Raw genomic sequence first — 57,671 nt, 5'->3', positions numbered from 1 at the left:
GTAAAAACGGAAAATGCATGATAAAGTGTATTTGTGGAAACGGTTACATAAAGGAAGAGAGTTGAGGGAATTGGTCACAATCAGGGATGTGGCAAAAGAAGCGGGAGTTTCTGTTGCTACTGTATCAAGAGTCATTAATGGAAGTGGATATGCGCATATAGATACGAAGAAGGCAGTAGACCTTGCGGTTAGTAAGCTTCAGTATAAACCGAACGAAGTCGCCCGCTCTCTTTATAAGCGCAAGTCTAAATTAATTGGTCTAATCCTTCCTGATATCACCAATCCCTTTTTTCCTGAATTATCTCGAGGGGTTGAAGATTATCTTCAGCGGAGAGGTTACCGTTTAATCATTGGTAATAGCGACGGAAAACAGGAAAAAGAACGAGAATATATTAACACATTCTCTCAAAATAACATCATTGGTATCATTGCTTCGACAAGTGAGTATAATGATCGGAATTACAAGGATCTAAATATGCCAGTTGTCCTGTTAGACCGGACTACAGAGGATCTTCCAGCCGTTTATGCTGACCAACATGCCGGGGGGGAACTTGCTGCCGCTGCATTAATGGAGAGAGGCAGTAAAGAGATTGTCATTGTAAGAGGACCTATTACAATCAAGCCAGTTCGGGAACGCTATCAATCTGCTTTAGAGCTGCTTCAAAACACAGAAGGTGTAAACGTTCAGGTTCTTGATTCAACATTATCCTTTCAGGGAGCAAAGAGCTGTGCAAAGGAATTGTTTGATAAATATCCGAAGACAGATGGAGTGATAGCGTGTAATGATATTGTAGCTTCAGCTATTCTTCAAGAAGGACTGAGGTTAGGAAGACTAATTCCTGAAGATCTGCAAATTATTGGCTATGATGATATTCCGATGTGTGCCCTGTTATATCCTGCCCTATCTACAATCAGACAGCCAGCATATGAAATGGGAGAAGTTGCAGCAGAATCATTAATTAAAATGATAAATAAGGAACCTCTTACCGAACAACATATAAAATTAGACGTTGCTTTTATTGATAGACAAACAACACGAAAGGGGATGTAAACATGGTAAAGATAGCCGTTGTGGGCAGCTCATCAATGGATTTAGTTGTCACATCCGAAAAAAGACCAGCAGCTGGAGAAACGGTATTAGGTGAAGGGTTTAGCACTGTCCCAGGCGGAAAAGGAGCAAATCAAGCAGTAGCAGCTGCGCGTCTTGGTGCGGAGGTTACCATGATTGGCAGAGTTGGCGATGATGTTTACGGGTCAACGATTCTAAAAAATTTAAACGTAAATGGGGTTGATACAAGCTATGTGGAACCCGTTCCAGATATTGCTTCAGGTACTGCCCATATCACGCTTGCAGAAGGGGATAATAGTATCATTGTGGTGAAAGGCGCCAATGATTGGATTACTCCTGATTATGTCCAAAAGGCAAGTGCAGTCATTAAAGATGCGGATATCGTGATGATTCAGCAAGAAATTCCTGTTGAAACGGTAGAATATACGGCACGCTTATGTAAAGAGCTGGGGATAAACTTATTATTAAATCCTGCACCAGCTAGATTACTAAGTGAAGAAGTCATTGAAAATGCGACTTATCTGACACCAAACGAACATGAATGTTCCGTTTTGTTTGCTGGGATTAATAGAACAGAAGTATTAAAGAAATACCCAAATAAGCTTTTCATCACTGAGGGTGAAAAAGGGGTTCGTTATTTTGATGGAATGATTGAAAAAGTGATTCCTAGTTTCTTAGTGAAAGCAGTAGACACAACCGGAGCAGGAGATACCTTTAATGGAGCTTTTGCAGTTGCTGTGGCCGAAGGAAAGAGTTATGAAGAAAGTCTAAAGTTTGCCAACAAGGCAGCAGCGATTTCTGTGACAAAGTTTGGTGCACAAGGCGGTATGCCAACAAGAGCTGAGGTTGAAGGGAGTCTAACATGAAACGATACGGAATTTTAAATAGTTCAATTGCCAAGGTCCTAAGTGATCTTGGTCATACAGATTATATTGTAATTGGCGATGCTGGACTGCCTGTCCCGGAAGGCGTACCAAAAATCGATTTAGCGTTAACCGCAGGAACGCCTTCTTTCCAGATGGTTGTAAGCGCTGTCTTAAATGACATGGTTGTTGAAAAGGTAATCGCAGCCGAAGAGATTGTAGGAAATAATAAAACTCAGCATGAATTTATCGAACAACTAGCCGAAGAAAAGGTCGAATATGTGTCTCATGAAGCGTTTAAGGAACTAACAAAACGGGCGAAGGTCATCATTCGAACCGGGGAAATAACACCTTACTCAAATTGTATTTTGCAATCCGGGGTATTCTTTTAAGGAACAGGGGTGAACAACATGAAAATTGAAATGCACAATATTTATAAAGCATTTGGTCCAAATGAGGTATTGAAAGGTGTTGATTTTAATCTTGAACCTAATGAAATTCACGCGCTTATGGGTGAGAATGGGGCAGGAAAATCAACGTTAATGAATATTTTAACGGGTCTTCATAAACAGGATCAGGGTAGTATCGTCATCAACGGCCAGGAAACGCTGTTCAAAGATTCACTTGATGCGGAGCAATGCGGCCTTGCATTCATTCGTCAGGAATTAAACATCTGGCCTGAAATGACTGTACTTGAAAACCTTTTCCTTGGCAGAGAATTGGTAAACCGCTATGGGGTTTTAAAAACGAAAGAAATGAAAACGCGTGCAGCTGAGGTATTTTCGAAACTTGATATTTCCCTTCCTTTCGATAAAGAAGCGGGTCTCTGCTCGGTTGGAGAGCAGCAAATGATTGAAATCGCCAAGGCGCTTATGACGGATGCAGAAGTTATTATTATGGACGAGCCCACTGCAGCATTAACGGATCGTGAAATAGAAAAGTTGTTTAAAGTGATGAAGGACCTTACAAGGAAAGGTGTTTCCTTAGTTTATATTTCTCATAGAATGGAAGAAATTTTTGCCATCTGTGATCGAATTACGGTGATGCGTGATGGGATAACGGTCGATACGAAAGCAATCAAAGATACGAACTTTGATCAAGTAGTTAAGAAAATGGTTGGCAGGGATTTAGAAGATCGTTTCCCGCAGCGAGAGGCGAGTTTAGGGGGAAATGTGTTAGAAGTGGTTGGTCTGACTAGCGGCGGATTGTTCAAAGATATTCATTTTACGGTGCGTAGTGGAGAAATTCTTGGTGTTTCAGGTTTAATGGGTGCCGGCCGAACAGAAATTATGCGTGCTTTATTTGGAATGGATACTGTGGACAGCGGTGAAGTCAGAGTTGATGGAAAGAAAGTTTCGATTAATAATCCTGCCGAAGCTGTTTCAGCTGGCTTTGCCTTTATAACAGAAAATCGGAAAGAAGAAGGATTAATTCTTGATTTTTCAATTCGTGATAATATAGGGCTGGCCAATTTGGAGAGTTTTGCTCCAAAAGGGTTAGTTAAGGTAAATGATGAAAAAAAATTCGTCGAAATGATGGTCAAAAGACTGAATGTGAAAACTGTATCGACGGAAACCATCGTAGGCCAGTTATCAGGCGGCAATCAACAAAAAATTGTTATAGCAAAATGGATAGGTACATCTCCGAAAGTTTTAATTATGGACGAGCCCACCCGCGGGATCGATGTAGGGGCTAAACGGGAAATCTATGAATTGATGAATGAACTTACCAACCGAGGAATGGCCATCATAATGGTCTCTTCTGAACTTCCCGAAATCATCGGAATGAGTGATCGGGTGCTAGTCGTTCATGAAGGAAAGATAACAGGAGAATTGATGAAGCAGGAAGCGACACAAGAAAAAATAATGGCTTTAGCAACAGGAGGTAACTAGGATGAATAGTCAGGTAAAACTAATGAAAAACAACACATCGGTATGGCAGAAGTTTGGTCCATTGTTCGCTCTAATTTTATTATTTGCAATTATTACTGTGTTGAATCCATCGTTTCTAACTCCATTAAATATTATGAATTTATTGCGGCAAATATCTATTAATGCACTGATTGCATTTGGTATGACCTTCATCATTCTGACGGGCGGAATAGATTTATCTGTCGGATCAATACTCGCATTATCCAGCGCTTTGATGGCTGGAATGATGGTTTCAGGAATGGATCCGATATTAGCCATCATAGTCGGGGTTCTTTTAGGGACAATAATGGGTGTTATTAATGGGCTGTTGATTACAAAAGGAAAAATGGCTCCTTTTATTGCGACATTAGCTTCCATGACAATCTTCCGCGGGCTGACGCTTGTGTATACAGAAGGTAAACCGATTACGGGCCTTGGTGATTCTTTAGGATTCCAACTGCTGGGCAGAGGCTATTTCTTCGGTATTCCGGTACCTGCTGTGACAATGATTCTTGCCTTCTTTATGCTATGGTTCTTGCTTCATAAAACAGCGTTTGGCAGAAAGACATATGCAATTGGAGGAAACGAAAAGGCATCTAGAATCTCTGGGATTAAAGTCGATCGAGTTAAGATCATGATTTATGGATTGGCAGGAACAGCGGCTGCTTTAGCCGGAGCCATTCTAACTTCCCGACTCAATTCAGCGCAGCCAACAGCTGGTCAATCATATGAAATGGACGCTATAGCGGCTGTCGTTCTTGGAGGTACTAGTCTTTCTGGTGGTAAAGGGAGAATGTTTGGGACATTAATTGGGGTCTTGATTATTGGAACCCTGAACAATGGGTTGAATTTACTAGGGGTTTCTTCTTTCTATCAGCAAGTGGTGAAAGGGATCGTTATTATTGTGGCAGTATTATTAGACCGAAAAAAATCTGCATAATAGAGAGGTGTAAGTATGAAAAAAATAGGAGTCTTTTTCATCGTACTTTCTTTAATGGTACTTTCAGCTTGTTCGATGGAATCAGGATTAATTAAAGAACAACCAAAAAAGGAATCATTACAAGACGTTAAAATCGGCGTGAGTATCTCTACCTTAAACAACCCATTTTTCGTATCTGTAAAAGACGGGATTGTAAAGGAAGCGAAGAAAAAAGGGATAGAAACTGTAGTCGTTGACGCACAAGACGATACATCAAAACAAATAAGCGGCATTGAAGATTTAATCTTAAAAGGGGTCGATGTACTCGTTGTTAACCCTACAGATTCAGCAGCCATTTCCTCAAGTGTTCTCTCTGCTAATGAAGCGGGAATACCGGTCATTACGATTGACCGTTCAGCAGAGGATGGAGAGGTGGCTACCTTTATTGCTTCCGATAACGTAAGTGGAGGAGAAATGGCTGGAACGTATATCGTTGAACAGCTGGGCGAAAAAGCAAACGTAGTTGAACTAGAAGGTGTATCAGGTGCATCGGCAACTCGTGAACGAGGAAAAGGCTTCCATAACATTGCTGACAAGCAGTTGAATGTGGTAACAAGTCAAACAGCTGAATTCGACAGAACAAAAGGATTAACGGTTATGGAAAATATTCTTCAAGGGAACAAAGATGTTGAAGCTGTCTTTGCTCATAACGATGAAATGGCTTTGGGCGCTATTGAAGCGATTCAAGCAGCGGGAAAGGATATCCTTGTACTTGGATTTGATGGGACAAAGGATGCCTTAGATGCAGTGAAAGAAGGCAAATTAGATGGTACGATCGCACAGCAGCCAGCCTTAATTGGTGAAGAAGCAGTGAATGCAGCTGTGAAGATTCTAAAGGGGGATCAAGTTGAAGAAAATATCTCCGTGCCATTGAAGTTACAAACTAACTAAAGTCTTATGGGATTATACAGAATTAAAACCAGCCGCAATGATTATCATTGCGGCCTTTTGAGTTTAGTCAAAATTAATAGCAAATGGCTACAGATTGCTTACTATACTTCTGATCCTCAAGACTGCGAAGCAGGAAGTGCGCAACATCTGCCCGGCTGATTGCTCGTCCATTCTTGGGAACACCCTTGAAATCCTCACGGTATGAACCAATTAAAGGACCATCATTTAAACTCATAGGGCGGGCTATCGTCCAGTCAAGCTGGTTAGCTTTAATAGCATCAACGGCCGTACGGTGATCAGCAAGAACCTTTCCTAGCAGCTTCATAACTAGCTTCCCTGAAACACCTGGGATTTCTTTGTCAATACCAGCAGAAGCAAGATAGACAATACGCGATACGTTTTTTTCTTTCATAGCATGTACAATATTCGTACCCATTTCTCCAAGCACAGTGGACTTCATTAAACCAGTATTCGAACCAAGGCAGGAGATGACTGCATCCTGTCCTTCCATTGCGTTGCTTACAGCAGTTCTGTCTAAGGCATCGCCCTCTATTACATGAAGCAAGGGATGTGATGTTTTCATCTTTTGTGGGTTTCGGACAAAAGCCGTAATTTCAAGCCCAGCTTCTAGTGCCTGCTGTAAGACGAGCTCGCCTGTCTTCCCTGTTGCGCCAAATAGAATCACTTTCATACGTGTAACCTCCTTTATACGTTCTCTTATATGTTTAGTTTATCATCATTATCTCCATTTCCTCAAAAGAATCATAAATAAGGTTTGAAGGGACTGAGCGCAACAAAAAAACTCAACGACTCAACGAAATTTTTTTAGGTGAAACTTAGATAATACCTTGTACGATCATAGCATCGGCTACTTTAATGAAGCCTGCAATGTTAGCACCTGCTAAGAGGTTGCCCGAACAGCCGTATTCATCAGCCGCATTTACACTTTCGCGATAAATGTTAATCATAATTTGATGTAGTTTTTCATCCACTTCTTCAAACGTCCAAGAAATTCTAGCGCTGTTTTGTGCCATTTCAAGTGCAGATACAGCTACACCGCCTGCGTTAGCCGCTTTGGCTGGGGCAAATAGAATTTGGTTGGCTGCATAAACGGAAATGGCTTCAAGTGTAGAAGGCATATTAGCTCCTTCACCTACTGCAATGACACCGTTTGAAACAAGAATTCCAGCTGAAACCTTGTCAATTTCATTCTGAGTAGCACATGGAAGTGCAATATCGCAAGGTACCGTCCAAATAGTTTTACAGTCCTCATAGTATTCGGCTTCAGGGTGATCAATAATGTAGTCAGAAATTCTTTTTCTTTCCACTTCTTTCAACTTTTTAACGGTCTTAAGGTCAATCCCATTTGGATCATAAATATAGCCGTTAGAATCACTACAAGCAACCACTTTTGCACCATACTGAGCTGCTTTTTCCATTGCATATATAGATACATTACCAGACCCGGATACCACAACTGTGCTGCCTTTAAAGCTTAATCCTTTATCTTTAAGCATTTCTTCTACGAAATAAACCGTACCGTAACCGGTTGCCTCTGTTCTAGCAAGGCTTCCGCCGTATCCAAGCCCTTTGCCTGTGAGTACACCAGCTTCATAACCTCCGCGCAGTCGTTTGTATTGTCCGAATAAGTAACCAATCTCACGAGCGCCTACACCGATATCGCCAGCGGGAATATCCAAATCTGGTCCAATGTATCGGCTAAGCTCTGTCATGAAGCTTTGTGTAAACCTCATAACTTCTGCATCAGATTTCCCTTTCGGATCAAAATCAGAACCGCCCTTACCGCCGCCAATTGGCTGACCTGTCAACGAATTTTTAAAAATTTGTTCGAACCCGAGAAATTTAATGATGCTTGCGTTTACGGAAGGATGAAAACGCAAGCCGCCTTTATACGGTCCAATTGCACTGCTGAACTGTACGCGGAATCCGCGGTTTACGTGAACAGTCCCTTGATCATCAACCCATGGAACTCGGAATGTAATGAGGCGTTCAGGCTCTGAAATTCGTTCAAGGATTCCATTTTTCATATAATGCGGATTCTTGGCAAATACTGGAATCAAGGAGTCGAATATCTCCTTAACAGCTTGAAGAAATTCAGTTTCATTTGGATTTCGTTTTACTACCGTATCATATACATTGCTTACGTATGTACTAGCTGTCTTTAATTCATCTGGTGCAATCTTTACGACGGTTGTCATTAAACAGGCTCCTTTATAAACAAATTTAAAAATCACTATATGGTTATTGAACGTTCCATATACTTGCTATTTATCTAGTTTATAATTTAAAATCTATCTAAACAATCTGAATATTAGATAGTAATCATGCTTTATTAAGATGGAAGAAGGTAAACGTTATTGGAGCTAAGACAGATTAAGTATTTTATTGAAGTTGCAAAGCGTGAACATATGACAGAAGCTTCGACGTCTCTTCATGTCGCACAATCTGCAGTAAGCCGGCAAATCTTCAACCTAGAAGCTGAACTGGGCGTTTCTTTGTTCTTTCGAGAAGGGCGTAGTATCAGACTAACGCCTATTGGCAGCACATTTCTTGCGTTTATGGAGCAAGCTATTAACGTGATTGACCAAGGGGTACGTGAAGTGCAGGAAAGCCTTGATCCTGAAAAGGGGACTATTCGAGTTGGTTATCCGAGCAGTCTGGCATCCTATATGCTGCCAACCGTTATTTCAGCTTTTCGAAAGCAATATCCAGATGTGAAATTCAAACTTTTACAAGGCTCTTATCATGAATTAATTGAGGAAGTCATAAAAGGGGAAGTCGACATTGCTTTAGTAGCCCCGGTGCCTCGGGGGTTAAAGAAAATAAAAGGGGAAGTTTTATTCCTAGATAATATTGTGGCGCTCCTCTCAACTGATCATCCGCTTGCAGATCGTTCAGCAATCGCACTTAGTGACTTAAAAGAAGATTCCTTTATTCTATTTCCGGAAGGATTTATTATGAGAGATATGGTGGTGGATGCTTGCCAAGAAGCAGGGTTTACGCCTTTAACTTCATTTGAAGGACAAGATATTGATGCCATAAAGGGGTTGGTATCCGCGGGACTTGGGGTAACGCTTATTCCTGAAATCACCTTAATTGATAGTCTGCCTCGATCAACGGTAAGAGTGCCTTTAACAGGGCCGGAAGTCTCTCGGAATGTGGGAGTAATTATTCCAAAAGAACGAGAGTTAATGCCGACAGAACGAATCTTTTATCAATTTTTAAGGAACTTTTTTGTGAAATTAAATGGCTTTACGAATTAAATTACATCTTATACAGCGATAATACATTATTAAATTGAATACTAGTTGCTAGCTATTTATTATCTTATAAATAGCTTTTTATTTTGGTAATATAAAAACATCTATTGTTTTCAGAATATTTGTGCTAGTATAATGTTATTTCGCATCAAGCACCATATAGTTATTCGATTTAATATCTTTCTTAAAATACCAGCATCTAGGAGTGAAAACATGAAGAAGAGTGAATATGTCATCGATCGGATGTATAAGGCCTCTGGGGGAATTGCGAATGCGGTTCTTGTCACATTAGGAATCGGCCTGTTATTTGAATCATTTGGGAAGTATTTTGGGTGGGAAACGTTTCTTCTCATTGGGGGGACAGCAAAAGTATTACTTGCACCGGCAATAGGAGTAGGAATTGCCTACCAATTGGGAGGCAACTCATTAGTCATTTTCAGCTCCATGGTTTGTGCATCAGTCGGCGGAGCTGCTATTAGTATAAATGAAGGTGCAATGTCGATTGTTACCGGGCAGCCGCTTAGTGCCGCAGCGGCCGCTGTCATTGCCACATATATAGGTAAACGCTTGGTAGGGAAAACAAAGTTGGATATGATGGCTGTTCCGATGGCTGCTATCTTAGTTGGAGGTGTGGCAGGAGCAGGCTTAGCTGCGGTTATAACACCTCTATTAAATTCAGTCAGCGCCCAAATTACTTTGGCAGTTCAAGGATACCCGCTTGTCGGGTCAATGGTGATCGCACTTGTTTGGAGCATCCTGCTGATGACGCCAGCGTCCTCAGCAGCGCTCGCTATTGCCCTGCAGCTCGATCCGGTTTCAAGTGCCGCAGCTTTAATAGGCTGTACGGTTCAGTTTGTCGGGTTTACAGCTATGTCGCGTAAGGAGAATGATTTAGGTGGATTTCTGGCTCAAGCAATCGTCACACCTAAGGTTCAATTCCCCAATTTAATTAAGAACCCGCGCTTAGTAATTCCGCCTTTTGTAGCAGCGATAGTTTGTGCACCGATTGCCACGCTGGTTTTTGACCTTCAGGTGCCATATGAATTGGGCGGCATGGGATTAAGTTCCCTCATTGCGCCAATCAGCATTCTGACAAACCAAGGTCTGAACGTCTTTTTGATTTATGTCGCTATTGGTATGGTCCTGCCGATTATTATTACTCTGGTCCTGCATCAGGCTTTAAAAACATTTGGCTGGACAAAAACAGGTGATTTACATATGAAAGTCCAATAATATAGAAGAAACGCCCTGTCTCGCAGGGCGTTTTATTTGGAAAATATGAAGATGAATGACGTCTTTCCGCAGGGAACAAAGCGATATCAGTCTACGGGACCATTTTATCGGTCTAACTCCATCCCGTCTACCTTCTTATCATCTCTGCTAGAGAAGTTAGTTAGTTCGAGATGAGTGACGCATTTTCGACAACCCAGAAGAAATGCCCTGCCATACAGGGCGTTTCTTTTGTATAGACTAACTCCGTAATTGTTCGAGTACCCTTTGGGCCTCAAGACCAGCAGAAAAGGTAACGAGATCTGCGTCCTCACCTTCAATTGCTTTTACGAGTTCATCTACAAGTGAAAGGGAAAGACGTTGATCTGCTTCAATAGGCATAATCTGCTCACCGGTTTTTCCGCCTTCTATCTTCGACCAATCGAGGAGAGAAAGGGTACCTTCTGTTCCATACGCAGTAAAAGCAATTTTTTCACTTCCGGCGGTATGTGCTATCCCATCCAGTAAGATAGGAATACTATTATCGAAATTTAATAAAGCTAGAATGGCATCTTCACTTGCTTCTGGATTATTAGGATATTGAATGGACTTATTGATCACGTTAACCGGACCAAAAATCTGTTGTATTTGTTGAATGAAGTGAATGCCCACTTCGAGTGTAAATCCTCCCTGTTCACGGCTGCCTACCCAAGCATTTTGCTGCCATAGTCTCGGCCAGTTTGGAAAATGCATCTTCAGCTCGACACGACGAAGCTCTCCAATGTAATTTGTTTGTATCAGCTGCGAAAACATTCTGCTTTCAGCTTGATAATGTAACGGGAAATTCATAGCGTGGACAATGGAAGCAGATTGAGCAGATTCATGCAGGCTGACTGCTTCTTCTAAAGAATTCGCAAGTGGCTTTTCACAGAGAATATGTATGTTTTTCTCAATAACAGCTGAGGCAACATGATGATGGTATTTTGGTGGAACAGCAACGTAAATTAAATCAAACTGCATCTGTTCGAGCATCTCTTCGTGATTGGTGAATGCCCGTACATTGTAAGTTGCTGCCGTTTTGTCAGCGAGCTCTTCAAGGTGATCACAAACAGCTGTAATCTTGATTTTTGGATGGTTGTTAAATGCATGAATAATCCGTTGTCCAATTGCGCCTAATCCAATAATGCCGGTTCTAATCATTATTTCTCCACCTTTATGTGCTTAATGAATTAATTATAATATGATTCTGATAATTTTGATAATGAAAACAGGATTTATTAACGACGAACTTTGCGAAACGTATAGGAAAATGAGATGATAGGAATAGCTAGGTTAATGACTATATAGAACCTGGCGAGAAGGATGAGTAGAATGAAAAAAGAAATCGATGTGAAAATAAAAGGTAAATTAACAAAAAAATATCATGATGGCTATCCATTGATTGTGAAAGAGGCAATCGTTAACGTAGATGATTTACAAGAAGAAAGCACAATCGTTCGTCTTGTGGATGATAAAGGTGCATTCATCGCCCGCGGCTATTTCGGTAAACAGAATAAGGGCTATGGCTGGGTATTATCGCATAATGAAAAAGAAGAAATTGATCAAGCATTTTTCACTAAAAAAATGGCGTCGGCATGTGCCTATCGTCAACCTTTTTTTGAGGATGACGAAACCACGGCTTTCCGTTTATTTAACGGAGAAGGAGATGGAATTGGCGGCTTTACCATTGATTACTTTGCCGGACATTATGTAATCAATTGGTATAGTGAAGGTATTTATGCATTTAAGAACTATATTATTGAAGCGCTGCAGCAAGTGGCTGAAGTAAAATCCATTTATGAGAAAAAACGCTTCGATACGAAAGGTCAGTATCTTGATGACAATGATTTTGTGTGGGGAGAGGAACCAGAGTTTCCGTTAATGGTTAAAGAAAATGGCGTTCAATTTGCTATCTATTTGAATGACGGTGCCATGGTAGGGGTCTTCCTTGATCAGCGTGAGGTACGCAAAACGATTCGTGAGCGCTATGCAGCAGATAAACAAGTCCTAAATACGTTTTCTTATACAGGAGCCTTTTCAGTGTTTGCAGCACTTGGTGGTGCGGCTAAGACGACAAGTGTCGATCTAGCTAACCGCAGTCTTCCAAAAACGATTGAACAGCTAAGTATAAACGGAATTGATCATGAAGCGCATAGTATCGTTGTAATGGATGTGTTTAAATACTTTAAATATGCTGTTAAGAAAAACCTTAAATTTGATTTGGTCATCCTTGACCCGCCAAGCTTTGCGAAGTCCAAGAAGTTTATCTTTAGCGCCGCAAAGGATTACAAAGATCTAATTAAGGAAACCATTGCGATTACTGAAGATAACGGCGTAATTGTCGCTTCTACGAATAGCAGCGGTTTTGATATGAAGAAGTTCAAAGGTTTTATTGCGACGGCCTTTAAGGAAACGGGCGGAACTTATCAAATTCTTGAAACCTATACATTGCCGCAAGATTTTAAAACAATTCCTGAATACCGTGAAGGAAACTACTTAAAGGTAGTATTTATTAAAAAAATCTCAGGCTGATTTTTTACCCTCATTAAAGACGTGAACAGCAAAATACTTTTTGCTGATCATGTCTTTTTTTGTTTAGTAAAACATTACTTAAATTTTACTAAAATTATTGACTAGTTTATTAACTGTATTATACTAATAATGAAGGCGCTTTCTAAAGAGGAAAGTAAGTGTGCGGTAAATGATTATTAGGAGGGAACTTATGAACAGTAAGGGATTAGTTGAAAAGTTTAAAGAAATATTTGGACATGATCAGCATAGGTTATTTTTTGCACCAGGACGGATTAACTTGATTGGTGAACATACGGATTATAACGGCGGATATGTTTTTCCTTGTGCAATTACCAAAGGGACATACGCGCTAGCTGCAAAGCGGAAGGATACTAAAATCAGAATGTACTCGCTGAATTTTGAAGAAGCGGGAGTCATTGATTTCGACATCGAGGAATTGGATTTTAATAATCGGCATCAATGGGCGAACTATCCTAAGGGAATCATTCGGTATTTAAAAGCAGCCGGATATGAAATCGAACACGGACTTGATGTGCTTTACTTTGGCACTATTCCGAATGGAGCTGGATTATCATCGTCTGCATCTATTGAAATGGTTACCGGAGTTTTGCTTGAAAAACTTTTTTCGCATTCAATCGATCGAATTGAACTAGTGAAACTCGGTCAGCGGGTCGAAAATGAGTTTATCGGGGTTAATAGCGGCATTATGGATCAATTTGCAGTTGGGATGGGTAAAAAGAACGCAGCTGTTTTGTTAAACTGTGAGACACTCGACTATGAATATGCGCCGATTGAATTGGTTGACCACGGCATTTTAATCATGAATACCAATAAAAGACGAGAGTTGGCTGAATCCAAATATAATGAGCGGAGAAGGGAATGTGAGGCAGCGCTTGAAGAACTTCGGAAATCGATAAACGTTAATGAGTTATGCTCTTTGAGTATAGATCAGTTTGAACAATACAAAGACACGATTAAAGATGAGGTTATTCGGAAAAGAGCTCGTCATGCAGTCTATGAAAACAGCAGGACGCTGCAGGCGATGTCCGCTTTAAATCAAGGAAACTTACCTGAGTTTGGAAGATTGATGGACGAATCGCATACTTCACTGAAAGAGGATTATGAGGTTACAGGAAAAGAGTTAGACCTCCTTGTGGCTGCGGCGCAGAAACAAGATGGGGTTTTAGGGGCAAGGATGACGGGGGCAGGCTTTGGAGGCTGTGCCATTGCCCTTGTAGAGAAAAGCAAAATTCCAGAGATCATTGAATCTGTTGGAAAGGTATATAGCGAAGGAATGGGCTATCACGCTTCTTTTTATGAGGTTAATGTTGGGGACGGCGCAAAAGAACTACTAGAATTGGATGAGGTGATTGTATGAGTATTGTCGTTTTTGGTGGAGCGGGATATATTGGCTCGCATGCTGTTTATCAATTAATTGATCAAGGTTTCAAAGTGGTTGTGATTGATAATTTACAGACGGGTCACAAACAAGCGATTCATCCTGAAGCAGTTTTCTATCAAGGTGATATCCGTAATCGTGATTTTCTTCGGTCTGTTTTTCAAAGTGAATCCATTGAAGCAGCCATGCATTTTGCGGCAAATTCTTTAGTTGGGGAGTCGGTGGAGCAGCCACTTGCCTATTACGATAACAATGTATTCGGTACACAGGTTATTCTTGAAATTTTAGCCGAATTTAATGTGAAGAAAATTGTATTTTCGTCAACGGCTGCAACCTATGGAGAGCCAGAGCAAGTTCCAATAACAGAGGACATGAAAACTGCGCCAACGAGCCCTTACGGGGAAACAAAACTGGCAATGGAAAAAATGATGAAATGGGCGGAAAAAGCTAATGGGATTAACTATGTAGCTCTACGGTACTTTAACGTAGCAGGTGCACGATCAACCGGTGAAATTGGTGAAGATCATGACCCCGAGAGTCATCTAATTCCTCTTGTTTTACAGACTGCTCAGGGCAAGCGGGACAAAATCATTATTTTTGGAGATGATTACAATACACCCGACGGTACATGTATTAGGGACTATGTTCATGTTGAGGACTTAATTGATGCGCATATTCGAGCCCTGCGTTATTTGCAAAACGGTGGTGAAAGTAACATCATTAACCTCGGCAGCAGCAAAGGTTTCTCGGTTAAAGAAATCATCAAGTCAAGCGAACAGGTGACTGGTCTGCCGATTAAAGTAGAATTGGGTTCACGTCGGGCTGGTGATCCAAGTATATTAATTGCTTCATCAGAACGAGCAAGGGATATTCTAGGCTGGAACCCTAAAAAGCCATCTATCCAGGAAATCATTCAAGATGCCTGGAACTGGCATCAGCATCATTATGATGGGTATGAAAGCTGAGGTGTAGAAATTGATAGGGATACAATTAGTACAACTGCTGATAAATAAAGCAATTAAAATTCAACTGTTGAACGCAGATGATGAAATATATGTGCGAAATCAGATGATGGGGCTGCTGCAAATTAAGCATGTGGAACCTTCTTTCAAGGCAGATAGTAAAGAGGATCTTCCAGATCTTCTTGAAAAACTAGTTGATTATGCGTGTGCAGAAGGAATGATCGAAGATTACGTTGATGAGCGTGAAATATTTGCAAGTAAACTCATGAATACGATGTTGCCTATGCCGTCACAAGTTAATGAAACCTTCTACCGGAACTATCGTAAAAGTCCCAAGGAGGCTACAGATTATTTTTATCGTTTCAGCCAAAACAGTAATTATATTCAAACAAAACGAATTGCCAAGAATATTCAGTATCAGGTATCAACTGAATACGGCGAAATGGATATTACGATTAACCTTTCTAAGCCGGAAAAGGATCCACGTCAAATTGCACTGGAAAGAAAAAAGGGGAAATCAGAAACTACGTATCCAACCTGTTTATTATGCATAGAGAATGTGGGGTATCCAGGACGAATAGGGCATCCTGCACGGTCTAATCATCGCTTGATTAAAGTGGATGTACCAGATGAAATATGGTATCTGCAATACTCTCCATACGTTTACTATAATGAGCATTGTATTTTATTATGTGAAGAGCATCGAGACATGAAAATCAGCAGAGATACATTTGAACGGTTGTTAGTTTTTGTTGAGCAATTTCCCCATTATTTCATTGGTTCAAATAGTGATATCCCGATTGTGGGCGGGTCTATTTTAACGCATGATCATTATCAGGGCGGTCGTTATGAGTTTGCCATGGCTAAAGCAGAGGAAGAGTTCGCTTTTACTTGGTCTACATTTCCGCACATGGAATGTGCCCTATTAAGGTGGCCGATGTCTGTTATCCGTATAAGGAGCAGTGAAAAAGATGAGCTCGTTGAAGCGGCAGAACTCATTTTGCAGGCATGGAAACAGTACAGTGATCCGGATCTTGAAATTTATGCGGAGACTTCCGGGAACAGACATAACGCCATTACACCGATTGCGAGAAATCGAAATGGTCAGTTTGAACTGGACTTAGTGCTTCGGAATAATCGAACGAGTGAAGAACACCCCATGGGTATATTTCATCCTCATGCGGAAGTTCATCATATAAAAAAAGAAAATATCGGCTTGATTGAAGTGATGGGTCTTGCGGTATTACCGGCAAGACTGGATGAAGAACTTCGTGCTGTGGGGAATTATTTACTTGATGAAACTCAACACATTGCAGACTATCATCGTGAATGGGCAGAGCAGGTAAAAGGAACGTATCGGAGTCAGATTTCACGAGAGACAGTTGATGAAATTCTTAAAGAAGAAGTAGGTAAAAAGTTTCTGCAAGCACTTGAAGATGCAGGGGTGTTTAAGCGTGATAAAGAGGGTCAACAGGGGTTCCATAAATTTATTCAACTTTTAACCAAGAACGAAGATAAGAAAGGATAACACATGGCGACAATTAAGGATATAGCAGAGAAAGCCGGGGTATCCATTGCAACGGTTTCCAGGGTACTGAACTATGATGCAACATTATCGGTTGGAGACGAAACGAAAAAAAAATCTTCGAAACTGCCGAGGAATTAGACTATAAAAAGCGTCCATCTCGAAAAGCAATCACACCAAAAATTGCTCTCATTCATTGGTACTCAGAGGCGGAAGAACTAAATGATTTATACTATATGTCGATCAGACTTGCTGTAGAAAAGTATAGCCAGCAGCACGGGTTGCAGGTTGTGAAGTTCTTTCAATATGATTTTGAAAAAATTAAGCAGGCAGATGTACAAGGGATTATTGCCATTGGAAAGTTTAGTCTTGAACAAGTGAAGGAACTTGCCCAAATAACTGACATGATTACCTTTGTGGACTCAAGCCCGGATGATGAGCAATTCGATTCAATTGTCATAGATTTCGAGAAGGCAACCCAAAAGGCTTTGGATCATTTTCTAACAAGAGGACATAAAAAAATTGGCTACATCGGCGGACGAGAAACATATAGAGATTATAAAACCAGTATCGAAGATCCAAGAGAAAAGACATTCAAGGCATACATGGCAGCAAAAAAGTTACTTGATGAAAGCAGTCTATATATTGGCAGTTTTACCGTGGATGACGGCTACTCGTTAATGAATCAGGCCATCCATGACTACGGAGAGAAACTGCCGACGGCTTTCTTTACCGGTAACGATTTGCTTGCCATGGGAGCGCTCCGAGCACTTCATGAAGCAGGCGTAGCGGTACCGGATCGGGTAAGTATCATCGGGGTGAATGATATAAGTGTATCAAAATATGTCTATCCACCCCTAAGTACCATTAAGGTCTACACCGAAATGATGGGGGAAACGGCTGTTGATACCTTGCTTGAAAGAATAGCAGGACGGAAAATTACTAAGAAAATCTTCATTTCAACCTCGCTTATTCTTAGAGATAGTAGTAATTAATCATCCAGAATCAGTAAAGTTTAGTAAAAAACAAATATTCAAAATAAAAAAGACTGACTCGTTAAGGTGTCAGTCCTTTTTGGATGGGGTTCTTAACAACAGCTAAACGAGTACTTATACTGTTAGCTATGAAAAATTGACCTCCATAGTAGGTGAGCATAATCAGCGGGTGGGAATAGGCAACTTCTGAGACAAACATATTCCATGAAAGAATAGAGTCGGATGCCACAAATAGCAGACCACCGACGACGGCAGACCGATTTCCAGTCATAATAGCAGTCCAGCCCATAATCGAAATCACTAGAATATAACAGATAACCGGGATCACCAAATTCGATTGGTCGTTCTGATTAAGTGCCTGCACAACCTGGGTTCCGATTATAAGAGAGTAAACCGCTATGGGCAGAATAGTTAGGGCGCGCAGCCAAGAAAACGTAAAACGTTGAAGGAAGGCCGCAATATAGAATAAATGTCCGATTAAAAAGGCGGACAATCCAACTATGAACCATATGAGCAGCCCATCGCCAAGCATGCAAAAAAACAATCCAACTAATATCAAGACTTGGTACTTCGAAAAAGCTTGTTTTAGTTTGTATGCATATAGAATCATTAATAACATGGGGATAATCTTAAAGGTGATTTTTACAGACAACGGTTCGTTAGGAATCAAGAATATATAAAGCAAACTCATGATGAGTATGAAAGCAGGCAGCCACTTTTTCAATGATAACCCTCCTCTTATCGTACTCCTAGTGTATTCGCTAACCATAGCTAGACTTCCTCTACTCTTCCAAAATAAAAACTCCCATTCTACAAGTAGAATGGGAGTTTTTATTTTTACGCAAGTTTGTTTTCATTTTTTAATGTTTTTTTCAGCCAATCTTTTCCTTCAACAAGACGAGTAACCATCATTGCACTAACGGTATTACCAGTAGAATTCAGTAAAGTTGCAGGTGCGTCAATAATGGTGGAGATGACAGCAATGATTGGAAGAGCTTCAATCGGGAATCCAAATACGGTTAAGATCAACATTTCACCGATCATTCCTCCCCCAGGAATCGCACCCATTACGGCACCAACCAGGAATGAAACACCAAGAATACTTAAAATACTAGTCATGCTTGTCATTTCCTTACCGAATAGGGTAAATAGGAAAACAATCTTTAAAACGCCGCCAAACACGGAACCATCTTTATGAAGATTAGCGCCCAGCGGAATAATCGTTTCAGCAATATCCTTTGGCACCCCCATCTTACGAACATATTCCAAGTTCACAGGAATACTTGCAGCACTTGAGCAGGTGGCGACTGCCGTAACGGAAGGCGGCAGCACGTTTTTCCAATAAATCTTAACCCCTTCTTTACCTCCAGCAATGAATGCATAAAGCGTAAAGAAGCCAAAGTAATAAATCAGGGCAAGAACAAGATATAAAGCAAAGGCGCGTGCATACCCTTCAAGAATTTGCGGTCCAAGCTGGCCAATAATGGCTGCAAAATAACAACCAAGACCAATTGGAGCATAGTACATAATAATCTTAACCATTTTCATCATTACGGCCGTACCAGCTGATAGGAAGGCGGTGACCGGCTTAGCCTTTTCACCGGCTAAAGCGGCAGAAAGTCCAAATAAGATGGAAAAGACAATTAGTTGAAGCATATTACTTTTTGAGAATAGTTCTGAGAAATCCGATACAGTAAACGTCTTAACAAGCTGACCAAGAATCGTAACCTCTTCAACAGCTGCCTCTGGATCGCCGTCTTTCATTAATTCTTGAATCGCAGTGGTATCAGTATTCTCTAACGGATTAATGACAATCGTTCCTAAGAAACCGATAACCGCTGAAATCAGGGCGGTCCCCAGAAAAACAAGCAAAATGCTGCCTAGTATTTTGCCAAGTCTCGCCATTTCATTCATGCTGGCTATTGCGGATGTAATACTGAAAAAGACCAATGGGACAATAATCATGAACATTAGATTAAGGAATAAGTCCCCTAGCGGTTGAACAATTGCTGTTTTAGGTCCCCAAATAACCCCAGCAATTCCACCAATAAGTATGGCGGTTAATAAGACCAGTGAAGATCGATAATTTTTAAATATATGTTTCAAGCTGCTACAACCCTTTCTTTCTATAAATAAGGCTGAAAAAAGTAAAACCTACGAAATTATATTATAACGGTTTGAACAGTGATTAGGAATCAATTTTATAGAAGATTGTTATGTCGGTAAAATGTTATTATTTCCATTTGGCATGCAGTCTACGGTGAAATCCATGGAAATTACCGCTATATGAAAGGAAAACCCACTGTATGTAACGAAGAGATATAGAGAAGTCTAAGGAACAAAAATAAGTACGTGGAGGGGTTTGTATGGCTTTTTTGACGATTGAGGAAGGTGTCGAAGTCTTTTATGAAGAAAAGGGGCAGGGAAGACCGGTTATTTTTCTTCATGGTGTTTGGATGAGCAGCCGCTTTTTTGCTAAACAAGTTCCTTATTTCTCCGAACACTACCGTTGTCTTACGTTAGATTTTAGAGGACATGGACGCTCTACAGAAGTTCATACCGGCCACACGGTAGCATCCTATGCCAAGGATTTGCATACTTTCATAGGGAAATTAAACTTGAAGGATGTTGTACTCGTCGGCTGGTCGATGGGAGCATTTGTTGTTTGGGATTATCTTAAACAATTTGGAGGAGAAAATATTCACTCAACAGTTATTGTTGATGAATTAGCATCAGACTTCAAATACCCTGGTTTTGATATAGGTGCTTTCGATATAGAGAGTTTAACGACATTTATGACTGAAATTCAAACCAATCGAACGGCATTTCTAGAGGGATTTCTTGCTTCCATGTTTAAAGAGAAGCTTCCGGCTGTTGACGCAAAGTGGATGCTCGATGAGGTGACTAAAATGCCGGAATCGATTGCAAGCGCCATTCTATTTGATCAGTCTGTTGTTGATTATCGCGAATTTCTTCCTAACATTACAGTGCCCACATTGCTCTGTTTTGGCAGGGAAGAAAAAGTGATTCCGGTTGCTGCAGGAGAGCATTTGCTTGAACAGATCCCAAATGCAAGATTAGAAATTTTCGAAAATAGTTGTCACTGTCCATTCTGGGAGGAAAGTGACCAATTCAATCATCTGGTTGATGAGTTTATACGAGATTAATAGATGAACGAGTAAAACGGTTATCATTTGATAACCGTTTTTATTATAAAGGCTTTGCTAATCACAAGAATGTTCGATACGATGGTAACATTATTTGGATTAAGAAGGGAAAGAAAAAATGAAACCTGCTATTACCTATGAAATTATTGAGGTTAGCTTACTCGCAGGGAAAATTATGCTCCAGAGCGGTGCTGAAACGTACCGGGTTGAAGATACGATGAGTCGTATTTCAGCAGCATATGGAATATCCACTTCACACTGCTATGCAACACCGACAGCACTCATTTTCTCGATGGAGGGAGAGAATCCGACAAAATTAGTCCGGATATCTGAGCGATCTACTGACCTCAATAAGGTTACTCTGGTTAACGGCATATCTCGGCAGATCTCTGCCGGGGAACTGTCAGCAAAAGAAGCACTCACTTCTTTAAAAGAAATTGAGCTTGCTGATCATACTTACCCGATCTGGCTGCAGATCTTTTCGGCCTTCATTTCCAGCGGTTGCTTTTTAATCATGTTTCAAGGACAGTGGAATGATTTCTTGTTAGCCTGTTTAGCAGGAGGATTAGGCTTCTCCGCTTTAATTTATCTGCATAAACTGCTGGAAATGAAATTCTTTGCTGAATTTCTTTCGTCTTTTATTATTGGAGTAGTCGCAATACTGACTGTGCGTACAGGAATAGGATTGGAAGTAGATAAGATTATTATTGGCTCAGTTATGCCACTCGTACCGGGTCTGTTAATTACGAATGCGGTTAGAGATTTAATTGCTGGTCACCTTATGGCTGGGGTGGCAAAAGGTGCGGAAGCCTTTTTAACTGCCTTTGCGATTGGCATAGGCATTGCAGCAACATTTATTATTTTTTAGAATGGCGGGAATAGCAGATGATTGAACAGCTTATTACCAGCTTCATAGCATCAGCGGCCTTTGGAATCATCTTTAGTGCTCCAAAGGAATCCCTGGTCAAATGCGGCTTTGTAGGAATGGCTGGCTGGTTTTTATATTTCCTGCTTTACAGCAGCAATGTCAGCAGCATTATGGCAACCCTCGCAGCAACACTGTTGGTTGCAATTATCAGCCAAATTTTTGCCAGATACTACAAAACACCCGTTATCATTTTCAGTGTGGCAGGCATTATCCCGCTTGTACCTGGCGGATTATCATATGACGCCATGAGAAATTTTGTGGAAAACGACTATAACATGGCACTTCAGCTTGCTGCTCGTGCTTTTATGCTTTCAGGAGCAATCGCCATGGGTCTTCTCTTTTCAGAGGTAATCAACCAATTAATCAAAAAATCAAAGCAAGTCAAAAACTAAGCTGTATTACATTGTTACCAAAAAAGACCGAAGCTGCTTTCTGCAGCTTCGGTCTTTCCTTGATTATGCGGTAGGTCCTTTATACCCTGTATTGGCTTTAACGAGTATTTCATCAAATTTCTTTTGGTCTGCCTTTTTACTTGATAATAATGTGCCGGCAATAGCGGCAAGAAAACCAATTGGAATGGAGAAAATACCAGGGTTTTCATATGGGAAGAGCGGTTCACCAGTTAGGATAGCTGCCCCTTCAGGAGACCAGACATTTGGGCTTAAGAAGACAAGCAGCAGCGATGTAAGTAAGCCGACAAGCATGCCTGTGACAGCTCCGGTTGTATTAAAACGTTTCCAGAAAACAGTGAAAAGGATAATAGGCAGGTTGGCACTCGCGGCAACGGCAAACGCAAGTGAAACTAGGAAAGCTACGTTCATTTTTTGGGCGAACAGAGCTAGAATAATAGATAGGATGGAGACGCCAATGGATGCCCAACGAGCTGCAACCACTTGTTCCTTATCAGTAGCTTGTCCTTTTCTAAGGATATGACTGTAAAAATCATGTGCAAAGGCAGAAGCTGCTGAGAGTACGAGCCCGGCGACGACCGCTAAGATGGTCGCAAAGGCTACAGCAGAGATAAAGGCAAAGAGGAAGTCACCGCCAAGGGCTTCTGCAAGGAGTGGTGCCGCCATATTCCCAGCAACGTTTGCTTCAACAATTGTGTCATATCCAACGAATGCTGCCGCTCCAAAGCCAAGGAAGATAGTCATTACATAGAAGATACCGATAATCCAAGTAGCATAGACAACGGACTTCCTCGCAGTGATAGCGTCCTTTACTGTAAAGAAACGGATGAGGATATGAGGCAGTCCAGCTGTCCCAAGAACAAGTGCTAGGTTAAGAGAAATTGTATCAATAGGGTTCTTAAATTTATTACCGGGATTAAGGAAACTTTCGCCTAATGGTGTGGCGGTTTTCATTTGTTTAAACATTTCGAAGACACTGTAGTCAAATTTAGCAAGAACGATGAGTGAGATGACAAAGGTGCCGCCCATTAAGAGAACGGCTTTAATGATCTGCACCCAGCTCGTGGCCATCATGCCGCCAAATACTACATACACAGTCATCAGAATGCCAACGATAATAACCGAATACACGTAGTCAATACCGAGTAAAAGTTTAATAAGTGCGCCTGCTCCAACAAGTTGGGCGATCATATAGAATATGGAGATTGTAATAGTGTTAAGGGCAGCAACTCCACGGACTTTCTTTTCGTTAAATCGAGCAGCAATCATATCCGCCATTGTATATTTCCCTAAGTTTCGCAGCGGCTCTGCGACCACATAAAGAACAACTAGATAGGCTACTAGAAAGCCTATGCTATAAAAGAAACCATCAAAACCTGAAAGCGCTACCATTCCGGCGATACCTAAAAATGAAGCTGCCGACATATAATCGCCTGCAATGGCCATTCCATTCTGCCAGCCGGTCAGGCTGCTGTCAGCCGTATAAAAATCGCTTGTAGTTTTCGTACGGCGGGAAGCGATGAAGGTGATTACAAGAGTAATACTAACAATAATTAAAAACAGTGTGAATGCCAACATATTCATGACTAACTTCCCCCAATCAGACTTTGTTTTCTTGAATAATCTTCTCCACCATTACATCGAATTTAGCAGCACGTTTAGAATAAATCATACAAAGCGACCATGTCATGATGAACTGAGCAGAAGCAAAGAGCCAAGCCCAACTGATGGAACCAATTGCAGGCTTGTTAAGAAAGGTTGTGTAGGACGTTAAAACAGGCAGAGTAAAGTAAAAAACCATAAAAAAGAGCGACATAGGAATGATGAACGCGTACTTTTTCTTAATCAGTTCTTGAAAGGATGGTGAATTTGCTATTCGGGTATAATCAGTCGCATCTACCGCTTTCTTTTTTGCTAGTGATCCATTTCTAACCAAATTAATCTCCTCCTTTTTTTCTTCGTGACAGCTCTATTTTTTCAAAATATTTCCTTTCTCTATTATATAGATATGTTAATTAATTGTAAATTCAGAAAATTATATTTACGTTTTACCTTTTATTTGGACAAAGAAGTTTAGTTCATTCAATAACGATTCCTTAAGGAAAAGTTAAGGTTTCACAGAGAGAATAAGATTATTGAGACGACATACCTGAATAAGGAGGAGAAGGATTTATGAAGAAATGGATAGTGAGTATTATTGTAATTGTCGTAATCGCCGGAGCATGCTTCTGGTTTTTTAACAAAGATCAGCGTGGAGAGGCTTTCTTTAATAAGACAATGGCGGCGACGGTTGAAAAAGGTGATCTAAAGGTAGAAATCAGCGGTTCTGGAACAATTGCCTCTGTATATAGTGAAGATATTAATGCCGCTTCTTCTGGTGAAGTGGATGAAGTTCTTTTTGATGTGGATGATGTAGTTGAAGAGGACGATGAACTGGTTACGTTCACGGATGGCAGTGACCCAATAACTGCACCAGCAGACGGAACGATCACTTCTCTAGATGTCGAAAGCGGGAATCGGTTAGCTGGAAGCGGTACGATCGGACACATTACGAATTATAAGAAGCTGCAAACGGTGATTAGCGTTGATGAACTGGATATATCAAGTGTGAAAAAAGGACAAACTGCTGAAATTACTGTTAGTGCTTTTCCGGATGAAACATTCACTGGAAAAGTGACAAAGGTAGCTAAGGAAGGTACAAATGAAAATGGTGTTTCAAGTTTTGAAGTCATCATAACCTTCGATAAGATAAAGGATTTGAAAATTGGTATGTCTACTGAAGCTAAGGTTTTAACCGAAAGTAAAAAAGAAGTGGTATATGTACCGATTGAAGCTGTTCAAACCAAAGGGAATGAAAAATATGTCACGATTCAAAAGTCGGCTGGAACGGATGAAGAAACAACCGCGACTTCAAAACAAACAGTAGAAATTGGGATTAATAATGATCAGTACATTGAAATTAAGAGTGGAGTAGAAGAAGGGCAGATTGTTCAACTTCCTATTACGATTTCAAATGAAAGCTCCAGTGGTTCAGGCAGCCGAGAAGGCGGCATGGAAAGAGGCATGTCTAATGGAGGCGGCATGGGCGGCATGCCTAGTGGAGGAGGAGGCACACCTCCAAGCGGCGGAATGGGCGGCGGAAATGGTGGCAAATAATATGGCTAAATCTCTTATTACAATTACGAACATGTCGAAGTCCTATGAACTAGGTGGAGAGACAGTCAAAGCCTTACAGGAAATCTCTTTGCAGATTAATGAAGGTGATTTTATCTCCATCATCGGTCCCTCCGGCTCAGGAAAATCGACTTTTATGAATATGATCGGCTGTTTGGATCAGCCGGATACGGGTCATTATCTTTTAGATAACCAAGAAGTAAATAAGTTAAATGATAACCAGCTGGCAGCCATTCGCAATGTGAAAATCGGTTTTATCTTTCAAAATTTCAACTTACTAGGTAAGTTGACAGCTTTGGAAAATACCGAGCTTCCACTTGTTTATCGCGGACTTGGAACAAAGGAACGGCGGGAAATTGCGATGAACTGTCTGGGAAAGGTTGGATTGAGCGATCGGCTGAATCATATTCCCAGCCAGCTTTCGGGGGGGCAGCAGCAAAGGGTGGCTATCGCACGGGCGTTGGCTGGTAATCCACCGGTTCTGTTAGCAGATGAGCCGACGGGTGCGCTAGACAGTAGAACGAGTCAAGAAGTGCTGGGGATGCTCAAGGAGTTGAATGCGAGAGGGCAGACGATTATCTTGATTACCCATGATCTCGAAGTGGCGAAAGCCGCATCGCGCGTGGTAAGGATCCATGATGGCAGGTTATATGAAGATGGAGGTGTGTGGCTTGAATCTGAGAGAATCAATGAAGATGGCAATAAGGAGTATCAAAACCAATAAAATGCGTGCATTCCTGACAATGCTTGGCATTATTATCGGAGTCGCATCGGTTATCGTTTTAGTCTCCATTGGACAAGGGTCCTCCAAGTCGGTAAAGGATCAAATTAATGGGTTGGGTACCAATCTTTTAACCGTTAATATTACTGATACGGAAGCAGTTGTGCTAACGGATGAAATGGTTACAGAATTAGCAGACTTACAAGGAGTATCAGAGGTTTCCCCTGTCGTTACAGGCAGAGTTTACGCTAAGAATGGGTCGGAGTCTGCTCAGGTCAGTATGACTGGAACGAATGCAGCGTATTCCTCAGTAAAAGATCTTGAACTAAGTCAGGGACGTTTTTTGTCGGATCTAGATAGTGAGTTACGGTTGAAAAATGTTGTACTTGGATCCGATACGGCTGAAACTCTATTTGGGAATGGAAAAGCCGTCGGCGAAACGTTCCAAATTGGCGGCATTTCCTATCATGTAGTGGGTGTTCTTCAATCAAAAGGAACATCCTTGGGTTCAAGCGGCGACGATGTTATTATTGCGCCGATTTCAACGGCTAAGCGGGCTCTAAAAAGTATGGCAATCGGCTCTGTTTATGTAAAAGCAGAAAGCGAGGATATGCTGACCCCTGCCATGTACAGGATTCAGGGTACACTGACAAGTCTATTTCCTAATCAAAGTGATAACTACAGTGTATCGAATCAAGAAGATTTAATGGAAACAATGAGTTCGGTATCTGATACGATGACGCTTATGCTCGGTGGAATCGCGAGTATTTCTCTACTTGTCGGCGGCATTGGTATTATGAATATTATGTTGGTGTCAGTATCAGAGCGAACGAAGGAAATTGGGATTCGAAAAGCGATCGGTGCTGACCGAAAATCCATATTGCAGCAGTTTCTGCTTGAAGCAGTTGTCTTAAGTTCTATGGGCGGCTTAGCGGGAGTAGTGATTGGAATCGGCTTGGCTGAATTAGTGTCAGCAACAGCGGGACTAACAATCAGCTTGTCCTTTTCAATTACAGCACTTGCTTTCCTGTTTTCCCTATTTATTGGTGTTATCTTTGGGGTTTTCCCAGCAAACAAAGCATCAAAATTAAATCCCATTCAAGCATTACGCTACGAATAAAATGCCGGACCATATATGGTACGGCTTTCTTTTGATATACGGGTAGAATAAAATGAAGCTAAAAGGAGTTCTTGAGGGTGAAGGTGCTGGTAGTAGAAGATAACTTATCTTTGCTGGAATCGATTAAACAAATTCTTTCAGATGAGTATGAAGTAGATACAGCTGATAATGGTGACGACGGATTATTTATGGCTCAACAGAATATTTACGATTGTGTGGTACTTGATGTGATGCTGCCTGGAATGGATGGCTTTGAAATCGTTCAAAAATTGAGAGCTGAGAAACTAGATACAAATGTTTTATTTTTAACGGCCAAGGATGCGCTGGAGGACCGGGTAAAAGGCCTTGAGATGGGTGGAGATGATTATTTGGTCAAGCCTTTTCAAGCTCCTGAACTAAAAGCGCGGATTCGTGCTTTACTGCGCAGGAGCGGTATTCTTTCCATGGATATTCATACTAAATACCGAGGGATGGAATTGCTCAGCAAAGAAAGAGGCATGGTCGTGGATGGGCAGCCTGTTAAAATCACGCTTAAACAATATGAACTGCTGGAATACTTGATTCAGAACAAAGGAAAAATTTTAACCCGTGAACAAATCTTTGATCGAATATGGGGATTTGATTCAGATACAACGATTGCAATTGTAGAGGTATTTATTCATCATTTACGAAAAAAGCTGGAGCCCTTTCATTATCAAAAAGATATTCAAACAGTACGAGGAATTGGGTATATGCTGAAGGCCTCAGAAGGGGAATAATATGTTCCAAAAAACAAGATGGCAGTTAACTATATTAAATTCAATTGTTTTTATTGTTTTATTGGCTATCCTTAGCAGGGCTGTTTATTGGTACACCGAGACACAAATATATAAAGAAGTGAATGGATCGCTCATAAAAATGTTGGAAGAAGACCGCCCGATGAAGGGGAAAAATCCCCAAGGAAGATTTCTAATTGGCCCAGAACCAAGCAGTATTATCTGGGGACCTGATCAGCAGATTATTGAACCAGTAATCAATGAGAATAATCCCTTGCAGGGCAAAGAAAAAGAGTTGTATCCAACTGTTTTCAATTCGGTAGAAGAAGTCAAAGCAGGCGACGCTAATTTTCGTTCATTGGCAGCCAAGCTTCAGACAAGCTATGGAGAAATTACGATTCAATTTATTCGTAATGTAGATTCAGAAAAAGCGCTGCTTAATCGGTTGATGCTTATCCTGCTTGTCGGCAGCGGGATCGGCAGCTTAGTCGCGATAGGTGCAGGGTATTTCCTTGCCGGCCGCGCATTGGTTCCAATCAAGAAAACCTGGGACAATCAACAAAGATTTGTATCAGATGCTTCTCATGAGATTCGGACGCCGCTTGCTGTTATCCAAGCAAAAACAGAACTGCTTTTTCAAAGTCCAAGTGCAACGGTTGAAGAGAAGGCTGTTGATATCTCGATTATCTCAAATGAGGTAAGACGCCTTAATAAGCTAGTCAATAGCTTATTGACGTTAGCTCGATCTGACTCAAATCAGATTGAGCTGAACAAGACTCACTTTTTGCTGAATGAGGAAGTAGACGATATTGTTCTGCAATATGAGGATATTGCTGAATACCAAGGTAAGAAAATAAAAAATAATACAACAGAAAAAGATATTTTGTTTGTAGGCGACCGAGAAAGAATTCATCAGCTTCTAGTTATTTTAGTGGATAATGCCATGAAGTTTACAAGTGATGGAGGAGTCATCGCTCTTTCGTGTTCTAAAACGGCTTCATCCGTCATTCTGAAAGTAGAGGATAATGGAAAAGGTATTCCTGAGCAGGAAATTCCGAATATTTTTAATCGCTTTTATCAGATAGATACTTCCAGGAATGCTAATCAGGGAGCCGGACTTGGCCTATCAATTGCGAAATGGATTGTGGATATTCACCTTGGAACGATTAAGGTTAAGAGTGAACCAGGTCTAGTCACCAGTTTTGAAGTGACCCTTCCAGCTAAATAAAAACCAATGAATTAAGGGAAAGTTAAGGAAGATTATTCATACTGACCTTATTAGATAAGGAGTGTGAATAATATTGAAACAGGTTCGGAAGATTCACTTTTGGATTGGTATCGTCGCAATGGTCTTTTTACTTATTCAATCAATAACTGGTTTAACCTTGTATTTTAACAAAGAGGAACCACAGCTTGGAGGACAGCCTAACAATATCCAGCAAGGCTGGGACCCTGCTAGTCAAGACACGGAAGAAACTGCAACAGATGAAAATGCTTCACAAGACGAATCTCAAGCTGTACAAGGGAAAGGGCCAGGCATGGAAGGCGGAGGTCAGGCTGGTGTAAGGCAACGCCCAGAAGGTATGCCTGGGGAGGATTCAACGGTAAAAAACATCCATGAAGGCATTATGGGGTTAATTAGCGGCATTGGTCTGCTGCTTATGAGTGTAACAGGACTGATTCTGGCAATCATGATGGGTCTAAATAAAAGAAAACAAAAGAAAAGAAAAAAATAATGATAAAAAGAGAAGCCGTCATTTTGACTCCTTCTCTTTTTTATCCCTTTATTCCATTCTGGTCCCTGAAATCGTTGTGCGTATCTTATTAAGGGCCTGCTCGGAATCCTTTTTATTTCTCATCATCACATTTGCATAGAGAGCATCAATCAAGCTGAGTTGACCAATTCTTGATGCCAGTGCTTCTGAGCGGTATTCGGTTTCTTCGGAGCTGGTAAGCAGCGTCACATCGGCATGATTACTTAGATAGGACTTTGGATAGCTTGTAATGGCAATCGTATGGGCGCCATTTTCATTAGCCGTATTGAGAATGTTCAGCGTATCTTTATTTGTCCCTGAATGAGAAATAATGACGGCCACGTCCTTTCCAGTGAGCTGGGATGCAGACATAAGCTGGAAATGGGAATCGATGAAAGCAAACGATTGAATGCCGGTTCGGATAAATTTATGGTAGGCATCCATAGCAATAACGGCTGATCCGCCCGTACCGTAGAAATGAATGCGTGATGCATGAAGTAAGAGCTGAACGGCTTTGTTAAGGGACGCCTCGTCTAAAACCTGTAAGGTATATTCAAGGGTCTTAATATTCGATTTGAAAATTTTTTCAGCAACTATTCGTTCATTGTCATCTTCTTTAATTTCTTCAAGTATTTGCTGAGCGGGGGTCATGATCTCCGAAGCCAGTGCGATTTTCATCGCTTGATAGCCTTTAAAACCAACCCGTTTGCAAAACCGAAACACTGTTGCATCGGCTACATTCAGCTTTTCAGCCACTTCATTGATTGTACTGTGAATGATGGTCTGAGGATGGTTAATAATATATTTTGCAATTATTTTTTCTTTATCGCTTAAACGGGCATAATTAGAACGGATGGTTTGTAAACAACTAGTTGACATAGTGTAAGCCATCTCCCATATTTTTTCTTTTTCAAAAGTATAGCATATAAAAATTATAATAAAATAACTGCTTAAAGGTTTAAATTTTAAAAAAATTTACATATAATTAATAAGTTATGAAAAAATATTTCACTAGAGGAGTCAATAATAATGAAAATTGGATTAATAGGTCTTGGGAAGATGGGCTACAATCTTGCTCAAAATATACTATCTCATAAACATGAAGTAGCAGCATTTGATGTAGATGTAAATAATGTGAATAAAGTGAAAGAAGCAGGCGGTATTGGTGCAGCTTCAATAAAAGAACTAGTTGCAGGATTAGAGGCACCACGCGTAATTTGGATGATGGTTCCTGCGGGTGAAATCACTGAATCCGTATTAACTGAGTTAAAAGAACTGCTTACGCCTGGTGATATTGTGATTGATGGAGGAAATTCTAATTATAAGGACTCAATTCGCCGCGCAGACGAATTGGCTGAAACAGGCATTCATTTCTTAGATGTAGGCACAAGCGGCGGGATGGCAGGTGCTAGAAATGGTGCTTGTACGATGATTGGCGGTAATCCAGATGCTTTTGCAACGGTTGAACAATTATTCCAAGATATCTCGGTCGAAAATGGATACCTATACGCTGGTAAAAGTGGAAGCGGTCATTATCTAAAAATGGTTCATAATGGTGTGGAATATGGCATGATGCAATCCATTGCTGAAGGATTTGAAGTACTTGATAAAAGTGACTTCGACTTTGACTATGAAAAAGTTGCCCGCGTTTGGAATAATGGATCGGTGATTCGATCATGGTTAATGGAATTAACTGAAAATGCTTTTTCAAAGGATGCACATTTGGACGAGCTAAAAGGAATCATGCATTCATCTGGTGAAGGAAAGTGGACACTAGAAACTGCATTAGATTTACAAGTGGCAACACCAGTTATAGCGATGTCTCTTATGATGCGTTACCGTTCATTAGAAGATGATACGTTTTCAGGCAAAGTAGTCTCGGCATTACGCAATGAATTTGGCGGCCACAGTGTAGTAAAAAAATAACCTGTTAAATGGGTGACTTTTGATGCCCTGTCGAGGTACAGGGAGGGTAAATGATGAATACGAAGTATGTAATTGGTGTAGATATAGGTACGACCAGTACGAAATCGGTACTGTTTACAAAAGAAGGCCGAATTATCTCAACTCATGGCGTGGAATACCCATTATACTCACCCACTCCTGAAACAGCAGAACAGGATCCGGATCTGATTTTTACAGCGGTGATTGAATCAATTAAAGAGACGATGCAAAAAGGAAAGATCCCTGTTGAAGATCTTCTATGTGTATCATTTAGCTCAGCTATGCATAGCTTAATTGCTGTAGACCGTAATGGACATCCTTTAACTCAATGTATAACTTGGGCAGATAATAGGAGTTCGGAGTGGGCGAAGAAAATCTCAGAAGAAATGGATGGACATAGCCTTTATTTACGGACTGGTACTCCCATTCACCCAATGTCCCCGTTAGCAAAATTAACTTGGATTAAACACGAGTTTCCAGTAATCGCGGCAAGTGCGTATAAATTTATATCAATAAAGGAATATGTATTTTATAAGCTATTTGGCCGATACGTCATTGACTATTCAATTGCTTCTGCCACTGGTTTATTTAACCTCAAAGACCTTGATTGGGATAAAGGCGCACTTGAAGTGGCTGGAGTTACCCGAGACAAACTTTCAGAACTAGTTCCACCTACGTATCATTTGTCAGGATTAGCTGAAGTATTTGCGAATGAATTGGGAATAATGAAGAATACACCTTTTGTAGTAGGTGCAAGTGACGGTGTACTCTCCAATCTTGGCGTAAATGCAATCAAGCCAGGCGTCGTGGCTGTTACGATTGGGACAAGCGGTGCAATCAGGGCTGTGACTAATAAACCTGTAACAGATCCAAAAGGGAGAATCTTTTGCTATGCATTAACAGAAGACCTTTGGGTGATTGGCGGTGCGGTTAATAATGGCGGAATGATTTTTAGATGGGCACGTGATCAGCTGGGTGCTTCTGAAATAGAGGCAGCTAAACGTCTCGGAATCAATTCTTATGAATTATTAACCGAACTTGCGTCTAAAGTAAATCCAGGTTCTGATGGCCTTCTCTTCCATCCTTATCTAGCAGGTGAGAGGGCTCCGTTATGGGATGCGAATGCGCGAGGTTCATACTTTGGTCTCAGCTTACACCATAAACGAGAGCATATGATCCGTGCTCTTTTAGAGGGAGTTATTTTTAATCTGTATACAGTGCAGCTAGCATTAGCAGAATTAATTGGTAAACCGGAGCAAATCCATGCTACTGGAGGATTTGCCCGATCCGGATTATGGCGTCAAATGATGGCAGATATCTTTAATCAAGAAGTGTCCGTTCCAGAAAGCATTGAAAGCTCTTGTTTAGGTGCAGCTATTCTTGGTATGTATGGAATTGGTGAGATAGACTCCTTAGATGTTGTTTCAAAAATGGTTGGGGGATCACACCGCCATATGCCCATACATGAGAATGTTGAGGTTTACAGTGAATTGTCGCCAATCTTCATTCGTATCTCTCGTATGTTAAAGGATGAATACCAAAATATAACTGATTTCCAAAAGAAACACATAAAAATTGGAATGTAAGTCAGCCGCTTGTGTAGAGATGACCACCTAGAGCTTATTACAACTCAGTGGAGGGAAAAAATGAAGTTTCTAATTGCTATTGTAGGACTTCTTGTTGTTCTTGGCTTGGCCTACTTAATAAGCAGTAACCGAAAAAACGTTAAGATCAAACCGATTCTTTTAATGGTTGTGATCCAGCTTCTTCTAGCTTACCTATTACTAAATACCAAGTTTGGCTTAGTGGTTATTGAAGGAATAGCAGGTGCATTTTCTAAGCTGCTTACTTACGCTGGTGAAGGAATTGCCTTTGTGTTTAGCGGAATAGCAAATGATGGAGAAGCACCGTTTTTCTTAACCGTACTTCTGCCTATCGTCTTTATTTCAGTATTGATTGGGATTCTTCAGTATTTTAAAATCCTACCGTTTATTATGAAATGGATTGGCTTCCTGTTGAGTAAAGTCAATGGAATGGGGAAGCTTGAATCATATAATGCTGTAGCATCTGCTTTGGTAGGGCAATCTGAAGTGTTTATCACGGTGAAAAAACAGCTGGGAAAACTGCCGCCTAATCGTCTATATACATTGTGTGCTTCAGCAATGTCTACAGTATCCATGTCCATTGTTGGTGCCTATATGACAATGATTGAACCTGCCTATGTTGTAACAGCTATTGTGATTAACTTATTCGGCGGATTTATTATTGCATCCATAATTAACCCTTATACGGTTACAGAAGAAGAAGATATCTTAGTCGTACAAGAAGAAAAGCAAAGCTTTTTTGAAATGATCGGCGAATATATTCTGGATGGATTTAAAGTAGCGATTATTGTTGCAGCGATGCTGATTGGATTTGTTGCACTGATAGCCATGATCAATAGCTTGTTTAATATGATTTTTGGAATCAGCTTCCAAGAAATCATTGGTTACATTTTTGCACCATTTGCGATTCTTATGGGAATTCCAGTTGCAGAGTCTGTAACCGCAGGCGGTATTATGGCAACAAAACTCGTCACGAATGAATTTGTGGCTATGATTGATCTCGGAAATGCTCAAGCAAACTTGAGTGAAAGAACAGTAGGGATTATCTCGGTATTCCTTGTCTCTTTCGCTAATTTCTCCTCAATCGGTATTGTCGCAGGAGCGGTTAAAGGATTGGATGAAAAACAAGGCAATGTTGTGGCTCGTATGGGATTAAAATTACTGTATGGAGCAACGTTAGTTAGTGTCCTGACTGCAATCATTGTCAGTGTTATCATATAACGATTAAAGCCGGCAGCAAGTGTGTCGGCTTTTTCTTATGTGCTTGAAAATTTTAAATTCATTGAAGGATGGACTATACTTATGGAAAGAGAATTTACTGGCAAGGGGTAAGTTTGCAATGGAATGTGAGAACAATCAATTAACGGTTGAAACCGCTATATTTGCGGGTGGATGCTTCTGGTGCATGGTGTCGCCTTTTGATCAAAAGGAAGGCATTATTGAAGTAGTCTCAGGTTATAGCGGAGGCAGCATAGAAAACCCAACGTACAGCCAAGTGAAAACAGGACAATCTGGACATATGGAAGTAGTGAAAATAACCTTTAATCCTGAAATAATTACCTATGATCAACTCTTGGATATTTACTGGCAGCAAATCAATCCATTTGATGAAGGCGGACAGTTTTCTGACCGCGGGTCAGCGTATCAAAGCGTAATTTTTTACCATAATCAACAACAAAAAAAGAAAGCGGAACAATCAAAAATTGATTTGGAAGAAAGTGGACGATTTGACCGGCCTATTGTTACAAAAATCTTACAATCTAAGCCTTTTTATCCAGCTGAAGAATATCATCAAAATTTTTATCAAAAAAATGCTTTTCGGTATGCACTTTATCAAAGAAGTTCAGGCAGAGAAGCCTTTCTTAAGAAATATTGGCCAAGAGACCGAAGTAAATTAAAAGATGCCCTAACACCTATGCAGTATTATGTTACACAGGAAAACGGAACAGAGCAACCGTTTGACAATGAATATTGGCAGAACGATAAAGAAGGAATATACGTTGATATTGTCTCGGGGGAACCGCTATTTTCATCAAAGGATCAATATGACAGCGGGTGTGGCTGGCCTAGTTTCAAGAAGCCAGTTATGTCAGCGAGTGTAGTAGAAAATATTGATTTAAGTCATCGTATGACAAGAACTGAAATTCGCAGTCGAGAAGCAGACTCTCATCTAGGACATGTGTTTGAGGAGAGTAACAAGAGTAAACGTTATTGTATTAATTCAGCAGCACTGCGGTTTATTCCTAAGGAATGTTTGGAAGAAGAAGGGTACAGTGATTTTCTCATTTTATTTCGAATGAAGTAATCGCGAGTTAGAGGGGAGAGTATTTATGAGAAATATAGATAAAGAATTGTACCAATACATCTTAGATCATTCGAGTTTGATTACGGAAAACTGGCTGAATATGCGGGAAAAACAGGATGGATCCATCTACTCGGTTAATGCAGCTGGTGGAGTTGAACAACAATTGAGAACCCAGAATACACTTACCATTACCACGGTCACAAGTGCCCTGCTGGATGATTGCGATATATTTAATGAAAGTATGGTGGAGTGGGCGTTAATCGTTGCTGAGAGCAGAGTCAAAAGTGATACACCCATTTATGAGGTGTTAGAAGCGATAAATAAGGTTCGGGAAATCTACTGGAAAACAATTGTTACATTTATAAATGACATGGACAAGGTTACGAAAGAGGATATTATCCGTTGGAACTTTGTCATTCATAAAGCCTTTGACAGGCTGATTGGAAGATTTACTGAACTATATTATGAGTTAACAAGTATGCGTTTGAACGCTCAGCAGGAACTAATTAATGAGTTGAGTGCCCCTGTCATTCCGCTGGTTGACTCAATTGCTGTTCTGCCTTTAACAGGTGACATCGATACACACCGTGCAGGCAGGATGCTTGAGAATGTTGCGGAGAAATGTTCGGCTGCTGAGATTTCACATCTTTTTATTGACCTCTCCGGTGTTACAATAGTAGATACGATGGTGGCTCAACAACTATACCAGGTAACAAAAACATTATCTTTATTGGGAATCAATTCGACAATCTCAGGGATCCGGCCAGAAGTGGCTCAAACTTCAATTCAGCTTGGCCTGGATTTCAGCGGAATTTCAACACACAGCACCTTAAAACAAGCTCTGCAGCGGGCAGGCATTAAGCTGCTTCAAAACTAACAGCCTTGAACTTAGTTTTTATAAATACCCAATGGGGTATAAAAATCAGCTCAGACGGGAATATGATCCTTCTTGACGGGAATACACTAATCTCAGACAGGAATCAGGCTACACCAGACGGGAATAATGCGATTTTGACAGCGAAAAATTTCATTTTTAGTCAAGATACCCCTGGTTAAATAAGAAAAGCAGAAAAAACCCCTCTTCACATTTGTGAAGAGGGGTTTAACTTATAGCTTAAATGAACTTTTTAGTGAGACAATTTGGTTGAAAACCAGGTTGTCTTTTGTTGTGTGTTTTGGATCAACATTATAGTATCCGTGACGGAAGAATTGGAATTTATCCTGTGGATTAACTTGCTTCATGTTTGGTTCAACAAACCCATTCATGACTTCTAACGATTGCGGGTTTACACGCTCTAGGAACGTTTTTTCTTCCTCTTCTTCAGTCGGATTTTCATCCATGATTAACGGTTGGTAATTGCGGAATTCTGCAGGGATAGAATGATTAGCATCAACCCAATGCAGCGTACCTTTTACCTTACGGCCCGTAAATCCACTGCCGCTCTTTGTTTCTTTATCATATGTGCAATGAAGTTCGATAACATTTCCTTCTTCATCTTTTATGACTTCTTCACACTTGATGAAGTAAGCATGCTTTAGACGCACTTCGTTTCCTGGGAAGAGACGGAAATATTTTTTGGGAGGATTCTCCATGAAATCTTCTTGCTCTACGTAAATTTCACGAGAGAATGGAATTAATCTAGATCCCATTTCCGGATTTTCTGGATTGTTTTCAGCTTCAAGCCATTCTACTTCACCTTCTGGATAGTTCGTAATCACGACTTTAAGTGGTTTTAGAACACCCATAGTACGTGGAGCCTTCAATTTCAAATCTTCACGGACAAAGTGGTCAAGCATCTGTGAATCAATCGTACCATATGCTTTAGAAACCCCAATTTCTTGGCAGAAGTTACGTATAGCTTCTGGAGTATAACCGCGGCGTCTTAATCCAGAAATAGTCGGCATCCGTGGATCATCCCAGCCGTCAACATATCCTTCTTCAACCAACTGGCGGAGCTTCCGTTTACTCATTACCGTATTGGTTAAGTTCAAACGGCCGAACTCATATTGCCTTGGAGTGTGCTGCATTTCACAATTTTTGACGATCCAATCATAAAGAGGACGTTGATCCTCAAATTCAAGTGAGCAAAGGGAGTGAGTTACTCCTTCAATGGCATCTTCAAGCGGGTGAGCAAAGGCGTACATTGGATAGATACACCATTTATCGCCTGTATTGTGATGCTCTGTATGAGAAATACGGTAGATAACTGGATCACGTAAATTAATATTCGGGGAAGACATATCAATTTTTGCACGCAGCACCTTTTCGCCGTTTTTAAATTGACCATTGCGCATTTTTTCGAACAAATCGAGATTTTCATTAATAGAGCGATCGCGGTATGGACTGTTTTTACCTGGTTCAGTGAGTGTACCGCGATACTCGCGGATTTCATCTGCACTAAGATCATCTACGTAGGCTAATCCTTTTTTGATCAGTAAAAGTGCTCTCTCATACATCTCATCGAAATAATCTGATGCAAAGAACAAGTTGTCCCATGTATAGCCAAGCCACTCGACATCTTCTTTAATTGAGTTTACATACTCGACATCTTCCTTAATTGGGTTCGTATCATCAAAGCGGAGATTAGTCTCTCCGTTAAATTCATCGGCTACACCAAAATTAAGAATAATCGCTTTTGCATGCCCGATATGCAAATAACCATTTGGCTCTGGAGGGAAGCGAGTAATAATGTGGTTATGCTTGCCGGATTCAAGGTCTTCTTTAATAATCGTTCGTACAAAGTTTGGAGAATTATTTTCCATAATTAGACCTCTTTCTTAAATATTCTACTTATAATTTTACCTGTGAATATACCATAAATACAGACTTTTTTCCATGCCGATGGCTTTAAAGCCGATATCTTGGGTCATTTATAAATATACGGTTATAGAAATAGTAACCAAATTATCGTTGTGTTAGACAGATTTTTGCATCCATTGTCTAGACAAACCTTTATGACTTACTGTTTGACATAGAAAAACCCGCACCTTATTAGGATGCGGGTTTTATTAAAAGACAGTTGTTTGTAAAAATTCTTTTGTGCGTGTCTCTTTTGGATTGGTGAAGAATTCCTCCGGAGGACCGCTTTCAATCACGCGTCCTTCTTGCATGAAAACAATCCAGTCACTCACTTCACGAGCAAAGCTCATTTCATGTGTAACGACAACCATCGTCATTCCATCTTCAGCAAGCTCTTTCATTGTAGATAACACTTCACCAACAAGCTCTGGATCCAGGGCAGAGGTAGGTTCATCGAAAAGCAGAACATCAGGTTTCATGGCCATCGCACGTGCGATAGCTACCCGCTGTTTCTGACCGCCGGACAGCTTGCTTGGATAAACATCTGCTTTATCTTCCAGCCCTACTTTACGTAGAAGCTCTTTTGCTTCGGCAAGTGCTTGTTTTTTTGGGACCTTTTTAACATGAACAGGTGCCTCAATGATGTTATCAATGACAGTCATGTGTGGGAATAGGTGGAAATGTTGAAAGACCATTCCAACTTTTTCACGGACTTTATTTATATTCTGAGTTTCTGGGTTAACTTCTTCACCCTCGATTAAGATTTGTCCGCTGTCTCTTTTTTCAAGGAAGTTCAAGCAGCGAAGCAGGGTGCTTTTACCAGAACCACTTGAACCAATCAGACAAACTACATCACTTTCAAGTACTTTCATATCAATATCCTTTAGAACATGTAAGTCACCAAAGGATTTATTTAAATTTCTGATGCGAAGCATGACTCTTTTCTCCATTTACATATCCTCCTATCGATCACTTATGGATAATTTCTTTTCAATTAAGTTAACTATGATCGTTAAGATAGCGACAAGGATTAAGTAATATACCGCAACGATCAGTAAGTAGGTCATTTCATCAAAGTTATTAGAACCGAGTGTGGTTGCCACATTAAACAATTCATCCATGGAGATAAAGGCGGCAAGAGATGAATCCTTTAGTCCAATAATAAATTGGTTGCCAAGTGGCGGAAGAGCACGACGGAAGGCTTGCGGAAGAATAATACGGCGCAAGGTCAGAGCGGGGCTCATTCCGAGAGAACGGCCGGCTTCAAGTTGTCCTTTTTCAATAGATTGAATGGTACCACGGAAAATTTCCGCAATATAAGCACCATTGTGTAAGGCGAGTGCGAGCGATGCTGCCCAAAAATCCGGTAGTAAAAAGATGCTGCTAATTCCGAAATATAAGATGAAGATTTGAACGATTAATGGGGTACCCCTGACAAGGTAAATATATACATCTGAAATATACCCAAGAATTTTAATATTAGATACTTTTAATAGTGCAAAAAACAGACCAATGATTATCCCTACTACAATTGAAACTACGGTGAGCTCCAGGGTAAGGAGCATGGCGTCTATAAATACATTTGATTTTCCAAAGAATGTTTCGAAAAAATGTGACAAACTAGGCAAATGGACAACTCCCCTTCTGTTTATACGTCTTATTCAGGTTTTGTAGTAATGTCTTCTCCAAAGTACTTTTGACTTAATTTCTTCAGCGTTCCATCCTGTCTTAATTCCTCAAGAGCCGTATTTACGCGTTTTAGTAATTGTGGATTATCTTGAGGAATGACAATGGATTGCTCGCTTCGCTCAATCAGCTGACGACCGACGATGTCAAATCCAGCTTTTATAGCTGTCTTACCTGTAACAAAATCGGTGATTACCGCATCGTGTCTGCCTTCACTCAAGGCTTTTAGGGCAGTAATATCACTGTCATAGGTTTTAATATTCTTTGAGTATTCAGCGGCGGTGTCGGCATACGTAGAGCCTTTTGAAGCGGCTATTTCTTTTCCTTTAAGATCTTCAATGTTTTTTAACTTACTATCAGGACGGACGAATATTTGTGGACCAGAATAATAATAAGGAGTTGTAAAGGAAACATGCTTACTTCGCTGCGGGTTGACCGTGTGACTAGCTACTGCTGCATCAGCACGTCCTGTCTTAACACCTTCAACAATTCCCTTGAACTTAATTCGTTTAGGTACGGGTTCTAAGCCAAGTTTTTCTGCGACTGCTTTCCCAACCTCAACGTCAAATCCAGTGACTTCCATGTCATCTTTTACAAAACTAAATGGTTTAAACTCACCAGAAGATGCAAATACGAATTGATCCTTCTGAATCAGCTTAGTTCCATCCTCAAGCTGTTCCTTTTCAGCACAGCCTGAAAGCAAAACAAGTATAAATAATGTCGATAAAATAGTTATCAATGATTTCTTCATTCGAAAAACGTAACCTCCTTCGCGACTAGACTGATAATTACATACCCAATTTTATAATTGAGTAACCATTTAGTTACTAAGAAAAGTATTTTATGATAATAGTAGATTGAAAAATAGGCAAAAAAATTCACAGGTCAAATGACCTGTGAATGTCTATATTATTTATTTTGTAAGGCATATAAGTGTTCCGATTTCTGACTTACATGTTCAACGTGAGCAGATATCTCTTGGAAAGTGGCAGAAACTTGTTCAATAGCTGTGGCAATTTCAGTGATATTGCCATCATTATACTGATGCTTTTGTTTTAATTCGATCATCGAATTTGAAATCAGCCCACCTTCAGCTGATAGGTGACCAATGTGTCCGGCAATGTCTTGAAGCTGTTGGTTCATACCTTGCTGGAGGTCCATAAATTCATCATAGCTCGTAACAGAGCTACCAATAGATAAGACATTAGCATCAACAATTTAATCCGTTTTCTGTAGTGAGTCTACCACTCGTTCTTTTTCTATCATAATCTCTTTTAACAGCTCTTGAATAAAGCTGGATGACTGGGAAGATTGTTCGGCAAGCTTTCGTACTTCATCGGCAACCACAGCAAATCCTTTTCCATGTTCTCCGGCTTTATCACAGATTGGAATACATTTGATAGGAATGTAAATAAGGACTATACGGAGCTGCGTACATTTTTTGAGAAATCAAAACCTTTGGGAAATAGTACACTTCACGAACTTGGTTTCTTAGGTAGTATCGGCAGGGAAGCTATTCAATCTGGAACCCAAAAAAAGATGCCTTGTTGACCGGGCAGTTTACAGATCCTTCAGGAGTCTATTATGGCGGAACGGAAGATGCAGATTCTACTAAACTCCTTAAACAAGTTTATCAAGATGCACTTGACAGTGACTATTCAAATATTGTTCATATTGATTTACATACTGGTTATGGTCCTAGAGGCCAGAGGCTTTTGATTATCCGCTCGTATTAACACCTGAGTCTGTGGACTTTTACGTTACGAGCGGGGATAATACCGCATATTTTTCAGAGCTTTATCAAAAGCAGGCACCCGGACAAGTCTTTTTATTCGACTACATTTGAATTTGGGACGCTAGGTAATGGAATGCTTGCTTCTATTTCATCACTTAAACAGACAATTGATGAAAAAATCGTCTGTTCCATCAAGGTTCAAGCAATGAAACAACAGAAGAAATTCTGAAAAATCGATATATAGAAATGTTTTATCCCTCTGAAGAAGAGTGGCGGCTTAAAGCCGTTGAAGACTTTAAGAGAGGGCTGACAGGAGTCCTGAATCATCGCGGAATTACTCAGTAAAAGGATGAAGTTTTACACGCGTTCTTTTTTATCAGGGATGCAATGAAGTATAATGAGTAAAAACAAATGAGAGGCAGTTGTTGAAATGACTTCGGGAGTAAAGGATCAACTAAATAATTTTAAAGAAAAGCATGCAAATACGGGACGTTTAATGATCAAATGTCCTGACCAGCCTGGCATTGTTGCAGCAGTAACGGCTTTTTTAAAAGAATACAATGCTAACATTGTTGAGTTGAGCCAGTATTCCATTAATCCTAACGGCGGAACATTTTTTACTCGAATAGAGTTTGATTGTCCTGATTTGACTAACAAGGTATTGCAAATGAAGACATCCTTTACGGAGATTGCTGATCAATTTGCAATGGAATGGACGTTATCGAAGGTAAGCAGTCTGAAAAAAATGGCTATTTTTGTCTCAAAAGAGCCACATTGTCTGCTTGAATTATTATGGGAATGGCAAAGCGGTGATTTAATGGCCGATATTGTACTTGTCATTAGTAATCATGATGATAATCGACAACTGGTCGAATCCCTTCAAATCCCTTTTCACCATATTCCTGCAAACAAAGAAATTAGACATGAATCGGAAAAAAAACAGCTGAAACTATTGGATGATTATGAAGTAGATTTCATCGTATTGGCAAGGTATATGCAAATCCTAACGCCAGACTTCGTCGCAGCGCTTCCACACCGAATTATTAATATTCATCATTCTTTCCTTCCAGCGTTCATTGGCGCGAGGCCTTACGAACGTGCATATGATAGAGGTGTAAAGCTCATTGGTGCTACCTCTCATTATGTGACGAATGATTTAGATGAAGGGCCGATTATTGAACAAGATATTGATCGAGTAGACCATCGTGATAATGCAGAAGACATGAAGAAAATAGGCCGTTCGATTGAACGTCGAGTGTTGGCTCGTGCTGTCAGATGGCATGTTGAGGATCGTGTAATTGTTCATCAAAATAAAACAGTTGTCTTTTAAAGGAACTCCAGCGCGTTTTGAGCTGGAGTTTGTTAATTATATTCATATTCGACTTGAACTCTGGCAGATATAGTGAGTTCCCCTGGTTGAATAGGGGTAGCTGCTGCCTTGCTGAAGACATTTGCTTGATAAAGAACAGGCAGGGTTTCTCCAGATAGTTCAACCACTTTTAGTGGAGTCGGGACTAAGGTAGTTCGAATGGTTTGTGTAATAGCCAGGGCTTTTTGATAAGCATTTCTTAGTGAAATCGACAACGCCTGATTGTAAACTAATTCAGGATTAGCCAATGAAAAACGTATATGTGAAACAGAATTCGCACCATTCTTAACAGCTGTATCCACAATGGCACCGACTTGGTTGATTTGGCTGGTCAGGATTTCAATCATGTGGGTAACTTTATAATTCCTGAATACCTCCTTTCCATCTTGATAGTCATATTGTGGTTCTATTCGATAATCAGTGGTTTTAATCTGATCATCGGGAATGCCTAGTGAAGTCATTGCTTTTAACACGTTAGCTACGATAAGGGCATTTTCTTGCTGAGCAGTGGCAGGATCAATATTTTCTGTTCGGACACCTAAAGTAATCGTTGCTTGATCGGGAGAAGCTTGGACGATTCCTTCTCCATTTACAAGTAACGTATGTTCCTTGTCTATATGCATCTGGTCATTCAAAGCGCGCCATGCTTCCTGAGAATCGTTTGTCATAATATGTACCCTTCCTTTCTGGTTCTTCTCCACCTATTATACGACTTGGAAATTGTTTACATGTCAAAAAAAAGAAAAGAAGCAAGGCTTGGCCCTGCTTCTTTTTAAATATCCACCTTTTTTAAAGGATTCACAGCTGGCCCCTCAAGCACTGTGCCATCAATAGAATAGCGTGACCCATGGCATGGACAATCCCAAGTTGTATCTCCGCTGTTCCAGGCTACCTCACAGCCTAGGTGGGTACATGTTGAATCCACTACATGCAGCTGACCAGTTTGATCCCGGTAACAGCCGGATTTTTTACCATTGACTCGTATAATGGCAGCTTCTCCAATAGACAAATCCTCCAAGCCTTGAGGACTTGCTGATAATTTTCCTTTGATTAATTCCTTTGCAACATTTGCATTTTCGGTGACTAAGTTTTTAAGGCTTTTTGCTTCAAATCTGGAAGGATCAAAAAGAGAGGCGTAGCGATTTTCTTTTTCTAGGATACGATCCGTTAAAATCTTGGCAGCCAGAGTTCCATTGGTCATACCCCACTTGCCATATCCCGTTGCAATTAAAATAGTTGGATGATTTTTAGTTGCTGCCCCAATGTAAGGTACTTTATCAACGGTAATAAGATCCTGTGCTGACCATCTATAAGGAATGTCCGTTACGGTAAAAAATTGATGGCTAAAGGCTTGTAAGGCTTCATAATGCTCCATGGTCGGTATACCTTGACCGGTTTTATGGCTTTCTCCGCCAACAAGGATTAAGCGTTCACCATCAATAATGGTGTCCCGCAGAGAACGTGATGGACTATCAGCGCTCAGATACATTCCGCCTGGGTAATCTTCATCTGTTTTGATGCCTAGTACATAGGACCTTTCGGGATGCATACGAGTAAAATACAGTCCAATTTCGTCATTAAAAGGGTAATGGGAAGCAGTCAATACATACTTACATGTAATGGCTTGACCAGAGGTCGTATGAATAACATGTTTAGACCCCTCATCCTCAACTTTAGCAGCTGTAGTATGTTCATAAATCTTGATTCCGGCATCAATCAATGTTGAAATCAGCGCAGTTAAATATTTCAGCGGATGAAATTGGGATTGATTCTTCATGACAACGGCTGCCTTGCATGGAATAGAGAACGGAATACTCTCTGTATATTCACATGGAATTCCTAGCTTTTCGTAAGCAGTAAATTCTGCCTGGATTTTGGATATGTATTCGTCCGTTCCTGCGTATACGTAGGCATCCTCCGTTGTTAAATCACAATCGATATCATGCTTATTTACGGTGTCCCGTATAAAGTGCATGGCATCATTATTGGCTTCATAATAAAGTTTTGCCTTTTCTTCGCCAAAGTCCTTAATCAGCTGATCATAAATCAGTCCGTGCTGTGAGGTTATTTTAGCTGTGGTATGCCCAGTTGTCCCATTTAACAGGTCACTGGCATCTATTAGTGTTACTGATAAGCCCTTATTTGCGAGTAAGTAAGCAGCCGTAATTCCTGTAATGCCTCCTCCAACAATGGCTACATCCGTTGTAGTATTTTTCTCAAGAGCAGGGAAAGTTGGAAAGGGGAGGTTGTCCCGCCAACAAGGTTCTGGCTGCTTTGGAAGATGATCATTTTGGCTAGTCATATATATGTCCCTCCAGTTCTTGTATTCTTTAGGTATTCTCCATTTATTACCATACCCATATCTTGTTCAATTACTCTTTAAATATTAAATTTGAGAGGAAAAATCATTAATAATTTTTCATGTCCAAACAAGGAAAATATGGATGTATACAAAAAACGTATACATGTATACAAAAAACGTATACATGTATACGAAAAGTGTGTACATGTATACAAAAGTGTATACATGTTGATATGACGGCATGTGTACAAATATGTATACATGTTTACAAAATTGCACACAAGTGTTAGGAATTAGCTTGTTAGATTTTCAGACGATTTTAATAGCTATTATTTCTTGTATTAATCTGTATTTACTATAAAATGAAATGGAAGATAGTAGGTAAGAAAGGGATGGTTAATAAATGAGTTATTCAAGAATCGCAGCAATTGATGTAGGTAATGATGCAATTAAAGCACTTTTTGGGAAACTAGATTCAGAGTTATATATTCCTAATGTCATCGCACAAGACATAGCAGACCGTCCGGTAATCGGAATTGAAGATTTAAATGATAATGATCCAATTGAAGGAATTCATATTCGTGTCCATTCTCCAGCATTACAAGAAAACAATATGATTTACCGTGTAGGAAATCTAGCTACAAAGAGTGATAATCCATCAGAATTGGATCCAGGCAGCAGTAAGTCTGAGGAAGATCAAACATTAATTATGTTATTTGCTGCACTTGCTCTTGATGCTGTTAAAGATGAGAACGCATCAAACTTTAAGAAAGCTAATAATGTAGTAGATGCCAATTACACGCTCGGTACTGGATTGCCGTTAAGAGAAGTTAAAGAAGGCAAAGATGTTGGTTACCGTTCAAGATTATTAGGATCTGTCCATCAAGTAGAGTTCTTGGTTACTCCGAAATATCAAGGAATTAAAGTGAATATTAAATTTGATGAAGTGAAAGTATACCCAGAAGGTTTTGCTGCTTATATCAATTTAGTTATGGATAATGATTTGAACATTATTAATAGAGATTTAATCGACAAACAAATTCTCATTCAAGATATTGGCGGTCTTTCGACAGATATCGCAGTCATTCGAAACCGTAAAGTGGATGATGATAAAGCTCAAGGCTTTAATTTAGGTGTTGCAGAAGCACTAGAATCTATTAGAGAAGAGATCCGCAGTAAACATGGTGTGGAATTAGACAGCAGACGTGACGTTGTTGACATTATTACGAAGAAAAATGATCGCAATCATATTATGGTACGCGGCAGCCGGACAAGCGTTCATGATATTACAGATCGTATTTTAGGTGAACTGGCTAAGAAAGAATACCGCCACCTTCGTAACGTTTGGCAGAAAAATTCTCAAACAGAAATCTGTTATTTTGTTGGTGGAGGAGCAATCGTTCTTAAGGATTATTTGAAGAAATTAAATAATAACTTAGATGGCTATAATATCGACTTCTTTGAAGACGAAAAAGAAAGTATCTGGATGATGGCAAATGCTTATTATAAATTAATTTCTGATTACGCCAAAAAAAATGCTAAACAAGAACAAACTCAAAGCAAAAAGGATGTTCAAAAATCCGGCATGACTAAGTAGGTTAAAGCATGAAAAAGACAACTGCATCTGAAATACAGCGGGGTCAGGCGATTACGTTTCGAATTCCCTCCGACACACCCGACCATGTATTAAGACAGCTCCAAAAGCTAAAAGAAACAGAAAAACGAAATTTTTCTAGTAAAATAGCTGAATATGTGCTTGAGAATGTTGGGAATTCAACTGTGCAGGACCGAGAAATGATCAAAGTGCCTCTTCCGCATAAGCTAAGTAAAGGCCAAAGGGATTGGCTCAAACACGCTCATTCTGAAGCAATGCTTGGAACCATTTTATATCATATATTGTCTGACCCATTAAGGGCGACTTCCTTATTGGCTTCTCTGACTAGTAATGCATTAGAGATTGATGAAGCCCTATATTTGCAGGAACAGCCTGCTGTGGAAGATCAAGAAATGGAAGAAGATATTCACGTACGCTTACCCGTTTCTGATGCTGAATTAGATAATTTTGATTGGAATGACAATGCAGCAGTGGTGGAAGAGAGCAGTGAAGAAGTGAAAGAGGAAAGCCTTGATGATTTATTGGGTGATTTTCTTGCTCAAATGAATAAATAATGAAAAGATGCAGCCGCATAATGAGGCTGCATCTTTTCATTATTAGCTTGCTAAGAAGATCAGTTGGTATAAGAATAAAATAGCGAATACGTATACGAAAGGATGAACCTCACGGATTTTACCTTTTGCAATTTTCATAATAGGATAGGCAATAAATCCAAGAGCTATTCCGTTAGCAATGCTTGATGTTAATGGCATGGAGACAATCACTAGGAAGGCAGGGAAAGCTTCATCAAAATCATGCCAGTTGATGTCTGAAATACTTTTAATCATAAAACAACCTACAATGATTAAACTTGGTGCGGTAATCGCTGCAACATTTGATAAAGCACCAACAAGCGGGCTGAAGAAAGCTGTGATTAAGAATAAAACAGCTACCGTTAAAGCAGTTAGGCCGGTTTTACCGCCAGCCCCTACTCCTGCTGAAGATTCTACGGAAGCTGCAGTCGGGCTTGTTCCAAATACTGCTCCTACAGTAGTTCCTATTGAATCGGCAAAAAAGGCACTTCCAGGTTTTTCAAGCTTACCGTCATTTAGTAACCCTGCCTGACGAACAATTCCCAAAAGGGCCCCTGTTGTATCAAACAACATAACAAGTAAAAAGGAGAAAACAACACCATATAATCCATAATTAATGACATCATTAAACGATGCAATGGGATTTGTAATCAGTGCACCCTCTGGTAAATGAGGCACGGCAGCAATACCGTCAAAATGTAACAGGCCGGTAAAGTAAGCAATTAAAGCGGTGATGACCATACCGATAAAAATAGATCCTGGTATGTTTAAGGTCATCAAGATGATGGTTATGATTAAACCTATCAAGGTTAGGGCTACCTTTGGGTCTGTGAAATCACCCAATGCCACTAAGTTCGTTTCATGATCGGCAACTATACCGGATAATCGAAGGCCAATAAAAGCAATGAATAAACCAATACCAGCACTGATCGCATGCTTCAAATTATCGGGAATAGCTGTGATTAACTTTGTCCTGAATGATGTTAACGATAGAATTAAGAAGATAACCCCAGTTACAAATACAGCAGAAAAAGCAACTGTGTAGGAAATATCATAGACACCCAGTACTGAATAGGCAAAGTAGGCATTTAACCCCATAGCCGGCGCTATAATTATTGGATAATTAGCAAGGAAGGCCATACATAATGTCCCGACCAGTGTAGCAATGATTGTTGCGGTAAAAGCTTGGTTAAAGGGTACACCAGCGTCTGATAAAATTTGCGGGTTAACCACAATTACATAGGCGACTGTCAAAAATGTAGTCAATCCTGCAATAATTTCTGTTTTAACGGTTGTGTTCCGTTCTTTAAGTTTAAACATGATGCCACTCCTTTTAATATAGAAACCTCCCTGCCATGTTAAATCAGATAGGCAAGGAGGAATAGATTGCCGATAAACGGCAATTTTTTTCTGTATGCATTAGTTTGTACATAATTATAAATCCTATAAATTATAATCAAGTTCTCTTAAAAGCACAATAACAGGATAAGGAAGTTTAGCAAAGAACACGTATAAAGGAAGGTCGTAAAACGTGGTATACTTGCAAAAGAAGTAAGAAGAAAAAAACTCTTCGGAGAGTAGGCAGGTACTAAATGAAATTTACTGAACTAGGAATAGATGGACCAATAGAAGAAATGTTGAATTATATGGGGATTACATCTCCAACACCGATTCAAGAGCAGGCAATTCCAGAGATACTAGCCGGCAGGGATGTAATCGGCAAGGCGCAAACGGGAACTGGAAAAACCCTGGCTTTTTTACTGCCAATTATTGAGCACACCGATACAGAGACACCTTATATTCAGTCACTTATTGTCACCCCAACCAGAGAATTAGCTCTACAGATAACTGCTGAGTTGACTAAATTTGCAGAGCAAATTGAGGACTTTCATGTCCTTGCGGTATATGGGGGTCAAGATGTAGACCGCCAATTGAAAAAACTGAAACGCAGTATTTTAGTCGTGGTTGCTACTCCAGGAAGATTGTTAGATCATACTAGAAGAGGAACAATCGACCTATCACAAGTGAAACATCTAGTTCTTGACGAGGCAGATCAAATGCTTCAAATTGGTTTCTTGCCTGAGGTTGAGGAAATCATTGAAAATATTCCGGCAGATCGACAGACCCTTCTTTTCTCTGCCACAATGCCAGAGCAAGTTATTTCTCTGTCTAAACGGTTTATGAATCAGCCGCTTACGATTGCGGTTGAAAACAGCCAGGTTACAGTTAAACAAATTCGTCAGGTGGTCATTGAAACCACAGACCGGGCTAAGCAAGCGTCACTTATTAAAATCATTGATGAAGAACAACCCTACTTAGCGGTTATCTTTTGTCGAACAAAACGAAGGGTCTCTGTGTTAAATGAAGCGTTAAAGAGTGCTGGATACAATTCAGACGAACTGCATGGAGATATCTCACAAGCGAAGCGTGAACGTGTTATGAGAAACTTCAGGAATGCCACCCTGCAGTTTTTAGTAGCAACAGATGTAGCCGCGAGGGGTCTCGATGTCGAAGGCGTTACACATGTCTTTAACTATGATGTTCCCGAAGATGCTGAAAGTTATATTCATCGAATTGGCCGGACTGGACGAGCAGGCGAACATGGTTTAGCGGTAACGTTTATCGCTACCAAAGATTTGCCGATTTTAAAAGATATCGAAAAAGGTATCGAGATGCAAATTGATCGTAGAAAGCTCGAGGGCATTGTTATGAATGAGCCTACAAGGGCCACAGCAAAGCCAAAACGGGTTCAGGGTAATAATGCTCGTTCTGATTTCAATAAGCGACACGGCAAGCCGAGCAGCCCAGGTAAAGGAACTGGAAAACCTTCTGCATCAAGAAAAAGGGGTGCAAAGACAGATAGCAGTTCCAAATCAGGAAATGGACGAAGTGATTCACGAAAAAGATAAATAAGTGTCATTCTGAGCCCTGCTGCACTATGCCAGCAGGGCTTATTTTTATTTCTTTCAGTTGAAATACGTCGCAGGACCTATGTGAAAATACCTCTGCAGCTCATTATAAGAAAACCATCAGATAGCTATGATAGAGATAAGGAAAGGAGGTACGGTTACTATGATGAAAAAAGCAGGGTTAATCATTATTGGAGGGATTGCAGCGATCATTGCTCTTACAAATGTTGGGCCATTAATCAGTTTGATTATCTGTTTAGCAATTCTTTATTACAGCTTTAAACAATTGCTTAAAACAGACAATACAGGAGCGAAAATTACCTGGGCAATTATTGTGCTGGTAGCATTGATGGCGTCTGTATCACATGTACCTGCAATACTGGGACTTGTGGCGGCTTATATCGTCTATCTTGTGTATAAGAAATGGAACGGAGACAAAAAAACACGTAATGAAGAATCATCGGATCCTTTTGCAAACTTTGAAAAACAGTGGGCAAATTTGAAGAAATAAAAAAGCGGAGGAGTGTTCAATATGAATGACTTATTTTCACGAATGAAACAAACACTAACAGCTGATTTTTACAATGTGCTTGATAAAATGGAACAGAAAAACCCAATATCATTGCTCAATCAATATTTACGTCAGGCTGAAGCGGAAACTGAAAAAGTCCGTAAACTGGTCGAGCGTCAGTATCAATTAAAAGCAGAATTTACGAAGGAACTTGCTGAAGCAGAGGGGTTAGCTGAGAAACGAAAGAATCAAGCGAAGATTGCAGAAAAAGCTGGGGAATCAGAACTACAGGCCTTTGCTATCCAAGAAAGTGAACTTTACAGCACCCGTGCCCTCCGAATAAATGAAGCCTTATTAAAATCGGAAAAGCAGTTGAATGAACTGGAGTACAAATACAGAGAAATGAAGCATAAATTAAAGGACATGAACATTAGAAGAATGGAATTAATGGGTAAAGAAAACCTTGCTCATGCTCATCAACGTATGAATCAAGTAATCGATGCAGGTAGTACTTCAAGTTCGTCAACAGGAAAATTTGAAGATACTGAAAACTACTTGGATAATTTGGAGCAAAGAATTAACTCAAACTATCAAAGGCAAAGTATTGATGCCCGAATTATTCAACTAGAAAAGGATATGAAAGCAGAAGAAACACATTCAATTTCGTAATCATGGTATTCTTAAAAGGCGTAGTTAGCTGCGCCTTTTTCGTAATGAATAATCAAAAGTCAGGTTGATGAGAGAGGAGGATCAGGATGTTTAAACAAGTAAACACAGATTATATCAGCTGGATCTTTTTAATTGGCCTTATCTCGCTTATTATGGAACTTGTTTTTTTTGACGGCGGACTTATCTACACCCTAGCCCTCTCCATCGGCTGCTTATTTATAGGTAAAAAAAATACCATCGAAAAATAGGGAAAATACTGTTTTTCATTGGCGTATTCAGCACGATTTTCATTGTGTTAAATATGTTCGTATTCAAATTCTTTCTCCTCGTGATTCTTGCATATGCCCTCTATGGTTTTTATTTATCTAAACAAAATCCTGAAAAAGTACAGTTGATGTTGACTGAACCTAATCAAAATACCGAAGAAAAAGAACAGTTGATTAAAACAAGTTATTTATTCAGTAATAAACTAATAGGGTCGCAGCAAACCCAAAAGTCAGTCTACGAATGGAATAATGTCAATATTCAACGGGGAATTGGTGATGTAGTTATCGATTTAAGTAATACAATTCTGCCAAAAGGTGAAACCATTATTTCGATAAGAAGCATGGTGGGAAACCTAAAAATTAAAATTCCGTATGATGTTGAAGTGAACCTTCACCACTCAGTCGTAATCGGCAGAGCCGTCATCTTTCAGAATCATGAAAAGCGGATGTATAATCAGATTATTTCCTGCCAAACAGAGGGTTTCAATAAGGCTGTTCAAAAAGTGACCATTATCACCTCCGTCTTCATTGGCAATATCGAGGTGAATCGGGTATGAATGTGATGACTCGGCAGATTGTCTATGCTTTTGGTATTGCGCTCATAACCGCAATTGTAGTTCCAGCTCTTGTCTTCTACGTTTATCCTTTAGAGAACTGGCGAAATCTCTGGGAGATGAAACTGCTTAATCTGTCATTTATCATTGCTTTTCCGAGTATCCTTCTATTTGTAGGAATTGTATATGGAATATTGTCAGGAATATACTGGCGCAGACAAATGAATAAGCTTAGTGATGATTTGCATTTAGTTGAATTAGGCCGGCCTATTCAGTCATTTGATGATTATTCCTTACTGGAGTTCAAAGCAATAGCCAAACAGGCAGAGCAGATTCAAAAGCTTGGAGCTGAGCAGGCAAAGTTAGCGCAGAAGCTTGCTACTGAAAAGGCAGAAGATCAGGAAAAGCGGATTCAGGAAATTGTATCTCAAGAAAGAAACCGTTTGGCAAGGGAACTGCACGATTCAGTCAGCCAGCAGTTATTTGCTGCTTCCATGATGATGTCCGCCATTACCGAAAACAATGGCCAGGATCGACAACTTCCGGTTGTGGAAGGAATTATCCATCAAGCACAGCTGGAAATGCGGGCATTGCTTTTACATCTTAGACCTGTACCATTAAGGAATAAATCTCTGCAAGAAGGAATCCAAGAGCTTCTAGAAGAATTAGCTCAGAAGGTGCCGATGAAAATAGAGTGGAAAACAGAATCTATTCAACTTGATAAGGGGATAGAAGATCATCTATTTCGAATTCTACAAGAATCAGTATCTAATACATTAAGGCATGCCAAGGCAAATAGTATCGATGTGCTGCTAATTGAGCGTGACGGGCTGGTCATCTTACGCATTGTAGATGATGGAATCGGGTTTGAATTCGATCAAACGAGGACAGGGTCCTATGGGCTGCAGAATATGAACGAACGAGCTGTAGAGCTAGGCGGATCGCTGAAAATTGTCAGTGTTCCTCGAAATGGAACACGATTAGAAGTCAAAATACCACTACTACAGACTAAGGGGGATACCTAAATGATTAGTGTCTTGTTTGTGGATGACCATGAAATGGTTAGAATAGGAGTGACTGCTTATTTATCTGCACAGCCTGATATTACCGTAATAGCTGAGGCAGATGATGGAGCAGCGGGTGTCAAACTAGCCCTTGAATTACGTCCGGATATTATTTTAATGGATCTAGTCATGAAGGAAATGGACGGGATAGAAGCAACTAGAAACATTATGCAAAGCTGGCCGGAAGCAAAGATTATTATTGTGACAAGTTTTCTAGATGATGAAAAGGTCTATCCAGCTCTCGAAGCAGGTGCAGCAAGCTATATGCTTAAAACGTCAAAGGCAAGTGAAATTGCAGATGCGGTTCGTTCAACTTACCATGGTCAGAGCGTATTAGAGCCAGAGGTTACAGATAAAATGATGAAAAAAATGCGTAGTCATGCTAGTAAACTTCCCCATGAACACTTAACGAATCGTGAGATGGAGATTTTACTTTTGATGACGCAAGGGAAAACGAATCAAGCAATTGCTGATGAGTTATTTATTGCCGTCAAAACAGCGAAAGTACATGTGAGTAATATCTTAAATAAGCTTGAGGTCCAAGATCGTACACAAGCAGTAATTTATGCGTTTCAACATCAACTAGTGAAATAACTTTTTGGAGGATTCTATGTATTTAAAGACAGTTACGATGATAGGCACAGAGTTAGAAAAAGCAGGAATTCCGTATCAGTTTAAAGGACAAGCATCATTAAGGGTCCAAGGTGCATCCATTTCTGAAGAACCAATAATCGAAGCGTCTGTCCAATGGGATGTTTTAGAAGAAGCGAAAAAAATATTTACTAAGTATTCACCGACAGACATTAGCAGCAGTCCAGAATCAGCTGTTTTCAGTTTTACGATTGATACCATTACTATTTACATAAGTTGTGAATTCAATACAACCATTAAGACAGATCCATATCGGATATCAGTAGAACTAAATCAGACAAACATTTGGTGCCGTTCGCTTTATAGTTACTTTTATAACGAAGAAATGGCGCGTTACAGTGACCAAATTCATGCTTTTTTAGCGAAAGAACAGCAGGGGTTTACAGCTGAAAATGAACAAGCATGGAACCAGAACAATTATAGTGCCCTCTTAAATCGTTATGGAAAACCTGAAGCACTTGTTGAAAAGATTAAGCAAAATCCTAAGTGGAGACTCAAACCTTTTTATCAGTATATGGGCAATCTTCAAGGGAAATCAGTGATGCATTTGATGGGCTCAAATGGTGTCAAAGCAGTGGCGATGGCGATTCTCGGTGCGAGGGTTACAGTAGTTGACTTTTCAAAAGAAAATGCAGCATTCGCTAAAGAGCTGGCTGATGCGGCGGACGTTTCAGTCGAGTATATTGTTTCAGACGTGCTCTCATTACCTGATAGTGAAGGGTCAGATCTTGTCCTGATGGAACTTGGTGTTCTTCATTATATGATTGACTTGCAGCCGTTAATGGAGAAGATTAAATCTCTATTAAAACCCGGCGGTCTTTTCATTTTGCATGAATTTCATCCGATTTCGACCAAATTAATCACGTCCAGTGGTAAAAAACATAAAGTCAGCAGCAATTACTTTGAGCCATCTATTGAAAAAAACCAAGTCGCTTTCACAAAACATATGCCTGATGAGGAACAAAAAAGCTTGTCACAAGTAGTTCAGCGGAAGTGGACGCTTGGTGAGCTAATTACAGCCATTGGCCAATCAGGCTTAATGATAAAGGTGTTAGAGGAAGAACCAAATCATAAAGTGCATGATATTGGGATTCCGAAAACATATACGATTGTTGCTGAGAAACTAAATTTAGAATAATTAGAATTATTCATTGCGGTAAACCGACTTTTATAGTAGGATTAGTTTATCTTTTAACCAATTAAATAGTGTCTTATCAAGAGAGGTGGAGGGAACTGGCCCTATGAAACCCGGCAGCCGCTGACATAATGTCAGAATGGTGCCAATTCCAGCGGAGCATATGCTCTGAAAGATAAGTGAAGGCTACTGCGCAAACTTCTTCTTATCGAAGGAGTTTTTTTGTTGTCTTTCCTCTGTTATACCAATAAAAGCAAAGGGGTTTTGAACATGAAGTTTGGCTTTTGGCTGCCTATATTCGGCGGATGGTTAAGGAATGTAGAAAATGAAAATATGCCTGCAACCTTTGAGTATGCAAAACAAGTAACGTTAGCTGCAGAAAAGTTAGGATTTGATACTACACTGGTAGCAGAACTAAATTTAAATGATATTAAAGGTCCTGAACATGATTCGCTTGAAGCGTGGTCAACAGCTGCAGCTCTAGCAGCGGTTACAGAAAAAATTGAGATTATGACGGCAGTGCGCCCTGGATTCCATAATCCAGCGGTCACAGCGAAAATGGCTGCCAATATAGACAATATAAGCAACGGGCGTTTTACCTTGAATGTGGTATCTGCATGGTGGGAAGAAGAAGCGCGGCAATATGGGGGGATTTTTACGGCCCATGATGAGCGTTACGATCGTACAGAAGAGTTTCTAGACATCTTAACGGGACTATGGTCAGCAAAGGATACCTTCTCATATGAGGGCAAATATTACAGCATTAAAGATGCTCACTTACATCCAAAGCCGGTTCAGCGTCCCAATCCGATTCTCTATGCAGGCGGAGAAAGTCCGCGCGGGAAACAGACGATCGTTAATAAATGTGACGCCTACGTGATGCATGGAGGAACGGTTGAAGAAATTACAACGAAAATTGAAGGCATGAAACAACAGCGTTCAGAAGCAGGCCGTGAACCTTTCTCAGCTTTTGGCTTAGCTGCATACGTAGTCTGCCGTGATACAGAAGAAGAAGTCGCTGCGGAACTTGCAAGAATCACAGATGTGAAGGAATCGAGCGGTTATGCTGGATATAACGACTTTATCAGCAAATCACAACTTGAACAGCAAGTTAAACTGTTCGATTATTCTGTTTCTAACCGTGGGCTGCGTCCGAATCTAATTGGAACGCCTGAACAAATTGCTGATCGAATCATTGCTTTCGAAGAAGCAGGAGTAGATTTGCTGTTACTGCAATTTTCGCCGCAGCTTGAAGAGATGGAACGCTTCGCCAAGCAGGTTAAGCCTCTTGTTGAAGCAAAACGCCAAAAAACATCAGTTTAACCAATTTTGAAGGAGGCATCATGATGAGTAAAATCTATATTCTCCATGAAAATAGTGAATGGACTGCCCATTTAACGAAACGTTTAAATGAACTGGAATTACCATACGAAGAGTGGCATCTTGACGAAGGGCTCGTCAATCTTACAGAAACTCCGCCAGAGGGCGTCTTTTACAGCCGCATGAGTGCATCATCCCATACACGTGGTCATCGGTATGCACCAGAATTAACAGAATCTGTACTTGCCTGGCTTGAACAGCATGACCGAACGGTATTTAACGGGAGCCGCGCCCTTCGCTTAGAGGTCAGTAAAGTGAATCAATATACGGCCCTGACAAAGTCCGGCATTCGCACACCGAAAACAATTGCTGCAATTGGCAAGGAAAATATATTGAAGGCCGCAGAGAAAATTGGCGCAGAATCATTTATTACTAAGCACAATCGAGCTGGAAAAGGGCTCGGTGTCCAATTGTTCCACTCTATTGAGGGCCTAAAAGGCTATCTAGAAGGTCCTGATTTCGATGAACCGGTAGATGGCATCACCTTGATTCAGGAATACATCAAGGCCCCTGAGCCGTTTATAACCCGCTGTGAATTCGTCGGAGGGAAATTTGTCTATGCTGTGCAAGTGGATACATCAGAAGGATTCGAACTTTGTCCTGCAGATGCCTGCCAAATCGGGGATCTCTTCTGTCCAGTAGGAGAAGAAGTCGAAGAAAAACCGAAATTCCAAATTGTCCAAGACTTTAATGACCCAATCATTGAAAAGTACGAAGCATTCCTAAAAGAAAACCAAATCACCGTAGCCGGCATCGAATTCATCCGAAATGAAGCTGGTGACATTTTCACCTACGATGTGAACACAAATACGAACTATAACTCTGATGCTGAACAAGCTGCCGGAAAATATGGCATGCTCGAACTCGCTAAATTCCTAGGTTCAAAACTCAAAACAGAAGAATTAGTCTAAAAAAAA

General features: G+C 40.3%; 57 protein-coding genes, 1 pseudogene and 1 riboswitch. Of the genes and pseudogenes, 41 read left to right on the top strand and 17 right to left on the bottom strand.

The features are described from left to right. Window positions 1-70 precede the first annotated feature (70 nt). From WYK_RS11645 to rbsB, 6 genes are read left to right on the top strand one after another with little or no spacing between them, the layout of a single operon-like run. Window positions 71-1,051 carry a LacI family DNA-binding transcriptional regulator gene (locus WYK_RS11645; protein ID WP_040374735.1) on the top strand — a complete coding sequence of 327 codons (981 nt, stop codon included), beginning with the start codon at window positions 71-73 and terminating at the stop codon, window positions 1,049-1,051. A 2-nt stretch (window positions 1,052-1,053) separates the two neighbouring features. Continuing rightward, complete coding sequence (gene rbsK / locus WYK_RS11640; protein WP_040374662.1) at window positions 1,054-1,935, top strand: ribokinase; 882 nt, start codon at window positions 1,054-1,056, stop codon at window positions 1,933-1,935. Next, entirely contained in the window at window positions 1,932-2,324 is a 393-nt protein-coding gene (gene rbsD, locus WYK_RS11635) for a D-ribose pyranase (protein ID WP_040374661.1), read from the top strand. Before rbsK ends, rbsD begins: the two co-directional genes overlap by 4 nt. Before the next feature lie 18 nt (window positions 2,325-2,342). Further along, on the top strand, window positions 2,343-3,824 hold the full coding sequence (locus WYK_RS11630) for a sugar ABC transporter ATP-binding protein (RefSeq protein WP_040374660.1): 1,482 nt from the start codon (window positions 2,343-2,345) through the stop codon (window positions 3,822-3,824). Window position 3,825: 1 nt separating this feature from the next. Further along, entirely contained in the window at window positions 3,826-4,782 is a 957-nt protein-coding gene (locus WYK_RS11625; RefSeq protein WP_040374659.1) for an ABC transporter permease, read from the top strand. 15 nt (window positions 4,783-4,797) lie between these two features. Continuing rightward, entirely contained in the window at window positions 4,798-5,712 is a 915-nt protein-coding gene (rbsB, locus tag WYK_RS11620) for a ribose ABC transporter substrate-binding protein RbsB (RefSeq protein WP_040374658.1), read from the top strand. A 73-nt stretch (window positions 5,713-5,785) separates the two neighbouring features. Here rbsB and WYK_RS11615 read toward each other — a convergent pair whose 3' ends face one another. Both WYK_RS11615 and gdhA read right to left on the bottom strand, forming a co-directional pair. After that, window positions 5,786-6,403 carry an NAD(P)-dependent oxidoreductase gene (locus tag WYK_RS11615; protein ID WP_040374657.1) on the bottom strand — a complete coding sequence of 206 codons (618 nt, stop codon included), beginning with the start codon at window positions 6,401-6,403 and terminating at the stop codon, window positions 5,786-5,788. A 145-nt stretch (window positions 6,404-6,548) separates the two neighbouring features. Beyond that, entirely contained in the window at window positions 6,549-7,931 is a 1,383-nt protein-coding gene (gene gdhA, locus WYK_RS11610) for an NADP-specific glutamate dehydrogenase (protein ID WP_040374656.1), read from the bottom strand. Window positions 7,932-8,090: 159 nt separating this feature from the next. Here gdhA and WYK_RS11605 point away from each other — a divergent pair, with 159 nt between their 5' ends. Both WYK_RS11605 and WYK_RS11600 read left to right on the top strand, forming a co-directional pair. Further along, window positions 8,091-8,996: a LysR family transcriptional regulator gene (locus tag WYK_RS11605; protein WP_040374655.1), complete on the top strand. Its 906-nt coding sequence runs from the start codon at window positions 8,091-8,093 to the stop codon at window positions 8,994-8,996. Window positions 8,997-9,206: 210 nt separating this feature from the next. Then, window positions 9,207-10,226, top strand: a complete 1,020-nt coding sequence (locus WYK_RS11600) for a PTS transporter subunit IIC (protein ID WP_040374654.1) — start codon at window positions 9,207-9,209, stop codon at window positions 10,224-10,226. 237 nt (window positions 10,227-10,463) lie between these two features. On the opposite strand, the gene WYK_RS11595 is transcribed toward WYK_RS11600, so the two are convergent. Further along, a complete protein-coding gene (locus WYK_RS11595; RefSeq protein WP_040374653.1) occupies window positions 10,464-11,402 on the bottom strand; it encodes a Gfo/Idh/MocA family protein in 939 nt (312 codons plus the stop codon). A gap of 171 nt (window positions 11,403-11,573) precedes the next feature. Here WYK_RS11595 and WYK_RS11590 point away from each other — a divergent pair, with 171 nt between their 5' ends. From WYK_RS11590 to WYK_RS11570, 5 genes and pseudogenes are all read left to right on the top strand, one after another. Beyond that, a complete protein-coding gene (locus WYK_RS11590) occupies window positions 11,574-12,773 on the top strand; it encodes a class I SAM-dependent rRNA methyltransferase (protein ID WP_040374652.1) in 1,200 nt (399 codons plus the stop codon). A gap of 190 nt (window positions 12,774-12,963) precedes the next feature. After that, window positions 12,964-14,151, top strand: coding sequence for a galactokinase (locus WYK_RS11585; RefSeq protein ID WP_040374651.1), 1,188 nt, complete (start codon window positions 12,964-12,966; stop codon window positions 14,149-14,151). Beyond that, a complete protein-coding gene (gene galE, locus WYK_RS11580; protein ID WP_040374650.1) occupies window positions 14,148-15,137 on the top strand; it encodes a UDP-glucose 4-epimerase GalE in 990 nt (329 codons plus the stop codon). The genes WYK_RS11585 and galE overlap by 4 nt, the downstream gene beginning before the upstream one ends. 13 nt (window positions 15,138-15,150) lie before the next feature. Next, window positions 15,151-16,662: a UDP-glucose--hexose-1-phosphate uridylyltransferase gene (galT, locus tag WYK_RS11575; protein WP_174391503.1), complete on the top strand. Its 1,512-nt coding sequence runs from the start codon at window positions 15,151-15,153 to the stop codon at window positions 16,660-16,662. Window positions 16,663-16,665: 3 nt separating this feature from the next. Continuing rightward, window positions 16,666-17,654, top strand: a pseudogene (locus WYK_RS11570) (LacI family DNA-binding transcriptional regulator). A gap of 61 nt (window positions 17,655-17,715) precedes the next feature. Here the strand turns inward: WYK_RS11570 and WYK_RS11565 are convergent. After that, window positions 17,716-18,378 (bottom strand): lysoplasmalogenase, encoded by a 663-nt coding sequence (locus WYK_RS11565; RefSeq protein WP_040374648.1) that lies wholly within the window; start codon window positions 18,376-18,378, stop codon window positions 17,716-17,718. A 113-nt stretch (window positions 18,379-18,491) separates the two neighbouring features. Next, window positions 18,492-19,760 carry a dicarboxylate/amino acid:cation symporter gene (locus WYK_RS11560; protein ID WP_040374647.1) on the bottom strand — a complete coding sequence of 423 codons (1,269 nt, stop codon included), beginning with the start codon at window positions 19,758-19,760 and terminating at the stop codon, window positions 18,492-18,494. 260 nt (window positions 19,761-20,020) lie between these two features. Here WYK_RS11560 and WYK_RS11555 point away from each other — a divergent pair, with 260 nt between their 5' ends. From WYK_RS11555 to WYK_RS11545, 3 genes are all read left to right on the top strand, one after another. Next, complete coding sequence (locus WYK_RS11555) at window positions 20,021-20,821, top strand: alpha/beta fold hydrolase (RefSeq protein ID WP_040374646.1); 801 nt, start codon at window positions 20,021-20,023, stop codon at window positions 20,819-20,821. A 118-nt stretch (window positions 20,822-20,939) separates the two neighbouring features. Further along, window positions 20,940-21,689 (top strand): threonine/serine exporter family protein, encoded by a 750-nt coding sequence (locus WYK_RS11550; protein WP_040374645.1) that lies wholly within the window; start codon window positions 20,940-20,942, stop codon window positions 21,687-21,689. A gap of 17 nt (window positions 21,690-21,706) precedes the next feature. Then, on the top strand, window positions 21,707-22,141 hold the full coding sequence (locus tag WYK_RS11545) for a threonine/serine exporter family protein (protein WP_040374644.1): 435 nt from the start codon (window positions 21,707-21,709) through the stop codon (window positions 22,139-22,141). Window positions 22,142-22,204: 63 nt separating this feature from the next. Here the strand turns inward: WYK_RS11545 and WYK_RS11540 are convergent, their stop codons facing one another. Together WYK_RS11540 and WYK_RS11535 are read right to left on the bottom strand one after the other, a co-directional pair. Beyond that, window positions 22,205-23,743 carry a solute symporter family protein gene (locus tag WYK_RS11540; protein WP_040374643.1) on the bottom strand — a complete coding sequence of 513 codons (1,539 nt, stop codon included), beginning with the start codon at window positions 23,741-23,743 and terminating at the stop codon, window positions 22,205-22,207. A 16-nt stretch (window positions 23,744-23,759) separates the two neighbouring features. Continuing rightward, window positions 23,760-24,095 (bottom strand): DUF485 domain-containing protein, encoded by a 336-nt coding sequence (locus WYK_RS11535; RefSeq protein WP_040374642.1) that lies wholly within the window; start codon window positions 24,093-24,095, stop codon window positions 23,760-23,762. Window positions 24,096-24,331: 236 nt separating this feature from the next. Between WYK_RS11535 and WYK_RS11530 the strand changes: the two genes are divergently transcribed. The 6 genes from WYK_RS11530 to WYK_RS11505 all read left to right on the top strand — a co-directional run bounded on the left by WYK_RS11530 (window position 24,332) and on the right by WYK_RS11505 (window position 29,665). After that, a complete protein-coding gene (locus tag WYK_RS11530; protein WP_040374641.1) occupies window positions 24,332-25,315 on the top strand; it encodes an efflux RND transporter periplasmic adaptor subunit in 984 nt (327 codons plus the stop codon). A 1-nt stretch (window position 25,316) separates the two neighbouring features. Further along, window positions 25,317-26,057: an ABC transporter ATP-binding protein gene (locus WYK_RS11525; protein ID WP_040374734.1), complete on the top strand. Its 741-nt coding sequence runs from the start codon at window positions 25,317-25,319 to the stop codon at window positions 26,055-26,057. Continuing rightward, window positions 26,005-27,174 (top strand): ABC transporter permease, encoded by a 1,170-nt coding sequence (locus WYK_RS11520; protein WP_235782491.1) that lies wholly within the window; start codon window positions 26,005-26,007, stop codon window positions 27,172-27,174. Before WYK_RS11525 ends, WYK_RS11520 begins: the two co-directional genes overlap by 53 nt. 77 nt (window positions 27,175-27,251) lie before the next feature. Continuing rightward, window positions 27,252-27,932, top strand: a complete 681-nt coding sequence (locus tag WYK_RS11515) for a response regulator transcription factor (protein WP_040374640.1) — start codon at window positions 27,252-27,254, stop codon at window positions 27,930-27,932. A gap of 1 nt (window position 27,933) precedes the next feature. Next, entirely contained in the window at window positions 27,934-29,157 is a 1,224-nt protein-coding gene (locus WYK_RS11510) for a sensor histidine kinase (protein ID WP_040374639.1), read from the top strand. 73 nt (window positions 29,158-29,230) lie between these two features. Further along, complete coding sequence (locus WYK_RS11505) at window positions 29,231-29,665, top strand: PepSY-associated TM helix domain-containing protein (RefSeq protein ID WP_040374638.1); 435 nt, start codon at window positions 29,231-29,233, stop codon at window positions 29,663-29,665. 48 nt (window positions 29,666-29,713) lie between these two features. Here WYK_RS11505 and WYK_RS11500 read toward each other — a convergent pair whose 3' ends face one another. After that, window positions 29,714-30,562 (bottom strand): MurR/RpiR family transcriptional regulator, encoded by an 849-nt coding sequence (locus WYK_RS11500; RefSeq protein WP_040374637.1) that lies wholly within the window; start codon window positions 30,560-30,562, stop codon window positions 29,714-29,716. Between the two features lie 150 nt (window positions 30,563-30,712). Here WYK_RS11500 and gnd point away from each other — a divergent pair, with 150 nt between their 5' ends. From gnd to WYK_RS11475, 5 genes are all read left to right on the top strand, one after another. Beyond that, the gene (gene gnd / locus WYK_RS11495) at window positions 30,713-31,609 is read left to right on the top strand and encodes a phosphogluconate dehydrogenase (NAD(+)-dependent, decarboxylating) (RefSeq protein WP_040374636.1); all 897 of its coding nucleotides are present in this window, start codon (window positions 30,713-30,715) and stop codon (window positions 31,607-31,609) included. A 50-nt stretch (window positions 31,610-31,659) separates the two neighbouring features. Beyond that, entirely contained in the window at window positions 31,660-33,213 is a 1,554-nt protein-coding gene (gene gntK / locus WYK_RS11490) for a gluconokinase (RefSeq protein WP_040374635.1), read from the top strand. A gap of 60 nt (window positions 33,214-33,273) precedes the next feature. Further along, complete coding sequence (locus WYK_RS11485; RefSeq protein ID WP_040374634.1) at window positions 33,274-34,452, top strand: NupC/NupG family nucleoside CNT transporter; 1,179 nt, start codon at window positions 33,274-33,276, stop codon at window positions 34,450-34,452. A gap of 118 nt (window positions 34,453-34,570) precedes the next feature. After that, window positions 34,571-35,536, top strand: coding sequence for a peptide-methionine (S)-S-oxide reductase MsrA (gene msrA / locus WYK_RS11480; protein WP_040374633.1), 966 nt, complete (start codon window positions 34,571-34,573; stop codon window positions 35,534-35,536). A 25-nt stretch (window positions 35,537-35,561) separates the two neighbouring features. Beyond that, window positions 35,562-36,413, top strand: a complete 852-nt coding sequence (locus tag WYK_RS11475) for an STAS domain-containing protein (RefSeq protein ID WP_040374632.1) — start codon at window positions 35,562-35,564, stop codon at window positions 36,411-36,413. A 230-nt stretch (window positions 36,414-36,643) separates the two neighbouring features. Here WYK_RS11475 and WYK_RS11470 read toward each other — a convergent pair whose 3' ends face one another. The 6 genes from WYK_RS11470 to WYK_RS25615 form a co-directional block, all read right to left on the bottom strand. Next, a complete protein-coding gene (locus WYK_RS11470) occupies window positions 36,644-38,299 on the bottom strand; it encodes a glutamine--tRNA ligase/YqeY domain fusion protein (RefSeq protein ID WP_040374631.1) in 1,656 nt (551 codons plus the stop codon). 246 nt (window positions 38,300-38,545) lie between these two features. After that, window positions 38,546-39,286: an amino acid ABC transporter ATP-binding protein gene (locus tag WYK_RS11465; protein ID WP_040374630.1), complete on the bottom strand. Its 741-nt coding sequence runs from the start codon at window positions 39,284-39,286 to the stop codon at window positions 38,546-38,548. A 12-nt stretch (window positions 39,287-39,298) separates the two neighbouring features. After that, window positions 39,299-39,964 carry an amino acid ABC transporter permease gene (locus WYK_RS11460; protein WP_040374629.1) on the bottom strand — a complete coding sequence of 222 codons (666 nt, stop codon included), beginning with the start codon at window positions 39,962-39,964 and terminating at the stop codon, window positions 39,299-39,301. A gap of 29 nt (window positions 39,965-39,993) precedes the next feature. Then, a complete protein-coding gene (locus WYK_RS11455; protein WP_040374628.1) occupies window positions 39,994-40,773 on the bottom strand; it encodes a transporter substrate-binding domain-containing protein in 780 nt (259 codons plus the stop codon). Window positions 40,774-40,931: 158 nt separating this feature from the next. Continuing rightward, the gene (locus tag WYK_RS11450) at window positions 40,932-41,183 is read right to left on the bottom strand and encodes a hypothetical protein (RefSeq protein ID WP_040374627.1); all 252 of its coding nucleotides are present in this window, start codon (window positions 41,181-41,183) and stop codon (window positions 40,932-40,934) included. A gap of 57 nt (window positions 41,184-41,240) precedes the next feature. Next, the gene (locus WYK_RS25615) at window positions 41,241-41,369 is read right to left on the bottom strand and encodes a hypothetical protein (protein ID WP_235782490.1); all 129 of its coding nucleotides are present in this window, start codon (window positions 41,367-41,369) and stop codon (window positions 41,241-41,243) included. Window positions 41,370-41,569: 200 nt separating this feature from the next. On the opposite strand from WYK_RS25615, the gene WYK_RS11440 reads away from it, so the two are divergent. Beyond that, a complete protein-coding gene (locus tag WYK_RS11440; protein ID WP_040374625.1) occupies window positions 41,570-41,758 on the top strand; it encodes a DUF2817 domain-containing protein in 189 nt (62 codons plus the stop codon). Between the two features lie 429 nt (window positions 41,759-42,187). Beyond that, on the top strand, window positions 42,188-43,087 hold the full coding sequence (gene purU / locus WYK_RS11435) for a formyltetrahydrofolate deformylase (protein ID WP_040374624.1): 900 nt from the start codon (window positions 42,188-42,190) through the stop codon (window positions 43,085-43,087). Window positions 43,088-43,119: 32 nt separating this feature from the next. Here purU and WYK_RS11430 read toward each other — a convergent pair whose 3' ends face one another. Beyond that, window positions 43,120-43,794 (bottom strand): SIMPL domain-containing protein, encoded by a 675-nt coding sequence (locus tag WYK_RS11430; protein ID WP_081704867.1) that lies wholly within the window; start codon window positions 43,792-43,794, stop codon window positions 43,120-43,122. Window positions 43,795-43,898: 104 nt separating this feature from the next. Continuing rightward, window positions 43,899-45,428 carry an FAD-dependent oxidoreductase gene (locus WYK_RS11425; RefSeq protein WP_040374623.1) on the bottom strand — a complete coding sequence of 510 codons (1,530 nt, stop codon included), beginning with the start codon at window positions 45,426-45,428 and terminating at the stop codon, window positions 43,899-43,901. 403 nt (window positions 45,429-45,831) lie between these two features. Here WYK_RS11425 and WYK_RS11420 point away from each other — a divergent pair, with 403 nt between their 5' ends. Further along, a complete protein-coding gene (locus tag WYK_RS11420) occupies window positions 45,832-47,025 on the top strand; it encodes a ParM/StbA family protein (RefSeq protein ID WP_040374622.1) in 1,194 nt (397 codons plus the stop codon). Between the two features lie 8 nt (window positions 47,026-47,033). Then, the gene (locus tag WYK_RS11415; RefSeq protein WP_040374621.1) at window positions 47,034-47,597 is read left to right on the top strand and encodes a hypothetical protein; all 564 of its coding nucleotides are present in this window, start codon (window positions 47,034-47,036) and stop codon (window positions 47,595-47,597) included. Window positions 47,598-47,639: 42 nt separating this feature from the next. Here WYK_RS11415 and WYK_RS11410 read toward each other — a convergent pair whose 3' ends face one another. Then, the gene (locus WYK_RS11410) at window positions 47,640-48,935 is read right to left on the bottom strand and encodes an NCS2 family permease (RefSeq protein ID WP_040374620.1); all 1,296 of its coding nucleotides are present in this window, start codon (window positions 48,933-48,935) and stop codon (window positions 47,640-47,642) included. A 272-nt stretch (window positions 48,936-49,207) separates the two neighbouring features. Between WYK_RS11410 and WYK_RS11405 the strand changes: the two genes are divergently transcribed. The 10 genes from WYK_RS11405 (at window position 49,208) to WYK_RS11365 (ending at window position 57,665) form a co-directional block, all read left to right on the top strand. Next, window positions 49,208-50,524, top strand: a complete 1,317-nt coding sequence (locus WYK_RS11405) for a DEAD/DEAH box helicase (protein WP_081704866.1) — start codon at window positions 49,208-49,210, stop codon at window positions 50,522-50,524. A gap of 163 nt (window positions 50,525-50,687) precedes the next feature. Beyond that, entirely contained in the window at window positions 50,688-51,035 is a 348-nt protein-coding gene (locus WYK_RS11400) for a lmo0954 family membrane protein (RefSeq protein ID WP_326238820.1), read from the top strand. A gap of 21 nt (window positions 51,036-51,056) precedes the next feature. Beyond that, window positions 51,057-51,704 (top strand): PspA/IM30 family protein, encoded by a 648-nt coding sequence (locus WYK_RS11395; RefSeq protein WP_040374619.1) that lies wholly within the window; start codon window positions 51,057-51,059, stop codon window positions 51,702-51,704. Window positions 51,705-51,790: 86 nt separating this feature from the next. Continuing rightward, window positions 51,791-51,952 (top strand): hypothetical protein, encoded by a 162-nt coding sequence (locus WYK_RS24925; protein WP_161629128.1) that lies wholly within the window; start codon window positions 51,791-51,793, stop codon window positions 51,950-51,952. Between the two features lie 53 nt (window positions 51,953-52,005). Then, window positions 52,006-52,527, top strand: coding sequence for a cell wall-active antibiotics response protein LiaF (gene liaF / locus WYK_RS11390; protein ID WP_051387456.1), 522 nt, complete (start codon window positions 52,006-52,008; stop codon window positions 52,525-52,527). Next, the gene (locus WYK_RS11385) at window positions 52,524-53,549 is read left to right on the top strand and encodes a sensor histidine kinase (protein ID WP_040374618.1); all 1,026 of its coding nucleotides are present in this window, start codon (window positions 52,524-52,526) and stop codon (window positions 53,547-53,549) included. The genes liaF and WYK_RS11385 overlap by 4 nt, the downstream gene beginning before the upstream one ends. Continuing rightward, window positions 53,550-54,182, top strand: a complete 633-nt coding sequence (locus tag WYK_RS11380; protein WP_040374617.1) for a response regulator — start codon at window positions 53,550-53,552, stop codon at window positions 54,180-54,182. 16 nt (window positions 54,183-54,198) lie between these two features. After that, the gene (locus tag WYK_RS11375; RefSeq protein WP_235782489.1) at window positions 54,199-55,377 is read left to right on the top strand and encodes a class I SAM-dependent methyltransferase; all 1,179 of its coding nucleotides are present in this window, start codon (window positions 54,199-54,201) and stop codon (window positions 55,375-55,377) included. 70 nt (window positions 55,378-55,447) lie between these two features. Beyond that, window positions 55,448-55,556, top strand: a riboswitch (SAM riboswitch). Between the two features lie 88 nt (window positions 55,557-55,644). Beyond that, window positions 55,645-56,697 (top strand): LLM class flavin-dependent oxidoreductase, encoded by a 1,053-nt coding sequence (locus WYK_RS11370; protein ID WP_040374616.1) that lies wholly within the window; start codon window positions 55,645-55,647, stop codon window positions 56,695-56,697. A gap of 23 nt (window positions 56,698-56,720) precedes the next feature. Continuing rightward, the gene (locus tag WYK_RS11365; protein WP_040374615.1) at window positions 56,721-57,665 is read left to right on the top strand and encodes an ATP-grasp domain-containing protein; all 945 of its coding nucleotides are present in this window, start codon (window positions 56,721-56,723) and stop codon (window positions 57,663-57,665) included. Window positions 57,666-57,671 lie beyond the last annotated feature (6 nt).

Origin of the sequence: Peribacillus psychrosaccharolyticus ATCC 23296, assembly GCF_000305495.1 — a bacterium.
GTDB lineage: Bacteria > Bacillota > Bacilli > Bacillales > DSM-1321 > Peribacillus > Peribacillus psychrosaccharolyticus.
This window is presented reverse-complemented; position numbering and strand designations above follow the sequence as displayed.

Coding starts and splice junctions, on each gene's coding strand:
- rbsK (WP_040374662.1), top strand. CDS start 1,054: ATGGTAAAGATAGCCGTTGTGGGCAGCTCATCAATGGATTTAGTTGTC.
- rbsD (WP_040374661.1), top strand. CDS start 1,932: ATGAAACGATACGGAATTTTAAATAGTTCAATTGCCAAGGTCCTAAGT.
- WYK_RS11630 (WP_040374660.1), top strand. CDS start 2,343: ATGAAAATTGAAATGCACAATATTTATAAAGCATTTGGTCCAAATGAG.
- WYK_RS11625 (WP_040374659.1), top strand. CDS start 3,826: ATGAATAGTCAGGTAAAACTAATGAAAAACAACACATCGGTATGGCAG.
- rbsB (WP_040374658.1), top strand. CDS start 4,798: ATGAAAAAAATAGGAGTCTTTTTCATCGTACTTTCTTTAATGGTACTT.
- WYK_RS11615 (WP_040374657.1), bottom strand. CDS start 6,403: ATGAAAGTGATTCTATTTGGCGCAACAGGGAAGACAGGCGAGCTCGTC.
- gdhA (WP_040374656.1), bottom strand. CDS start 7,931: ATGACAACCGTCGTAAAGATTGCACCAGATGAATTAAAGACAGCTAGT.
- WYK_RS11600 (WP_040374654.1), top strand. CDS start 9,207: ATGAAGAAGAGTGAATATGTCATCGATCGGATGTATAAGGCCTCTGGG.
- WYK_RS11595 (WP_040374653.1), bottom strand. CDS start 11,402: ATGATTAGAACCGGCATTATTGGATTAGGCGCAATTGGACAACGGATT.
- WYK_RS11590 (WP_040374652.1), top strand. CDS start 11,574: ATGAAAAAAGAAATCGATGTGAAAATAAAAGGTAAATTAACAAAAAAA.
- WYK_RS11585 (WP_040374651.1), top strand. CDS start 12,964: ATGAACAGTAAGGGATTAGTTGAAAAGTTTAAAGAAATATTTGGACAT.
- galE (WP_040374650.1), top strand. CDS start 14,148: ATGAGTATTGTCGTTTTTGGTGGAGCGGGATATATTGGCTCGCATGCT.
- WYK_RS11555 (WP_040374646.1), top strand. CDS start 20,021: ATGGCTTTTTTGACGATTGAGGAAGGTGTCGAAGTCTTTTATGAAGAA.
- WYK_RS11550 (WP_040374645.1), top strand. CDS start 20,940: ATGAAACCTGCTATTACCTATGAAATTATTGAGGTTAGCTTACTCGCA.
- WYK_RS11545 (WP_040374644.1), top strand. CDS start 21,707: ATGATTGAACAGCTTATTACCAGCTTCATAGCATCAGCGGCCTTTGGA.
- WYK_RS11540 (WP_040374643.1), bottom strand. CDS start 23,743: ATGAATATGTTGGCATTCACACTGTTTTTAATTATTGTTAGTATTACT.
- WYK_RS11530 (WP_040374641.1), top strand. CDS start 24,332: ATGAAGAAATGGATAGTGAGTATTATTGTAATTGTCGTAATCGCCGGA.
- WYK_RS11525 (WP_040374734.1), top strand. CDS start 25,317: ATGGCTAAATCTCTTATTACAATTACGAACATGTCGAAGTCCTATGAA.
- WYK_RS11510 (WP_040374639.1), top strand. CDS start 27,934: ATGTTCCAAAAAACAAGATGGCAGTTAACTATATTAAATTCAATTGTT.
- WYK_RS11500 (WP_040374637.1), bottom strand. CDS start 30,562: ATGTCAACTAGTTGTTTACAAACCATCCGTTCTAATTATGCCCGTTTA.
- gnd (WP_040374636.1), top strand. CDS start 30,713: ATGAAAATTGGATTAATAGGTCTTGGGAAGATGGGCTACAATCTTGCT.
- gntK (WP_040374635.1), top strand. CDS start 31,660: ATGATGAATACGAAGTATGTAATTGGTGTAGATATAGGTACGACCAGT.
- WYK_RS11485 (WP_040374634.1), top strand. CDS start 33,274: ATGAAGTTTCTAATTGCTATTGTAGGACTTCTTGTTGTTCTTGGCTTG.
- msrA (WP_040374633.1), top strand. CDS start 34,571: ATGGAATGTGAGAACAATCAATTAACGGTTGAAACCGCTATATTTGCG.
- WYK_RS11475 (WP_040374632.1), top strand. CDS start 35,562: ATGAGAAATATAGATAAAGAATTGTACCAATACATCTTAGATCATTCG.
- WYK_RS11470 (WP_040374631.1), bottom strand. CDS start 38,299: ATGGAAAATAATTCTCCAAACTTTGTACGAACGATTATTAAAGAAGAC.
- WYK_RS11465 (WP_040374630.1), bottom strand. CDS start 39,286: ATGGAGAAAAGAGTCATGCTTCGCATCAGAAATTTAAATAAATCCTTT.
- WYK_RS11455 (WP_040374628.1), bottom strand. CDS start 40,773: ATGAAGAAATCATTGATAACTATTTTATCGACATTATTTATACTTGTT.
- WYK_RS11450 (WP_040374627.1), bottom strand. CDS start 41,183: ATGGACCTCCAGCAAGGTATGAACCAACAGCTTCAAGACATTGCCGGA.
- purU (WP_040374624.1), top strand. CDS start 42,188: ATGACTTCGGGAGTAAAGGATCAACTAAATAATTTTAAAGAAAAGCAT.
- WYK_RS11430 (WP_081704867.1), bottom strand. CDS start 43,794: ATGACAAACGATTCTCAGGAAGCATGGCGCGCTTTGAATGACCAGATG.
- WYK_RS11425 (WP_040374623.1), bottom strand. CDS start 45,428: ATGACTAGCCAAAATGATCATCTTCCAAAGCAGCCAGAACCTTGTTGG.
- WYK_RS11420 (WP_040374622.1), top strand. CDS start 45,832: ATGAGTTATTCAAGAATCGCAGCAATTGATGTAGGTAATGATGCAATT.
- WYK_RS11415 (WP_040374621.1), top strand. CDS start 47,034: ATGAAAAAGACAACTGCATCTGAAATACAGCGGGGTCAGGCGATTACG.
- WYK_RS11410 (WP_040374620.1), bottom strand. CDS start 48,935: ATGTTTAAACTTAAAGAACGGAACACAACCGTTAAAACAGAAATTATT.
- WYK_RS11405 (WP_081704866.1), top strand. CDS start 49,208: ATGAAATTTACTGAACTAGGAATAGATGGACCAATAGAAGAAATGTTG.
- WYK_RS11400 (WP_326238820.1), top strand. CDS start 50,688: ATGATGAAAAAAGCAGGGTTAATCATTATTGGAGGGATTGCAGCGATC.
- WYK_RS11395 (WP_040374619.1), top strand. CDS start 51,057: ATGAATGACTTATTTTCACGAATGAAACAAACACTAACAGCTGATTTT.
- WYK_RS24925 (WP_161629128.1), top strand. CDS start 51,791: ATGTTTAAACAAGTAAACACAGATTATATCAGCTGGATCTTTTTAATT.
- liaF (WP_051387456.1), top strand. CDS start 52,006: ATGTTCGTATTCAAATTCTTTCTCCTCGTGATTCTTGCATATGCCCTC.
- WYK_RS11385 (WP_040374618.1), top strand. CDS start 52,524: ATGAATGTGATGACTCGGCAGATTGTCTATGCTTTTGGTATTGCGCTC.
- WYK_RS11380 (WP_040374617.1), top strand. CDS start 53,550: ATGATTAGTGTCTTGTTTGTGGATGACCATGAAATGGTTAGAATAGGA.
- WYK_RS11375 (WP_235782489.1), top strand. CDS start 54,199: ATGTATTTAAAGACAGTTACGATGATAGGCACAGAGTTAGAAAAAGCA.
- WYK_RS11370 (WP_040374616.1), top strand. CDS start 55,645: ATGAAGTTTGGCTTTTGGCTGCCTATATTCGGCGGATGGTTAAGGAAT.
- WYK_RS11365 (WP_040374615.1), top strand. CDS start 56,721: ATGAGTAAAATCTATATTCTCCATGAAAATAGTGAATGGACTGCCCAT.